The following is a 56,368-nucleotide window of genomic DNA, read 5'->3' as shown; positions in this document are numbered from 1 at the left end:
GTCGGAGCGCCGCAACCAGAAAGGCGGCACGCTGTCCGGCGGCGAACAGCAGATGCTGGCCGTGGGCCGTGCCCTCATGGCCGCGCCCGAGCTCGTCATGCTCGACGAGCCGAGCCTCGGCCTGGCCCCGCTTATCGTCAAGGAAGTCTTCGACATCATCCGCATGATCAACGCCAAGGGCATGACCGTGCTCCTCGTGGAACAAAACGCCTACGCGGCCCTCAAGGTCGCCCACCAGGCCTACGTCCTCGAAGTCGGAACCATCACCCTCTCCGGCACGGGCGAAGCGCTCATCGCCGACGACCGCGTCCGCGAAGCCTATTTGGGTGGATAGTAGGGGTTTAAAAAACACAGCGTTTTCGGTGGATTGAGAAGAGGAAGATGCCTCCGGCGGCCAAAGGGGCTGAGCCCCTTTGGAAACCCCACCTGGGGAAACAGTTTGCAATGGGGAAACATGTGAAACTTGCCGTCTATTCCATGGGCGGAACCATCGACAAGGTCTATTTCGACGACCTGTCCGACTACTCCGTGGGCGATCCGCAAGTCGGGGCCATCCTGACCCAGGCCGGGGTGGACTTCACCTGGAGCGTCACCGAGATCGCCCGCAAGGACAGCCTCTACGTCACCGACGAGGAGCGCGCCGCCCTGCGGGAACACATCCTCGCCGACGCGGCCGGCCACGTGCTCATCACCCACGGCACCGACACCATGACCCGCACGGCCGAGTTTCTGGCCGACATCCCGGGCAAGACCATCGTCCTGACCGGGGCCATGAGCCCGGCCCGGTTCGCCGCCTCCGACGCGCCCTTTAACGTGGGCTGCGCCGTGGGCGCGGTCTGGTCCAGCCCCCCCGGCGTCTACATCGCCATGAGCGGCCGGGTGTTTCCGGCCGGGGCCGTGCGCAAGAACCGCAAACGCGGCCGGTTCGAAGACGCCGCCGCCGGTGAGGGCGTGTAAGCCGTATGATCGAACTCGCCGATGTCCTGGCCGCACGGGAGCGCCTGTCGCCCCGGCTGGCTCCGACGCCCTTTTTGCAGTCCCAGGTGCTCTCGGCCATGACCGGGGCCGCCGTCTGGGTCAAATTCGAAAACCACCAGTTCACCGCCTCCTTCAAGGAGCGCGGCGCGCTCAACAAGCTGCTGACGCTCTCCGAAACCGAACGCTCGCGCGGCGTGTCGGCCATGTCCGCCGGCAACCATGCCCAGGGCGTGGCCTACCATGCCAAGAACCTGGGCATCCCGGCCGTCATCGTCATGCCGGCCCATACCCCGTCGGTGAAGGTGGAGCACACCCGCGCCCACGGCGCGGAAGTCGTGCTGGCCGGCGAGACCCTGGCCGAGGCCACCGAGGCCGCCAGGCGCATCACGGCCGAGCGCGGCCTGACCTTTGTCCATCCCTTTGACGATGCCATGGTCATGGCCGGCCAGGGCACGGTGGCCCTGGAAATGCTGGACGCCGTGCCCGACCTCGACGTCATCGTGACGCCCATCGGCGGCGGCGGGCTCATTTCCGGCGTGGCCACGGCGGCCAAGGGCGTGCGTCCGGACATCCAAGTCGTGGGCGTCCAGGCCGCCTGCTATCCGTCCATGCTGTGCGCCATGCGCGGCGAGCCGCCCGAGGGCACGGGCAACACCATCGCCGAGGGCATTGCCGTCAAGTATCCGGGCGCGCTCACCACCGAGGTGGTCAAGGCCCGGGTCGACGCGGTGCTGACCGTGGACGAGCCGCGCCTGGAACAGGCCGTGGCGCTGTTTCTCTTCGTGGAAAAGACCGTGGCCGAAGGAGCCGGCGCGTCGCCCCTGGCCGCGCTGCTGGAATATCCCGGCCGTTTCGCCGGCAAGAAGGTCGGGCTGGTCCTTTCCGGCGGCAACATCGACCCCCGGCTTTTGGCCTCGGTCATCATGCGCGAGCTGATTCGGGAAGGCCGGGTGGTGACCATCCGCCTGCCCATCTCCGACCGTCCCGGGACGTTGGCCCAGGTGACGGCCGTACTGCGCGACAGCGGGGCCAACATCATGGAAATCCAGCACCACCGTACGCTTTTAGCCCTGCCGGCCAAGGAGGCGAGTCTGGAAATCGCCTTCGAGGCCCGGGACCGCGAGCACGGCCGGTCGGTGGTGGCCGCGCTGACGGCGGCGGGATTTCAACCGGAAGTGCTGTAGTTTACAACGCCGGCGCGCCAAGCCCCCCCTGGCGTGCCGGACCTGCCGGCCGCGATCACCGCGTGTGGTCGCGGCCGGTTTTTGTTTTGTGCGCCGCCCCTTGCTCCAAAGTTCCGCCCCCCCGTTGCCGCGCGGCCCTGGCTGGGGTAGGGCTTTTAGGCCACGGCCCGACTGTCTGGGCCGGCCCAATCAGGAGGAAGGTCATGGCGCGCTGGTTTCCCGAGGCCCTGGCGGCGGCGTTCGCGGCGTTTTTCATCCTGCTCGGTCTGGCCCCGGTCTCCCGGGAAGTCTGGTGGGCCGAGGTCATCCCGGTCCTGGTCGTCTTTGTTTCCCTCGTGGTCGCGGCCCGGCGCTTCCGGTTTTCCAACCTGGCCTATGCCCTGATGGCCGTCTGGCTTTTCCTGCACACCATTGGCGGGCATTACACCTTCGCCAACGTCCCCTTTGGCTTTGTCACCGAGCTGTTCGGCTTTTCGCGCAACCACTTCGACCGCATGGCCCATTTCACCGTGGGCTTTTACGCCTTTCCCCTGGCCGAATACCTCTGGCGCAGGCGGCTGGCCCATCCGGCGGTCATCGCCGTGTTTGCCCTCACCATGATCATGGCCGTGGCCTGCGCCTACGAGATCATCGAATGGTGGTACGCCGCCGCCGAAGGCGGTCAGGCCGGCATTGAGTTTCTGGGCAGCCAGGGCGACGTCTGGGACGCCCAGAAGGACATGTTGGCCGACACTCTCGGGGCCGTTGCCGCCGTGGCGCTTTTCTGGACCGTCCGTCGCCGCCTGCCTGTCGAGCCTGACCGGGCCGGTGTCTATCGACACGACCGCTAGTGTCGCGTCCACGAAGCGCGCCTGTGGCGTTTGGTGGGCAACGAGCTAAATCCGCTGTAGTTTCTCCAAAAATCCGGGCGTATTCGTCAGGGGGCTGGCCACCAGGCCGGGCCTGCTTCCGGGCGTGGTTCCGCGCCTGTCGCTGATTTTCGTCGTTTCTCAAGCCTTTCTTTTCAGGCTCGCCGTCGCGGCCGCCGGGTGACTCCGGCGGCTGTTGCTTTTTGACCCATTCGCCGGGCCAAATTGACCCATTTGTACCTTGTTTCAAAAGAACGTTTATTTTCAGTGTTTTGCCGTTCCTATGTCAAGACAGACCGGAAGATGCGACGATCACGCAGGGTCACCATGTCTGTCAGGATCAGACACGCAATACGACAGAAGCGCCGCCAGCACGCCTCTGTAATGGAATCTTGGCATTGGCCTGTAAATTGCTTTTTCAGTGTGAGTGAAGGTTTTATGTTGGTATAAGCATATGACAGCAACGTATTGTGTTTGAAAAAACAGAGTCAAGTTGGTGTTGGTCGCCGTTTTTTTTGAGAAGTTCTGTGGGTTCGTTCTGATTGTGTTAAGTTTAATATAGAAAATTGTCCGGGAGAGGCTGGGAAGAACAGTCGTCGCAACAGGGCGGCCCAGGCCGCGGCGACCGGCCAACCAACAACCAACCGCAAGGGAAGAAGACGCGCCATGCAGGTGAGCCAAGAAGTCCTCCGGCACCGAAACGCCCCCATGCGTTCCATCCCCGTCCACCAGGCCTCGGGCATGGTCCTTTGCCACGACATCACCCGCATCGTGCCGGGCGAGGGCAAGGGGCCAGCCTTCCGCAAGGGGCATGTCGTCGAGGACGGCGACATCGAAACCTTGCTCAGCCTCGGCAAGGAACACCTCTACGTCTGGGATCTGGCCGACGGCTTCATCCACGAGGACGACGCCGCCGAGCGCATGGCCCGGGCCATCGCCGGACAAGGCATCGTGCTGTCCGCCCCCTGCGAGGGCCGCATCAACCTGCTGGCCGCCCACGCCGGGCTGCTGTCCATCGACGCCGACATCCTGCGCCGCTTAAACGCCATCGAAGAAGTGACCATCGCCACCCTGCACGGCAACGTCGTGGTGACCCCGGGCCAGATGCTGGCCGGCACCCGGGTGGTGCCGCTGGTGGTGGACGAGGCCAAGATCGAGGCCGTGGAGGCCGTGTGCGCCGAGTACGGCCCGGTGGTGCGGGTGCGCCCCTTCCGGCCGCTTCGGGTCGGCGTGGTGACCACCGGCGGCGAGGTCTACCACGGCCGCATCAAGGACGCCTTCGGGCCCATCCTGCGCCGCAAGTTCGAGGCATTGTCCTGCACCGTTACCCGCCAGATGTTTGTCCCCGACGATCAGGACATGACCGTGCGGGCCATCCATCGCCTTATTGACGAAGGGGCCGACATGATCGCCGTCACCGGCGGCATGTCCGTGGACCCCGACGATCTCACCCCGTCGTCCATCCGGGCGGCCGGCGGCGAGGTCGTCACCTACGGTTCCCCCACCTTTCCCGGGGCCATGTTCATGCTGGCCTACGTCGGCGAGATCCCCGTGGTCGGGCTGCCGGGCTGCGTCATGTACCACAAGGCCAGCATCTTCGATCTGACCGTGCCCCGCCTGGCGGCCGGCGAGCGCCTGACCCGGGACGACATCGTGGAACTGGGACACGGGGGCCTTTGCGCCATGTGTCCCGAATGCCGCTATCCCGCCTGCGGCTTCGGCAAGGGATAGGGCCTGGCCAAGGATCAAAGGCCGCGCGGACGGGAATCGGTTCCGGGCGCGGCGTCGGCAACGCGATTAACCTCAAACCGAAACGGAGCGAGACGACATGCAGGAAAAAATTCTTATCGTGAACGGGATCGAGCGCAAAATCATCGCCGACCCGGATGCCTTCCTGTCCGACGTGCTGCGCAACCAGCTGCACATGGTCGGCACCAAGGTAGGCTGCGCCCAGGGCCAGTGCGGCGCCTGCTCGGTCATCATCGACGGCAAGGTCACCCGCGCCTGCATCACCAAGATCCGCCGCGTCGCCGATTACGCCAACGTGACCACCATCGAAGGCATCGGCACGCCGAACAACCTGCATCCGCTGCAGACCGCCTGGGTCGTCCACGGCGCGGCCCAGTGCGGTTTTTGCACCCCGGGCTTCATCATGTCCGCCAAGGGCCTTTTGGACGAAAATCCCAAGCCCAGCCGCGAAGACGTCCGCAATTGGTTCCAGAAGCACAAAAACGTGTGCCGCTGCACCGGCTACATCCCCCTGGTCGATGCCGTCATGGACGCCGCCAAGGTGCTGCGCGGCGAAATGACCCTTTGCATCAACCACAACATGCCGGCCGACGGCAACGTGTTCGGTTCGCGCGCCCCGCGTCCCACCGGCGTGGCCAAGGTCACCGGCCAATGGCTGTTCGGCGACGACCAGAAGAACATGCTGCCCCCGGGCACCCTGCATCTGGCCATTGTCGAAGCCCGCGTTTCCCATGCCAACGTCAAGGGCGTGGACACCGCCGAAGCCCTCAAGATGCCCGGCGTGCACAGCGTCATCACGGCCAAGGACGTCAAGGGCAAAAACCGCATCACGGGCCTCATCACCTTCCCCACCAACAAGGGTGACGGCTGGGATCGTCCCATCCTGTGCGACACCAAGGTGTTCCAGTACGGCGACGCCATCGCGCTGGTCGCGGCCGACTCCGAGGCCAATGCCCGGGCCGCCGCCGAGAAGGTGAAGGTCGATCTGGAAGTCCTGCCGGCCTACATGAGCGCCCCGGCGGCCATGGCCGACGACGCCATAGAAATCCACCCCGGCACCCCCAACACCTACTACGAGCAGAACCACGCCAAGGGCGCGGACGTGGCTCCGTTCTTCGCCGATCCGGCCAAGTACGAAGTCATGGGCGGCGACTACTACACCCAGCGCCAGCCCCACCTGCCCATCGAGCCTGACGTAGGATTTGCCTACACCAACGAAGAGGGCAAGCTGGTCATCCACTCCAAGTCCATCGGCCTGTACCTGCACCTGTACATGATCGCCCCGGGCCTGGGCGTCGAGCCCGAGAACCTCGTTCTCGTGCAGAACCCCACCGGCGGCACCTTTGGCTACAAGTTCAGCCCGACCATGGAAGCCCTGGTCGGCGTCGCCGCCATGGTCACCGGCCGCCCGGTGCACCTGCGCTACAACTACGCCCAGCAGCAGTACTACACCGGCAAGCGCTCCCCGTTCTGGACCAAGGGCAAGATCGCCGTGGACAAGGCCACCAAGAAGATCGTGGCCTCCGAAATGGAATGGATCGTGGACCACGGCCCCTATTCCGAGTTCGGCGACCTGCTTACCCTGCGCGGCTCCCAGTACTGGATGGCCGGCTACGGCATCCCCAACATGCGCGCCAAGGGCTACTGCGTGGCCACCAACCACGGCTGGGGTTCGGCTTTCCGCGGCTACGGCTCGCCGGAAATCATGTTCCCCTCCGAGTCCCTCATGGACGAAATGGCCGAGAAGCTCGGCATGGATCCCCTGGAATTCCGGTATGTCAACGTGTATCGCCCGGGCGACACCACCCCCACCGACCAGGTGCCCGATTCCTGGACCCTGCCGGAGATGATCGACATCCTGCGTCCCAAGTACAAGGAAGCCTTGGCCAACGCCAAAAAGAACTCTACGGCCACCCATAAAAAGGGCGTTGGCGTGGCGATTGGCATCTACGGCTCCGGCCTGGACGGCCCGGACTCCGCCGGCGCCGACGCCGAGCTCAATGCCGACGGTTCCGTCACCATCTACAACACCTGGCAGGATCACGGCCAGGGCTCCGACGCCGGCACCGTCGGCTTCGCCCACGAAGCCCTCAAGCCCCTGGGCATCCCGGCCTGTAAGATCAAGCTGGTGCTCAACGACACGAGCAAGTGCCCCAACTCCGGCCCGGCCGGCGGCTCGCGCTCCAACGTCGTGGTCGGCCAGGCCATCAAGAACGGCTGCGAACAGCTCGTGGCCGCCATGAAGAAGGCCGACGGCACCTTCCGCACCTACGACGAGATGGTCAAGGAAGGCCTCAAGACCCGCTACAACGGCACCTGGACCGCCCCGGCCAAGGATTGCGACGCCAACGGCCTGGGTTCCCCGTTCTGCTGCTACATGTACGGCGTGTTCCTGGCCGAAGTGACCGTGGAACTGGCCACCGGCAAGACCGTGGTCGACAAGATGGTCCTGGTCGAAGACATCGGCACCATCAACAACCGTCAGACCGTCGACGGCCAGAACTGGGGCGGCCTGGCCCAGGGCATCGGCCTGGCCCTTACCGAGGACTTCGAGGACATCAAGAAGCACTCCTCCCTGGCCGGCGCCGGCGTGCCCTACGCCAAGGACATCCCCGACGCCATGGAGCTGATCTACGTCGAGTCGCCGCGTGAGCACGGTCCCTACGGCAACTCGGGCGTGGGTGAAGTGCCCCTGTGCGGCCCGCACCCGGCCATCATCAACGCCATCTACAACGCCTGCGGCGTGCGCATCCGCCATCTGCCGGCTTACCCCGAGAAGGTGCTGGCCGGCCTCAAGGCCCTTGGCAAGTAAGACCGTTTCAAGCAACTTTGAAGTTCATGTCGTAACCGGACGGGGCGGACGCCAGGCGTTCGCCCCGTCTTGCAAACAGGGAAGGTCTTCATGGATCAGCAGGGTCTGCGCGATATCGAGTACCGTTGCATCCAGGAGGAGCAGCCCGCCTGCCAGGCCGCCTGTCCCCTCCATGTCGACGTCCGCAAATTCATGGGCCAGGTCCGCTCCGGCGATTTCTCCGGGGCCCGCAAGACCCTGGACCGCACCCTGCCCCTGCCTACCGTCCTTGGCCGCGTCTGCGACCACCCCTGCCAGGCCCGTTGCGTGCGCCTGCCCATTGACGCGGCCCTGGCCATGGGGTCGCTGGAGCGCGCCGTTATAAGCGCCACCGGCCCGGCCGCCAAGCCCCTGTCCATGCCCGGCAAAGGCAAGCGCGCCGCCGTCATGGGCGGCGACGTCAGCGCCCTGACCGTGGCCTGGGACCTGGGCAAGAAGGGCTACGCCGTGGACATGTATTTCCCGGGCGACGCCCCGGGCGGGCATCTGCGCGAACTGTCGCCGGACACCCTCCCGCCAGCCGCCCTGGCCGCCGAGATCGAGATCATGGGCCGCATGAACGTGACGTTTTGTCCGGGCCAGGCCCTGGACGCGGCGCTGCTCGACCGGCTTTGCGCCGACTACGACGGCGTCTACGTCGAGGCCGTCTCGGCCCCGGCCCTGGGGGTCGCCAAGGCTGACGCCGACGCCCTGACTCTGGCCCTGGCCCTCGACGGTTGCGAGGGCGTTTTTGGCGGCGGTTTCGCCGTTCCCGGAGAGCCGCTCTCCGTTATTTCCCTGGCCGGCGACGGCCGCCGGGCCGCCGTGTCCCTGGACCGGCATCTGGCCGGCGTGTCCGTCACCGCCTCCCGCGAGCGCGAAGGGGCCTGCCCCACGCGCCTTTTCACCAACACCACCGGCGTCATTCCCTTGCCGGCCGTGGCCGCGGCCGATGCCGCCGCCGGCTTCACCCCGGACGAGGCCAAGGCCGAGGCCGCCCGCTGCCTGGACTGCCAGTGCCTGGAGTGCGTCAAGGCCTGCACGTACCTGGCTCGCTACAAGGGCTATCCCCGCGTCTACGCCCGCCAGATCTATAATAATCTTTCCATCGTCCAGGGCGCGCGGTCGTACAACCAGATGATCAACTCCTGCACCCTGTGCGGCCAGTGCGAGGAGCTGTGCCCGTCGGGCTTTTCCATGCCCGATCTCATCCTCACGGCCCGGCGCGACATGGTGGCGCGCGGCAAGATGCCGCTGTGGGCCCATGAGTTCGCCCTGGAGGACATGGCCTTTTCCCTGTCCGACGCCTTCCGCCTGATGCGGGCCGCGCCGGGCGAGACGACCTGCTCCCACCTCTTTTTCCCGGGCTGCCAGCTCGGCGGCGATCCGGCCGCCTCCGTGCCGGCCGTCTACGCCCATCTGCGCGCCGGCTTGCCTGGCGGCGTGGGGCTGGGCCTGGCCTGCTGCGGCGCGCCGGCCTTCTGGGCCGGCCGGCAGGATCTGGCCGAGGCGGCCATGGCCGCCTTCCAGGCTGACTGGGAAGCCTTGGGCAAACCGCGCGTCATCGCCGCTTGCGCCTCTTGCCAGGCCACCTTTGCCCGCCTGGCCCCCGACATTCCCGTGGTCTCCCTGTGGCGCGTGCTTCTGGACGAGACCGGGCTGCCCGCGCCCGCCGGCCAGCTTCCCGACGCGCCGGTGGCCGTCCACGACGCCTGCACCGGCCGCCACGACGCCGCCGGGCTGGCCGCCGTGCGCGAGATCCTGGCCAAGCTTGGGGTGACCGTCGAAGAATTGCCCGCCTCGGGCAAGCTGGCCTCCTGCTGCGGCTTTGGCGGCTTGCAGGCCAACGCCCACCCGGAATTGGCCGCCGCGTCCCTGGCCCGGCGCGTGGCCGAAAGCCCGCGCGACTTCGTGGCCACCTGCTCCATGTGCCGCGACCGGCTGGCCGGGGCCGGCAAGCGCACCTTCCATCTGCTGGATCTGCTTTTCCCAAGCCAAGCCGCCGATCCGGCCCGGCCCGATCCCGGCTTTTCCTACCGCCACGAAGCCCGGGGCCGGCTCAAGCGGTCCGTGCTGGAAACCGTCTGGAAGGAGCCGGCCCCGCCCGAGACGCCGCCGGCCGTGCGGCTGGTCATCCCCGAGGCCGTGCGCGCCGTGCTGGAAGCCCGCCACGTGCTGGACACGGATCTGGCCCGGGTCGTGGCCTACGCCGAGGCCACGGGCCGCAAGTTCACCGACACGGCAACCGGCCGCCATCTGGCCGGGCTGGCCGGGGCGCGGGTCACCTACTGGGCGCTCTACGAAATGCTGGAAGGCGTGGCCCACATCCACGCCGGCTACAGCCACCGCATGAACGTCACCGGCGTGGACCGGCAGGAGGCGTAAGCGCCATGAACGACACCCCCACCTATCTGCCCGAGTCCGGCGACTGGAGCTGCGCCGCCTGCGGCGAAAAACTCGCCCCCGCGCCGGTCGGCGTCACCTATCTCCAGGGCGGGTTCACCATCACGCTCATGACCTGCCAAAAGTGCGGCCTGTCGCTGGTGCCCGAGCATCTGGCCGTGGGCAAGATGTTCGAGGTGGAACAGCTCCTGGAGGACAAGTAGTGCCCTTTGCCGCGCCGCTCACCGGCCCCGCGCCCTTTGCGCCGCCGGCCGGCCCCGGCTTCGGGGGTGGGCGGCCCGGCGAAAAGCCCTACGAACGCGCCGACGTGCGCCGGGCCACCGGCGGAGCCATCCGTCCGGGCGGGCTGGCGCTGACCGACCGCGCCCTGGACTTGCTCCCCTTTGCCGCCGGCGCAAGGCTCCTGGACTGCGGCTGCGGAGCCGGGGCCACGCTATCGCGCCTCTCTGCCGCCGGCTTCCGGGCCGTTGGCTGCGACATTTCCGCCGTCCTGACCGCTGAGGCGGCCGGCCGCGTCCCGGGCCGGGCGCTGCGGGCCGAGGCCGGAGCGCTGCCCTTTGCCTCGGCCGCCTTTGACGGCGTTTTTGGCGAATGCGTGCTCTCGGCCCTGGCCCGGCCCGAAGCCGCCCTGGAGGAGATCGCCCGGGTCCTCGTCCCGGGCGGCTACCTCGTCGTCTCCGATCTCTATCTGCGGGCCGGGTCGCCCGGCAGCGGGGGCGCGGGCGCGGGCTGCGCCGCCGGAGCCCTGTCCCGGGAAGTGGCCGAATCGCGCTTTGCCCGGCATGGGCTGCCTGCCGTGGTCTTCGAGGACCACACCCGCCACCTCATTGATCTTTCCTGCCGTCTTGTTCTCGAACTCGGTTCCGCCCGGGAGGTCATGGCCGTGCTGACAGGCCGGGAGCCGGGCTGCGCCGGGGACGGCCAAAAACCGCGTCTGGGCTACGGCCTGTGGATTTGCCGCAAGGAGGCGTGACCATGAATCCCACGCTGCTCGAAATCCTGCCCCTGGCCCACAAGGGCTACTGCTGCAGCCAGATTCTCATTCTTCTGGCCCTGACCGCCCAGGGCCGGGAAAACCCGGAACTCGTCCGCGCGGCAATGGGGCTGTGCCACGGCATGGGCGGCACGGGCGGCGCTTGCGGCATCATGACCGGCGGTTGCCTGGCCCTGGGACTCTACACCGGCAAAGGCCGCGACGAGGAAACGCCCTTCGAACAAGGCGACGCCCTGGTGTCCGATTTCGTCGATTGGTTCAGCCAGCGCGCCCAGGACGACTACGGGGCCACTACCTGCGCCGCCATCTTAAACGACGGCAAGCCCGACCCCATCCGCTGCGGCGGGCTGATGGCCGACGCCTGGAACAAGATGCTCGAACTGCTCGTGGCCTACGGCCTCGACCCGTCCGAAGGGCGTGATTAGGACGAAGAGGAAGAGCGGGGGAAACCTTTCTGGAGAAAGGTTTCCCCGGGCCCCCTTCCAAAGACTTTTAACGGGGGCTGGCGCGGGCGGCGGGAGAGCGTCGTCTGGCTGGAAGGAATACGGGATATGATGACGGCGACCGAGAGCGTTTGTCCAGTGTGTCTGGCCCGGTTGCCGGCATATCGCGAACAGGACGGCGACGACGGCTGGCTGGTGCGGACCTGCCCGGAACACGGCCCCTTTCGTACGCGCTACTGGCACGGCCCTCCGGGGCCCCAAGGCTGGGACCGGCCGAAAATCCCCAAGCCCGGGACCGAACCCCAGGGCGCGGCCCCGGGGCCGGGTTGTCCCTACGTCTGCGGCCTGTGCCCGGAGCACCATCAGCGCACCTGCACCGTGGTCCTGGAAGTGACCAGCCGCTGCAACCTTGGCTGTCCGGTCTGCTTTGCCGACGCCGGCAGCGCCAGCGCGCCCGATCCAAGCTTGGCCGACATCGCGGCCCGGCTGGTCCAGGCCCGCCAGCAGGCCGGACCGGCCAATCTGCAGCTGTCTGGCGGCGAACCGACCATGCGCGCTGATCTGCCCGACATCGTGGCCGCCGCCAAGGCCGCCGGGTTTCCCTTTGTGCAACTCAACACCAACGGCCTGGCCCTGGCCGCCGACGCCGCCCTGGCCCCGCGTCTGGCGGCAGCCGGCCTGGATTCGGTATTTTTACAGTGCGACGGCGTGTCCAACGCAGTCCATACGGCCCTTCGCGGCCGGCGGCTTGCCCGGGAGAAGCGCGCGGCCATGGAGGCGTGTTCCGCCGCCGGCCTTGGCGTGGTGCTGGTGGCGACCTTGGTCCCGGGCGTCAACGTGGCCGAGGTCGGGGAACTGGTGCGGCTGGCGGCAAGGCTGGCCCCGGGTGTGCGCGGGGTCCATTTCCAGCCGGCCGCCTGTTTTGGCCGCTATCCCGGCGACGGGGCCAGCGCCCCGCGCCTGACCCTGCCCGAACTCCTGGCCGCCTTGGAGGCGCAAACGGGCGGCGAACTGCGTACCGCCGACTTTCATGCCCCGTGCTGCGAGCATTCCCTGTGCTCCTTTTCCGCCTCGTTTGCCGTGGCCCCGGACGGCCGGCTGGCTGTGTCCGGCGGCGGGGGCTGCTGCGACACGGGCGCGGCTCCGATTCCCGCCGAGGACGGGGCGCGCCAGTCCATGGCCTTTGTCGCCCGCCAGTGGGGGCCGGCCAAGGCCGCGCTCGAGCCGGCCGCCATCCGCGACGACTTCGACCGCTTCCTGGCCGCCGCCGCCAGCCGGCCCAAACTGAGCGTCTCGGCCATGGCCTTCATGGACGCCTGGACCCTGGACCTGGAACGGGCGCGCGGCTGCTGCATCCACGTGGCCGTGCCGGACGGCCGGCTCATTCCCTTTTGCCTCTACAACCTGACCGCCGCCGACGGGACGGCGCTGTATCGCCAAAAACCATGCGCGTAAGCCCTTTTGACGCCTGGATCGCCGCCTCTATCGGCCAGGACGGCGGCACCCCGGACCCGGCCCGGCTGGCCGGCTGGCAACTTATTGCCCTGTGCCGCGCCCTGGACCATGCCCGCAAGGCCCCCTTTTACCGCGACCGGCTGGCCCGGCTGCCGCCCGGGTTTCCCGAAAGCTTCGAGGCCTTCGCCACGTTGCCGACCACCACGCCGGCCGATCTGGCCGCCCAGTTTCCGCGCTTCCTGGCCGTGCCCCAGGACGCGGTCGCCCGCATGGTCACCGTGGCCACCTCGGGCACCACCGGCCCGCCCAAACGCATGGGCCTCACCGACGCCGACCTTGCCGAAACCTTGGAGTGCTTCCAGGTGGTCATGGCCGTGACGCTTAATCCCGGCGAGACGGTGCTGATCCTGTTTCCGGCCGACAAGCCCGACAGCGTGGGCGACCTCATCGGCCGGGGCATGCGCCGGCTCGGCGCGTTGCCGGTGTTCGGCGACCCGACCGGCAATCCGGCCCGGCTGGCCGAGGCGCTGCGCGCCCATCGTCCGGCCAGTCTCATTGCCGCGCCGTCCCAGCTGCGGGCCGCCCTGGAAGACGTCACCGCCATGCAGGCCGCCCGGGAGACGCTGCGCTCGGTGGTCTACGCCTCGGATTTCCTTTCGCCCGAGCTTCGCGAGCGCACGGCGTCGCGTTTCGGCTGCCGCGTCTTCGACTATTACAGCGCCACGGAAATGGCCTACGGCGGCGGCATGGAATGTCTGGCCGGGGCCGGCTACCATCTGCGCGAGGCGCAGCTCTATTTCGAGGTGCTTGATCCGCTCTCCGACGTCCCCTTGCCCCAGGGCGAAGTGGGGGAGGTGGCCTTCACCACGCTGACCTGTCGCGGCGTGCCGCTTCTGCGCTACCGCACCGGCGACGCGGCGGCCATGCTGCCCGGGCCGTGCCCGTGCGGCAGTCCGCTGCGGCGGCTGGGGCCGATTTTGGGACGCATCGAAACAACTACCGGCGGCTTTGCCGTCGTCACCCCAGACAAGGGAAAGGGTAGGGCATGATCGAACTGATTGCCGCCATAAACGGCCGTTTGTCCCGGGGCGAGGCCCTGGCCGCCGTCACCATCGTCACCAACGAAGGCTCCACCCCGCGCACGGCCGGCTCCAAGATGCTGGTCTTTGCCGACGGCTCCATCGCCGGCACCGTGGGCGGCGGCCTGGGCGAGGGCATGGCCATCGCCGCCGCCAAGGAAACGCTCTCCGCCGGTCCGTCGCGGCTGCTCGGCATCGACATGACCGGCCAGGCCTCGGCCGGGGCCGATCTCATCTGCGGCGGCCGGATGCGGGTTTTCATCGAGCGCATCGCCCCCGACGATGCCGCCAAGGCGCTGTTCGCCGCCCTGGCCGGCCATCTGGCCGCCGGACGCAGCTGCCTCATCGTGGCCCGCATCGGCGACGGGACCAGCGGCCGGGCGCTCATCGCGCCGGACGGCGTTCTTGGTGACGCTGTACCGCCCGAGGTGCTGGAAGCCGCCCGCAAGCAAGGCCGGGGCATCGCCGCGCCCATCTGTTTCGAGGTGGCCGGAGTACCGTGGATGCTGGAGCCGGCCCTGGCCCGCGATCCGCTCTATATTTTCGGCGGCGGCCATGTGTCGCGCCCGACCTGCCAAATGGCGGCCATGGTGGGCTTTGGCGTCACGGTTTTCGACGACCGGCCGGAATTCGCCAATCCCGAGCGGTTCCCGGACGCCCGGGAAACGATGGCTTATAAGGATTTGGCCGAGTGCTTCGCGGGCCGTTTATATGAGGAAAACGCCTCGGTTGTCATCGTCACGCGCGGCCACGCCCAGGACAAGGACGTGCTGGCCCTGGCCCTGCGCACGCGGGCCGGCTACATCGGCATGATCGGCAGCGTGGGCAAGCGGGATTCGGTGTATGCCAGGCTTCGTGCCGAGGGTTTCACCGCCGCCGACATCGCCCGCTGCCATTCGCCCATTGGCCTTTCAATCGAAGCCGAGACGCCGGAGGAAATCGCGGTCAGCATCGTGGCCGAGCTGATCGCCTGCCGGGCGGCGCGCCGGGGCTAGGCGTCGGCATTCGGGTGCTGCGCGCCGCATGTCGTCCGCCCTTGCGGCGTGGGGGTTGTCCGGGGTAGACGACAACAGCGAAGCGGCAGGCGGCGGCATGGCGGCGGCTTGTCTGTCGCGCCCGGCGACCGTGCGCCCGGCGAGGTCGGGACGCCGCGCGTTCGGGCCGGGAAGACCCGGCCGCGTCAGGCGAGAGCGCTTTTCAGGACCCCCTCATGAAGATCGATATTGTTGCCAATGGCCGACTCCTCGACGTTTCGATAGGATTGGAGGCAACGCAGTCCTTTTCCTGCGTCCTGTCTCCGCCTGACGGCGATGTGACGTTCGTGGACGTGTTGCCGGAGATCTATGAGATCTACACCAATGTCCTCGGCGTCAATTTCGAGGAAAGCGAGCAGAATGGAAAACCGGTCAGATGCGGCAAGGGCTGCGTCAGTTGCTGTCATCAGCTGATTACGGTGTCCGTTCATGAAGCTTTATTGCTGGCGCACATAGTCGGTCTGCTGTGTCAGGAAGAGCAGCAGCGGATACGATCAGCTTTTGACGAGAGTTTGACGCGCCTTGAAAATGCCGGCTTGTTTCGTGATCTGTTGCATTCGCATGTGAATGCGTTTGATGACAGGGAGCTGGTTGTTGACGCGCAAAAACGGTACTGGGCGCTCGGGCTGGCCTGTCCGTTCTTGCTTGACGACGCCTGCGCCATATATCCCTATCGACCGTTTATTTGCCGGCAGTATGGCGTCAGTTCCGACCCGGAGCATTGCGGGAAGATTTTCCAGAAGGACCACCTGATCGAAAGGATCAGGTTGTCCCACGACTTCGGCAGCGCGGCGGCCTCCTTCGACGGGCTTGAGGCGATAAAGACCCGGGCAATACCGTTGCCCACGATTTTTTTGGTTCATGGGATGCTGCATTGCTTTGAGCGCCCCAAGGCGACGGCGGAAGTCATGATTGCGCGGTTCTTGCGCCACGCCGACAAGCATTTCAGCAGGTGATTTCACGGTCTTTTATCTGGAAGGCGCTCCTGTCGTTCCTCCCTTCCGCCACCGCGAGCAAATCCCTGGGCGCGATTTCGAGCGTCCGGTTGCCGTCGCCGGTATCGTTCGCTGTCGTTCGCCCATTCGCTCATGGAGAGAAGCCGGGACGCCGGGAGAAATCGCGGTCAGTGTCCTGGCGAACTAATTGTCGAGCAGGCGGCCAAAAGGGGCTGATTTGTCGCACGTCGCGGAGCCCCCTCATGGTCAGGAGGGGCTGGATGCATCGGAAGGATGAAGAAACAAAAGATAGGGACTACGACTGGCCAAAAGCTGCGATGCTGTTTCCTTTGTGTTTTTTTGCGTTGTACATGGCTATGTCGGCTTCCTTCATCAACGCGTCAGGAAGCTGGGGGTATTCTAAATTGAAGCGAGCGAGGCCGACACTCATCGTGACGGAGGAGTTTCCTTTGTTTGTGTCGAACCTTTTCGTCAGTCTTTCAATGACCTCTTTTGCTTTGGCAAGATCGACATCGGCGATGATGACAGCAAACTCGTCGCCGCCAATTCGCGCGCCAAGGTCTTCGGCCCGCAAGGACTCACGCACGGCCTCGGCCATGCAAATCAAAATCCTGTCGCCTTCCTGATGTCCAAGCGTATCATTGGCCTGTTTGAAGTGATCAAGGTCGATATAGGCCAGGACGAATTCTTCTTCGTGCCGAATTGATCGGGCTATTTCTCTTCTTAAAGCATCAAAGAACGCTCTTCTGTTATTGAGTTGCGTCAGTGCATCAGTCTGGGCAAATTCAATGAGTTCTTTTGTTCGCGAAGATACCTCTTCTTCGAGGCTTTTGGCGTAGTTCTCCAGCTCTGCCTGGCTGTTGGAGACTTGCTTGACAAGCGCATGGATGTAGGTGTCTATGACGAGAGTGAGGTCGAAAAGTATAATTTTTTCAAGCGCTTCAAGAATTTTGTGGCAAGTGCTGCATTGCTTGCTCGCGGACAGTTTGCTGGTCAATCGTTGTCGTAGTATTTGAAAGAGCGTGCGAATGGAAGAAATGTAAAGCATCGGCGGAACGCCGATGCGGTCATGGACCAAACCTATTCTGAGGCGGGAGAGAACATAGATGTCGTCATAACGTCCAGAAAACATGTCTAAAATGTAGTTTGACATGTGGTGTTTCAATCGCCCGAGCGTGCCAGCGTCTCCAATAGTTCTTTCGATCTCCGGTTTGGTGACTTGATCGTCATAGAATTCGTCAACAATTGAAGATGCGCTGATGTCTATATCTGGCTTCAACTCGGCCAGAATTTTGGCGTCTTCTTCCGTAAAGCCCAGAAGCTCTTTGCGCCTGCGGATGTCTTGGCGCGTAATCTTTAACTGAACAGCCAAATCCTGGTCTGTCAGGTTCATAAAAATTGCCTCCGATATGGCAATATTGACGACTCGATGCTTTGTGATATTATGTAACAACAGGGGAATTCACAAGATATTATTTCTTCCCTCTTCCCGTCATTCTTTCGAAAACTCCCCCGCAACCACTTCTCCCATCCCTCCCGCCGCCGCGACCAAATCGCCCGGCGCGATTTCCAGCGTCCGGTCCGATCGCCCCAGCCCGCAATAAACCGTCGGGCGTATCGTCAGCACGTCCGCATCCACCAAGAGCTTCCCCCGCCCTTCGGCCAGCAGCGGCGACACGCTGCCCGGCGCGACGCCAAGACGGGTCATAACTTCCTCGGGCGACAGCGCCGCCAGATCCCTTCGCCCCACGCCCAGCAGGCCGGCAAGGGCCGGATAGGCCACCCGGCGCGTGCCGCGAAGGGCGGCCAGCGCCAGCCCGCCGCCGCGCAGGGCAAAGGCGATGGTTTTGACGATGCGGGAAGTGTCGAAGTCAAGATTGGCCTCGGCTTCGGCCACGGTGCGGGTGGGGGCGTGGACGTGGACGACGTGGGGCAGGCCGGTCTGGGCGAGGCGCTCGGCCAGATGGCGGAAAACGTCCTGCGACGGGTCAGGGTGTGGTGGGTGCGTCATGGCCGGGGTTGTGCCCCGTTGCGTCGGCGGATGCAAGAACTTGCGCCGACTCCCTTTACGCGGGCCGGCCAAGGCGCTAGTGCTGCTAAGACGCAAAAAGGTTTTGCGGAAGGAGGACGAACATGGCGCGACAGGCAAAAGGCTGGAACCCGTATCTGGCCGGGGCGCTTTCGGGGCTGGTGTCGGTGGGGTCGGTGTGGGTCGCCGGCAAATATCTGGGCGCGTCCACCACCTTCGTTCGCGGCGCGGGTCTGGCCGAGCGGCTCTATGCCCCGGACGTGGTGACGACGCTGGCCTATTATCTCAAGGAAAAGCCCCTTATTGACTGGCAGTTTTTGTTCGTGCTGGGCATCGCCTTGGGGGCGTTCATCGCGGCCAAGGCCAGCAATGATTTTAAGGTGCAGCTCGTGCCGGACACCTGGCGGGCGCGGTTTGGCGACGGGGTCGGGCTGCGGGCCTTGGCCGCCTTTGTGGGCGGAGCGGTAGCCATGTTCGGGGCGCGGCTGGCCGACGGCTGCCCCAGCGGCCATGGGCTGTCGGGCATGTCGCAGCTCGCCGTCTCGGGCTATCTGGCCGGGGCGGGCTTTTTCGCCGGGGGCATCCTCATGGCCCGGCTGCTCTATAGGGGGAAATGACATGGACCTGCTGTTTGGCCTGCTTACCGGCGTGCTCTTCGGGTTTTTGCTCCAGCGGGGGCAAGTGCTGCGCTACGACGTGCAGCTCGGGGCGTTGCGCCTTAAGGACATGACCATCGTCAAGTTCATGCTCTCCCACATCATGGTGGCCATGGTGGGGATTTACCTTTTAAACGATCTGGGGCTGGTGAAGCTCTCGCTCAAGGCCACCGTGGTCGGGGCCAACGCCCTTGGCGGGCTTATTTTCGGCCTGGGCTGGGGGCTGGTCGGCTACTGCCCGGGCACGTCGCTGGGGGCCGTGGGCGAAGGGCGGCTTGACGCCCTGGCCGCCATCGCCGGCATGCTCGTGGGCGCGGGCATCTTTGCCCGGGCCTACGACGGGCTTTTGCCCACGGTCTACACCTGGGGCAACTACGGCAAGATCACCCTGGCCGGCGTCCTTGGGATCAACCACTGGCTGGTCATCGCCATCCTTATCGTCGCCTTCGCGGCCATTTTGCGGTTCATTGAGCGCAAGGGGCTGTAGCGGCGCGGTCAGGCCGGGGCCAACCGGCGATGCGCCGCCGTGTTTGCGGCCTCGGGGGCCGTCCGTCCCTTGATTTGGCGGGCCAAGTCGGCCAGAATAGGAGACTTTCCCGCCCCGGCCGCGCCCGCCTTGCCCGGTTGGTCGCGCCCGGGGAGAGCGCCCTGTGGAAGGGCGGCGGTATTTCCAGAAATACGTTTATAAACGGCCTCGGTTGAGGCCGCCTGCTTCGCAACCCGCAAACGGAGGACAGGCCGATGGCGGTTTTCAACTGCAAAAACGCCGACGACGTGCTGCGTGCCGTCAAGGATTACAACGTTTCCTTCATCCAGTTCTGGTTCATTGACGTGCTGGGGGTGCTCAAAAGCTTCCAGATATCGCCCCGGGAGCTGGAAAACGCCTTTGAAGAAGGCATGGGCTTCGACGGCTCGTCCATCACCGGCTTCACCAAGATCCAGGAATCGGACATGGTGGCCTTCCCGGACCCGGCCACCTTCCAGCTGGTGGCCTGGCGGCCGTCGGACCGGCCGGTGGCCCGGCTTTTTTGCGACGTGAAAAACCCGGAAGGCACGCCCTTTGCGGCCGATTCGCGCTATGTGCTCAAGCGGATGCTCAAAAAGGCCGCCGACCTGGGCTACACCTACTACGTCGGCCCGGAGCTGGAGTTCTTCCTTTTCGCCAACTCCACCGAACCCAAGATCCTCGACCACGGCGGCTACTTTGACGCGCCGCCGCGCGATCTGGCCAACGACGTGCGCCGCGACATCAACTTCGCCCTGGAATCCATGGGCGTGGCCGTGGAATACAGCCATCACGAGGTCGCCCCTAGCCAGCACGAGATCGACCTGCGCTACCAGGAAGGCTTGATCATGGCCGACTACGCCCAGACCTACCGGGTGGTGGTCAAGGAAGTGGCCCGCAAGCACGGCTGCTACGCCACCTTCATGCCCAAGCCCCTTTTCGGCGAAAACGGCTCGGGCATGCATTGTCATCAGTCGCTTTTCCGGGGAGCCAAAAACGCCTTTTACGACGCTTCCGACCCCTACCACCTGTCCGGCGAGGCCAAGGGATTCATCGCCGGGCTTTTGCGCCATGCCCCGGAATTCACGCTCATCACCAACCAGTGGGTCAATTCCTACAAGCGGCTGGTGCCGGGCTACGAAGCGCCGGTCTACATCGCCTGGGCCCGGCGCAACCGCTCGGCCCTGGTGCGGGTGCCCATGTACAAGCCCGGCAAGGAGTCGGCCACGCGCATTGAGTTGCGCAGCCCGGACCCTGCCTGCAACCTCTATCTGTCCTTTGCCGCCATGCTCGGCGCGGGGCTTAAGGGCATCGAGGAAGGCTATACGCTGCCTGACCCCATCGAGGAGAACATCTTCAAGATGACCGACGAGGAGATGGAGGAAAAGGGCGTGACCTCGCTGCCGGGCAGCCTGCGCGAGGCCGTGGACAATCTGGAGAAGAGCGAACTCATGCGCGAGGTGCTGGGCGACCATCTCCACGCCGCCCTGGTGGAGAACAAGAAGGCCGAATGGGACGCCTACCGCACCCAGGTCACGGAATGGGAGATCGAGCGCTATCTGCCGATTTTGTAATTCACCGCGTCGTTTGATACGGCATGGAGTGAACGCCGCCGTCCGGTTTATCCCGGGCGGCGGCTTTTTTTTGGGGCCTTGGGGCGCTTGTCTGGAGGGGGCGACAGGCGGGGAGGGTCTGTCGGGGCCTGACGGGGGGGAGTGTGGATGTGGTGTCAAAATTGTCAAAATCTCTTTTTTTATCCTTGCGCCGCATGTTCGGCTGTGCCAAAAAAACCTGTTTTGGGGGGTTTCTGGGGAAGAGTGACAGGAATTTGTTGTGATACAAAAATGTATGAAACAGACTTTTCCGTGCTTCAAAAATGTCCGCGGCGCGGAGGGTTGTTTAAAATTCGTGTGATATAAGTATGTTGTAAATGGCCTCGGGTTTGCAATTCTCCGGGAGGGGCCGGGGAGGGCCGACCCCGGGCCGCCGCGCCGGGCGCGGCGGCCGCCGGCCAGACAAAACGTTCAACGCTTTCGTGAAAGGGGGGTTTTATGCTGCACAGACCGAAGACGCGCGACGTCGCCCTGATGGCCCTGGCCATCCTGACCCTGCCCGCCCTGGCCCTGGCCCAGGACGAAGCGCCCAAGCCCGAATTCTTGTCCATCTTAAACGGCAACACCCTCTGGACCTTGATTGCCGCCATTCTCGTCATGTTCATGCAGGCCGGCTTCGCCATGGTGGAGACCGGGCTGACCCGGGCCAAAAACGCCGGCAACATCCTCATGAAGAACATGTTCGACTTCTCTGCCGGCTCCATCGCCTTTTTTCTTGTGGGCTACGCCTTGATGTTCGGCGCCGACGTCGGCGGCTTCGTCGGGTTTTCCAATTTTGGCCTGTCCGAGGCCACGCCGACCACGCCTGACGGCTTGTGGGCCTACACCTACTGGTTTTTCCAGTGCGTGTTCGCCGCCACCGCCGTCACCATCGTCTCCGGGGCCATTGCCGAACGCACCAAATTCGTGGCCTACCTCATCCTCAGCTTCGTGGTCACGGCGCTGATTTACCCCGTGTCCGGCCACTGGATATGGGGCGGCGGCTGGCTGTCCAAGCTCGAAGCGCCCATGATCGACTTCGCCGGCTCCACCGTGGTCCACTCCGTGGGCGGCTGGATCGCCCTGGCCGGAGCCATGCTCGTTGGCCCTCGTCTGGGCAAGTACACTCCTGACGGCGTGTCCAAGGCCATTCTCGGCCACAACCTGCCCCTGGTCGCCCTGGGCGTCTTTATCCTCTGGTTCGGCTGGTTCGGCTTCAACCCCGGCTCCACCACCACGGCCACGGGCAACATCGGGCTTATCGCCGTCACCACCAACCTGGCCGGTTGCGCCGCCGCTTTGACCGCCATGCTCACCACCTGGATGCGCTACGGCAAGCCCGACGTGTCCATGTCCTTAAACGGCGTCCTGGCCGGGCTGGTCGCCATCACCGCCGGCTGCGCCAACGTCTCGCCCATGGGGGCCATCATCATCGGGCTTTGCGCCGGCATCCTGGTGGTCATGTCCGTGGAATTCGTGGACAAGGTGCTCAAGATCGACGATCCGGTCGGCGCGATTTCCGTCCACGGTGTGTGCGGCGCGTTCGGCACGCTCATGGTGGGCTTTCTCGCCCATCCCGATTTCGGCGGCGTGGCCGGCCTGCTTTATGGCGGCGGTCTGACCCAGCTTATCACCCAGGTCCTTGGCGTGGGTTCGGTGTTCATCTGGGCTTTCGGCACCGGCTATGTCGTCTTCGCCCTGCTCAAGGCCACGGTGGGCATCCGGGTGAGCGAGGAAGAGGAACTCAAGGGCCTGGACATCACCGAGCACGGTTCCGAGGCTTACAGCGGCTTCCAGATTTTCATCACCGAGTAACCACGGACTAGCGGGGATACGTCTATGAAACTCGTCATCGCCTACTTTCGGCCCGAGCAGCTCAACAGCGTCAAGCAGGCGCTCTACGCTCAGGGCATCCACGGCATGTCCGTCACCAACATCGCCGGCTCCGGTCGCCAGAAGGGCTATACCGAACAGTATCGCGGCGTCATCGTCGAGGTGAATTTGCTCAAAAAAGTGCGTCTGGAAGTGGCCGTGGCCGACGAAAAAGTCGATCTGGTCATGGACGCCATCGCCGACGGCGCGAAAACCGGCAAGGAAGGCGACGGCATGATGTTCGTCATGGACATCGCCAACGCTCGCCGCATCCGCACCGGCGAAACCGGCACGGACATTCTGCGCTAGTCTCGGGAGCGTGCAACGACAAACGCCCTGTCCGGCAATGCCGGACAGGGCGTTTGTCGTTATGGCCGGCTCGGCCTTTCTCTCTTGCGCCCTTAACTTATCCCGCATGCTGCAGATGGCGAGGGGGATTGTCTTCATCGCTCCCGCGTCTGCCCAGCCCGCTTGTGGCTCCCCCGCCCGCCACAGACAGCCAGGGGGGCCGGGGGGATTATCCCCCGGCGGGTCCGGGCAGCGCCCGGCGGGTGCAGGGCGGCGCCCTGCCGGGTCCAGGGCAGCGCCCTGGCGCCCGGCTTATTTGCCGGCGGCGGCGGCGGCTTTTTTGTGGCGCAGGTATTCGATCACGCCGGGCAGCACCGAGATGACGATGATGGCGAGGATGACGGCGCTGAAATTGCGCTTGATAAACGGCAGGTTGCCAAAGAAGTAGCCGGAATAGACGAAAAGGACGACCCAGATGACGGCGCCGACGATGTTATAGGCCTGGAATGTGGGATAGGTCATGCGGGCGATGCCGGCCACAAAGGGGGCAAAGGTGCGGATGATGGGCACGAAGCGGGCCAGGATGATGGTCTTGCCGCCGTGTTTCTCGTAGAAGGCGTGGGCTTTGAGCAGGTGTTCCTTTTTGAAGAAGCGGATGTTGTCGTGCTCGAAGACGGCGGGGCCGACCCTTCTGCCGATCCAGTAGTTGACGTTGTCGCCGATGAAGGCGGCAGTGATGAGCAGACCGACGATGACATGGGGGTCGAGGACGCCCCCGGCGGAAAGCGCCCCGGCCGCGAAAAGTAGGGAATCGCCGGGCAAAAACGGGGTGACGACAAAGCCGGTTTCGCAGAAAACAATGGCAAAAAGGATGGCATAGGTCCACATGCCGTAGTCGGCGGCGATGGCGTTCAGATATTTATCGACGTGTAACATGACGTCGATGAAGTGCATCAGGATGTCCATGGAAGCTCCTTGCAGCTGTTCGTGGCGGAAAGCCTCTTCCTATGCAGGGCTTGGGCGTTTGGCAAGGGCGTTTCGCGGCCGACCGGCCCGACATCGTTTCGGCATGGAGCTGTCGTCGGGGCTTTTCAAGGCGTTGCCGGCGGGATAGGGTGTGGGCATGGCGGTTTGCGACACGGATGGGGCAAAGGGATCGGGGCGCAGCTTTCGGCTGGTGTGCCAGGCGGGGCAGCGGGATATTGTGGAGGCTTTTCTGGCGGCCACGGGGCATATGGCCGAGGCGGAGCCGTTTTCGCCGTGGTGCCGGCGCGTGGTGGCCGAACCCACGGCCCTGGGCGCGTCGCTGGCGGCGCGGTTTGGCTACATCCACATCCAGGACCGTTCGTCCATGCTGCCGCCGCTGCTGCTTGATCCGCCGGCCGGGGCGCGGGTGCTGGACATGTGCGCCGCGCCGGGCGGCAAGACGGGGTTTCTTGCCCAGCTCGTGGGGCCAACGGGCTTTGTCCTGGGCAACGAGCCTTCCCCCGACCGGCTGGCCACCTTGCGCCAGACGTTGTTTCGGGAAAGCCTGGCCAACACGGCCACCTGCTCCTTTGCCGATCTTTCGCCTCAGCTGCCGGCCGGCTCGTTCACCCATATTTTGCTCGATCCGCCGTGCAGCGGCTGGGGCACCCTGGACAAGAATCCGCAGGCGGCCAAGATTTGGGCCGGGGACAAGGTCGCGCCCCTGGTGGGGCTGCAGCGCAAGCTTTTGGCCACGGCCGCCGCGCTTTTGGCCCCGGGCGGGCGGGTGCTCTATTCCACCTGCACCACCAACGTGGCCGAAAACGAGGACCAGACGCGCTTTGCCCTGGACGAACTGCCCCTGCGCCAGATTCCCCTGGCCGCGCCGGCCGGGTTCGTGTTCGAGGCCCCGCATCGGGGCGACGTGTCCGGGGTGTTGCGGGTGGACAGCGCGGCCAGTGCCGCCCAGGGCTTTTATATGGCACTCTTCGAGAAGATCGGCGGCGAGGCCGACGATTCCGGCGACGGGACGCTTCCGGGCGAGTCCGTGCCGCAGGCGGCGATCACGGCCGCCGGCTGCGACCCCTCGGGCCTGCCGCCCGGGGCGGTGCGATCCTTTGGCGACAAGGCCTTTTTTCTCCATGCCGGGGCGGCGCGGCTCCCGGCCGGCTTTCGTTACCAGGGCTTTGCCGTGGGCTCGTTTCGCTCCAAGGTGTTCCGACCCCATGGCCGGGCGCGGCTGCTTATGGGGCGCGGCGGGCCGGGCTTGAACGAGCTGGCGCTTTCCCGTATCGAGGCGCTGCTTGCCGGCCAGAGCCTGCCGGCCGGCGATCTGCCGGCCAGGGCAGGCCTGTACTGGCGCGGGCTACCGCTGGGATTTTTGACGAGGAAAGGTTCCCGGGCCTTGTGGTCCGACCGATAAGTCTTTTTTTGGAGGATCAATGCACGGCAATGATCGCAAACTGGCGCGGCTTTTCCATCCCCACACCGGCAAGGCCGTGGTGGCTCCCCTGGACCATGGCGTCTCGGAAGGGATGCTCTCGGGGCTGGAGGAACTGACGAGCCTTTTGGAGATGGTGTCGCGGTTTCCGGTGCAGGGCATCATGCTCAACAAGGGGGCACTTCGGGCCTACCTGCACGAGATTCCGGTGGACATCGCGGCCGTGCTCCAGCTTTCCGGCGGCACGCGGCACTGCCAGCCGCCCTATGCCCGAAGCCTCATGTGCTCCACGGCCGAGGCCTTGCGCCTGGGCGCGGACATGGTGGCGGTGCAGGTCAACATCGCCAACGAGTTCGAGGACCGGATGCTGGCCGATCTGGGGGCCATCGTGGACGAGGCGCACGGGTTCGGCACGCCGGTGCTGGCCCTTATCGCCCCCAAGGGCGAGCGGGTGGTCAACGAGATGGACCCGAGCCTTATCAACCACTGCATCCGGCTGGGGGCCGAGCTTGGGGCCGACGTCACCGGGGTGCCGTATTCCGGCGACGCCCGCAGCTTTGGCCGGGCCGTGGCCGCGTCGTCGTCCCGGGTGCTGGTGACGGGCGGCCCGTCGCGGGCGGATTTCAAGAGCTTCGCGGCCATGGTGGAAGCGGCCATGGGGGCCGGCGCGGCCGGGGCCTGCATCGGGCGCAACGTGTTCCAGCATCCCAACCCCACCGAGGCCATGCGGCGCATCGTGGAGATCGTGCACGGCAAGGAAGTGCTGGAATTGGCCGAAGAAACCCTTCGCGCGGTGGAAGAGGCGCAAGCGGCGGCCGAAGCGGCGGCCGAAGCGGCGGCAGACGCGGCCGGGGAGTAGGGCTTGCCTTTGCCCGGAGCGGCTTTATGCTTGCACTCAACAGCCGGCAGCGAAAGACGTTGGAGCGGGTTTACGCGGAACCGACGCGTTCGGACGTGACCTGGCCGGAAGTGCGGGCCTTGCTGGAGGCCTGCGGCGCGGCGGTCAAGGAAGGCCGGGGGTCCCGGGTGCGGATTGAGCTTGGCGCGTTCATGCTCAACATGCACACGCCGCATCCGCAAAAGGAAATGAAGAAGTACATGGTGGAGCTGGCGCGGGAATTTCTGGCCAAGATCGGCGTCGGACCGGAGCGGGGGTGAGCCATGCACGACAACACGATGCGCTATAAGGGCTATGTCGGCTCTGTCGAATACGATGGCCGGGACAAGGTCTTCCACGGCCGGGTGCTGGGCATTTCAGACATCGTGGCCTTCGAGGGCGACTCCGTGGCCCGGCTCGAAGAAGATTTCCAAAACGCCGTGGACGACTATCTCGACGCCTGCCGCGAGGCCGGGAAAGCCGCTGAGACGCCGTATTCCGGCAAGATCACCCTGCGGGTGCCGCGCCAGCTCCATGCCGCCCTGGCCGAGCAAGCCAAGGGCGCTGGCAAAAGCCTCAACGCCTGGGCGGCGGAGATCCTGGCCCAGGCCTCCCGTAGCGAAGCCCGCTAGAAAAACTCCCCCTTACGTGTCCCGTGTACGAAAAGCGCCAGGGACATTTCACTGACGATAAACGACGCCCATTGGTTTTCCGAATAATACGGCCGTATTTTTCGGATGCGCCGCTACCCCGCCTTTCCCTCGTCCGTGGCCTTGATGACCACCAGCGTCACGTCGTCCTCCAGGGGCAGCCCGGCCTTGAATTCCTTGAGATCGGCCACCAGGGCGTTGACGATGGCCGAGGCCGGGCCGGCTGCCTCGCGGCGGATCACCGCTTCCATGCGCTCCTTGCCGTACATGCTGTCGGTAGGGTTTCGGGCCTCGTGGATGCCGTCGGTGAAAAGCACCAGCACCTGACCAGGGACCAGCCACGGCCGGCGCATCTCCTCGTAGCTCCAGTCCGGCACGGCCCCCAGGGGAATGCCCGAGCCCTGCATCAAGTCGAAAGCGTCGCTGGCCGGATCGTAGAGCATCCCGGGATCGTGCCCGGCCCGGCACCAGACCATCTCCTTGGCGCCGCGGTCCAGGCGCAGGAAAAACAGCGTAATAAAGCGCCCGGTCAGATGGGTGTCCTGGCACAGCAAGTCGTTGACCTCGGTCAAAAGCGCGCCCGGCCCGGGCTGGCCCACGGCCCGGCCGCGCAAGAGCGCCCTTCCCGTGGCCATGAACAGGGCCGCTGATACGCCGTGGCCTGTGACGTCGCCGATGACGATGTCGGCATGGCTGGCGTCGTCCTGGGCGAATTCCAGGAAATCGAAATAGTCGCCGCCGGTTTCGTCGCAGTAGAGGCTGAGCGCCGCGATGTCCATGCCCTCCATGGCCGGCGGCCGCCCGGGCAGCAAGTGCTGCTGCACCTCCATGGCCAGCGCCATGTCGTTTTTGAGCTTCATGCGCTCGACGAGCTGGGGGGCCATGTCGTTAAACGAGGCGGCCATCTCGGCCAGCTCGTCGCGGCCGTAGGGCGTGACCCGGGCCGAGAAATCCCCCGAAGCGAGCTTTCGGGCCGCCTCGGCCAGCTCGCGCACCGGTCTGGTGACGGTTTTGGAGGCGGCCACGGCGAGCAAGGCCACCAGGGCCACCGCGCCGGCCAGAAACAGGCCGATCTGGCCGGCCAGGCCCGAGGTGGCCCGGATGACCTTGGCCTCGGCCAGCCGGGCCTCGGACACCACCATCTCGCGCGGGGCGGCCAGGACCACGGCCAGACGCTTTTTGGTCACCGGCGCAAAGGCGAGCAAGGTGTCTTCGCCCCGGTAGGACAGGCGGCGCACGCCGCTTTTGCCGGCGGCCAGGGTGGCCGCGATATCATCCAAAACGGCTGCGTCCGGGGATTCGACGCGCTCCAGCTCCACCGGCGCGGCCCAGTCCCGGCTTTTTTGGGCATAGTCACGGCCGGCCACGACCACCAGTTCGGGTTTGCCCGAAAGGGTCTTGTCCGACAGGGTGACCACCATGGAACGTAGCCGGCCGTCAAAGGCCCGGGACAGGTCGCTGTCCAGAAACAGCCGGCCCATGGGCACGTCCAGCCCGGCCACGCCCAGGACCTTGCCCGAGGGGCTGCGCAGGGCCAGGGCCATGGTGGCCATGACCTGCCTGGTGACGGCGTCAGTCATGATGGTCCAGGTGATGCCGTCCTTGGCGGCGGCGTCGAGATACCAAGGTCGCCGCCGGGGGTCGTAGTCGGGGGGGTAGCCGCCGTGGCCGGGGTAGGCGCAATGCAGGCCCGTGGCCAGCCCCACATAGCCGAACTGCATGAGGTCCTTGTGGCGGGCAAACAAGGTGCGGTAAAAAGGGAGCAGGCCGGACAGCGCCCGCATGTCGGGCAAGGCGGCCTGACGCGACAGGCCCGGAGCCAGATGGAAGGAGACATGGTCGTAGCTGGCGGTGACGTCCGAACCGGGGATGGGGGTCAGGGGGGCGTCCGTCACCGCGCCGTCGTCGAAGTCACTGGCCAGGGGCATGAGGCCGTTGGCCGCCTGGGGCGGCTGGACCTCAAGGAGTCTGACGGCGGCGTCAGCGGTCAGCGACAGGGAGGTTTCCAGCAGGTCCAGGGTGTCGGCGCAGTGCTCGCCGAACATTTCGGCGGTCTGGACCAGCTCCCCGGCGGCGTTGGACTCCAGGGCCCGGGCCGCGCCCCGGGCCAGCTCACGGCCCAGTTCGCTGGTTCGGGACCAGGAATACAGCCCTAAGGCGCAAAGGGGGATGATGACCACCGCCAGCAGGAAGCATAGCAACTTGGTCCGTATGCGCATGGCTGCTCCGGGAATCGGTTTTGGAATCGCCCCCGTGCATAGGCCGGATGCGCGCCGGGGGCAAGCATCCAGGCGGCGGCCTTCGGGATCGTCCGCTCAAGCGTTTCCGCAGCGTCCAAGAAACGGCGGTCTCTCGTTCGCTGCGGACTCCAGGAGACGGCAGACGTCTTCGCAGGCGCTTTACCGGTGTGCTGAAGGCAAGGCTGGGCGTTGGTCGCCGGCCGTCAGGCGTTTGCCTTTGGAGCCCCCAGCTTGCATTTCGTCAATTAGCCCCCGCAAAATGCGAGTCTGGTCCGCCAGTTCAGCCACCGACCGGGTCGATTGTTCCAGGGCCCTGGCCGAGTCCTCGGCCAGCCGGTCGATGTCCAGGATGCTGCGGTTGATCTCTTCGGTGGTGGCGGATTGTTCTTCTGCTGCCGTGGCAATGCTGCGAACCTGATCGGTCGTGGCGTCAACCAGGGTGACGATGGCCTGAAGCGTTTGACCGGACTCTTCTGCCAACGTTGTCGCGTCATTAATCTTTTCTGACGCCAGCTCGACGTTGTCAATGTTCAGGCGGGTTCCCTGCTGGATGTCGCGGATGGCTTCGCCGACTTCCTTTGTGGCGGTCATGGTCTTTTCAGCCAGCTTGCGGACTTCATCGGCAACAACCGCGAAACCGCGCCCTGCCTCACCGGCCCGGGCGGCTTCGATGGCGGCGTTTAAGGCAAGCAGGTTGGTCTGATCGGCGATGTCGGAAATGACGCCCAGGATGCTGCCGATGCCTTCGGCCTGCCGTCCCAGGGCGGTCATATCCTCCTTGAGTCGTCCGGCCCGGTTTTGAACCTCGGCGATGCTGTGGATGACGCGAGCGACGTTGTCCGAACCCGCATTGGCCTTGTGCCGGGCGTTTTCGGCGGTCTGGGAAGCCTGAGAGGCGTTTTGAGCCACTTCGAGGACCGTGGCGTTCATCTCTTCCATGGCGGAGGCCGTTTCGCTGACCCGGTGCGATTGGTCGCGGGAACCTTGGCTCACATGGGCGATCTGTGCTGAAATCTCCTCGGAGGCGTCGGTCACGGCGGCCACGATGCTCTCCAGGGTCGCCGCTGCCTGAAGCATGCCTTGTTCCCGGGCATTTTCCGCCTTGGAATGGGCGGTCTCGGCCTCTTGCATGGCTGCTCTGGCCTTTTCGGTTTCCTGAGCGGCCAGGGCGCTTTGCTCCTTGGCCTCGATGATTTTCGCCTTGAGGTTGGCGACCATGGCCGCCATGGCGCTTTGCAGGCTGCCGATTTCATCACGTCGATCCGTGTCGAGGGGCGTGTCCAGGTCGCCGCCGGAAATGCGCTTGGCAACGGCGACCAGCCCTTCCACGGGGCGCAGCACATTGACGGAAAGGATGATCCAGACGCCAAGGCTGAGGAAAAGAGCCACGCCGGCCGAAAGCCACACAATGAGCAGGCCGAGATTGCGGGCTTCAACAAACGCAACGGCTTTGTTGACGGTTATGCCGAGCATCCAGCCGGTCCGCTGGGATTTTTCAAAAAGGATGAGCTTTTCAACGCCCAGGGAAACGACGTTGAGGAGGCCTTTGGATTGTCCGGCCATCTGGCGTCCGAAATCCGTGTCGTTGAACACGTTGAATTTGCCGACCAGTTCGCGATCTGGATGAGCCAGGGTCAAACCGTCGGGGGCCGTGATGAAGGCGTAGCCGGCGGGAGTGTCCAGGGGAGCGACGAACTGATCGGTGAAGCGGTCGATGCGGACCCCGATGGCGATGGTGCCGATGATCTTGCCTTCGCTACGGACCGGGGTAGCGATGACGAAAACAAATTTCTGGATATCCTTGCTGAGAATTGGCGGAGAGATAAAGGTCTCTCCGGCAATGGCCTTTTTGAAATAGTCTCTGTCGGTGCGGGCCACGCCGACAAAAACAGGGTTGGTGGCCAGAGTGACGTTGCCTTGCGTATTGATGAACAGGACACTGTCAAAGGAGGGGTTGCGCGTGACGACGTCCTGAGCCAGAGCCAGGGCCTTGGCCTGGGTTGCGGCGTTCGGGTTGGCCAGCGCTTGGGTGATGTCTTCAGTTTTGGAAAGCGTGAGGACTTCGTTTTTTGCGCCTTCCATCCAGATATCGACGAGGGAGTTCAAGGATGCAAGGTTGATTGCAGCCTGTTGAGTCCCAAGAGTGGTCAAGGCTTGTGTGCTTTTGGAGTAGGTCAGCCAGGTCGTGCCAGTCATTCCAATAAAGATGAGCAACAAGGTCGGAATGATGAATTTAGTCTTGAGGCGCATGAAGGCTCCTTTTGGCAGATCGACAACAAATGCTTGGGATAAAGTGTTGATTGTCGTTGCCTGGCGTAGCCGTTGCAGTGAAAATTCCCAGAATAGCAGAGTGTAGGAAGTCAGACGTAAAGAAGTGGCGCTACGAGCAATTCGATTTATTTCCTAGGAAGCATAAGAATTGGAAAAAAGCAAGCCGTCATGATGAAAATCGATGTCGTTTGGGAGCGTGTCCCATGACAATTCCGCGAGAGTATTATGGACACCGACCATCCCATGCTTCAGGGGAAGAAGCGCTTGGCAGGCTGGATATTGGCGAGTCGTATTCATGTTGCGCAAAATGTCTTGCGCTTGGCCGGCCTCAGAGCAGGCTTTTGGTTGGCGGCTGTATCAGTCGGCGCTTTGAATCGCCTTGAGGGTACTCGAATAGGCGGTGAAAACGTGGCGGCGGTCCAGCAGCCCCAGCACCGTGTCGGGCTTGTCCGGTCCGACCACGGGCAGCTGGCCGAGGTCGGTTTCCACAAAGAGCATAAGCGCGTCGTAGAGGGACGTGTCGGGGTGGACCACGGTGGGGGGGCGCATGAGGTCGCGGGCCACGACAAGGTCGCGCAGGCTGGGCTCGAACAGCACGCCGCGGGCGTCGTGGACATCGAGCAGGCCGGTGAGGACGCCGTGCTCGTTTTGTACCGGAAAAACGAAGTCCCGGGTGGCGGCGATGACGTCGGTGATGGCCCGAAGCGTCACGCATTCCTCCAAAACGACGGTCCGGCCCGGGGTGAAGACCGAGGACACGGGCAGGGTTTCGAGGATGTTGGTGGTGGCGTCGGCGGCGTGGGCCGGGGAGGCGAACTTGTTGTCCACTTGGTTTTCGTAGAGGTGAATGTCGTCGCACAGGACCAAGGCCACGGCCGAGCAGAGCATGAGCGGGGCCAGCAGGCCGTAGCCTTGGGAGATCTCGCAGACCATGATCAGCGGGCCGATGGGGGCGTGGGCCACGCCGGCGAAAAAGGTGGCCATGCCGACCAGGACGTAGCCGCCGGGCTGGGTCACGATGTCGGGCCGCCACATGTGCCCGGCCTGACCGACCACGCCGCCGACGGAGCCGCCGAGAAACAGCGCCGGCGCGAACATGCCGCCGCTTAAGCCCGAGCCGATGGTCAGGGCCGTGGCGAGGAGCTTGCCGCCAAAAAGTCCGAGCAAAAAGAGCATGTCGAGCTTGCCGCCGGCGGCCAGCTCCAGCCAGCCGTAGCCGCCGCCGCACAGTTCCGGGAACCGCCAGCCCAAAAGCCCCATGCCAAGGCCCCCGGCCAGCATGGCGACGGTGGGGCCGAAGCGTTTGGCGATGGGGCCGAAGACCTTGAACTTGACGGCGAAAAAGACCCGGATAAAAAGTCTGGCCGCCAGGGACGCGGCCACGGCCAGGGCCAGGTAGAAGGGCAACTCGAAGGCGTTGGTGAAATTGTAGTTCGGGGTAGCGAGAATGGCCCGGCCGCCGAAAACAAAGGCAAAAAGGGTGTAGGCCACCACCGACGAGACCACGGCCGGCAGCAGGGCCTCGGCCTCGAAATCCTCGCAGTAGAGCACTTCCACGGCGGTGATGGCTCCTCCCAGCGGCGCGCGGAAGATGGCCCCCAGGCCCCCGGCCGCGCCGGCCAGGAGCAGGATGCGGCGTTGACGGGCGGTCAGGCCGAGCTTTTGGGCCAAAAGCGAGCCGAAGCCGGCCCCGAGCTGGGAGATGGGACCTTCCTGGCCGGCCGCGCCGCCGGCGGCGATGGTCAGGATGGCGGTGCCGCTTTTGAGCGCCGGCACGGCCGGCCGGATGACGCCGCCCTGGGTGTGGAAGGCCTTGATCATGGCGTCGGTGCCGTCGGTGACCCCTTCTAAAGACTTGGGGATGAACCGCGTGACAAGCAGTCCCGTCACCAGCCCCACGGCCGTGGTGAAGACCGGGATGAGCCAGGGCCGGTAGGGGCCGGCCGGGCCGGAGATAAGCTTCTCGCCCGAGGGATGGGGCAGGGTCAGTCCGGCCAGATGTACCTGGAGCAGATGGGACAGGCCTTCGAGGCCGGCGTGGAAGGCGATGGCCAGGGTTCCGGAACCCAGGCCGGCGACCACGCCCAGGACCAGCCAGCGCATGAGCGCGATGTGGGTGTAGCGCCGGGCCAAAAGCCGCCACAGGGCGCGGGGGCGGCGGAAAAAGGTCGGGCGGCTGGAGGCTGGGGCCTGGGGCGCGTCCATGGCGGTCAGGGCCGGGCGTCGGGCGCGGCCAGGATCATGCGGGCCAGGCCGATGTCCTCGCGGATGCGCGTGATGAGCTCCTCGGGGCCGGAAAATTTCTTTTCGGAGCGGATGCGCTGGACGAAATGCACCCGGATGGGCTGGTCGTAGATTTTGCCCTTGAAGTCGAGGATGTGGGCTTCCACGGACAGGTCGAAGTCGCCGAAGGTGGGATTCTTGCCGATGTTGGCGACGCCCGGCCGCAAAATGCCGTCCACCTCGACCCAGACGGCGTAGACGCCCGACAGCGGCACGAGTTCGTCGCGCACGCCCACGTTGGCCGTGGGAAAGCCCAGTTTTCGGCCGCGTTTTTGGCCGTGGACGACCAACCCCCTCACTTGATGGAAACGGCCCAGCAGCGGCCTGGCGTCCCAGACGTTGCCGGCCTGGACCATGTCGCGGATGCGGGTGGAGGAGACCACGGCGCCGTTTAGGATGACCGGGTCCAGGCGTTCGACGCCAAAGCCGTACTTCTGGCCCATGGCCGAGAGCATCTCGAAGTTGCCGCGCCGGCCCTTGCCGAAGGCGTAGTCATAGCCGATGACAAGGTGTTTGAGGCACAGGCCGCCGACCAGCACCTCGCGTACGAAATCTTCCGGTTCGCGGGCGGCCAGTTCGCGGGTGAAGGGCAGCACGACGCAGACCTGGACGCCGCTTTGCCCGATGCATTCGAGCTTGTGCTCCAGCATGGTGATGGCCGGCGGGGCGGCGTTGCCCATGAGCACCCGGCGCGGGTGGGGATCGAAGGTGAGCGCGGCGCTGACGAGGCCGGCGGCGACAGCCCGTTCGCGGGTGCGCTGCAACAGCTTGGCGTGGCCCATGTGCACGCCGTCGAAGTTGCCGATGGTGAGGCAAACGCCGTGCAGGGCTTCGTGGATGTCCTCGACGCGGTTGACGACAATCATGGCGGGTGGTCCGGCGGGCGCGAAGTGGCGAAGCGTGGCCCGTTTCGAGGAAGGTGCTACCGCAAAAGGCGTCGGTCTTCAACCGAGCAGGGGGCCGGAAGGCCGGCGAGCGGTTTTTTGCAGAAATTTTTCACGGGCCGCATTTTTTTGCTTGCCAAGACGGGCCGTCGTCCGTAAAAGCTTTCTTCTGCACCGCGCCGAAGTGGTGGAATTGGTAGACACGCTAGGTTCAGGGTCTAGTCCTCGCAAGGGGGTGGGAGTTCGAGTCTCCCCTTCGGCACCAAAAGACAGTAAAGGCTGGGTTTCACAACCCGGCCTTTTTGTTTTTGTATCGCTACGGCGTCATGCCTTTTCGCGTCGGCGTCGGGCTTGGCGCTTGGGGCAAGCTGTTGGTCGATTTGCTGGCACGAACATCCATGACGCAGGAGCCGTCCAGGTCTTGAGCCTTCGGAAGAGAGACGGTTCAGCTCCCATCATGTCGCTTCTTGGGGTGTTGCTTTTTCGGCAGACAGTTCCAGTTGGCGCAAGCTGTCATTGTAGCCTAACACCGCCTCCGTCGGTGTTTGAAAGGACGGCCATTGACCCTATGGGAATTCTTCGTTTCATTCTCGCTTTATCAGTTGTTGTAGGTCATGCCGATCATTCTTCAGGCTTGCCAGGGCTGGACACGACCCTGGCAGTCCGTTCGTTTTATATGATCTCTGGTTTTTATATGGCTCTTGTTTTGTCATCAAAATACAAGACTAAGCCGTACTATGTGTTCATTTGTAGTCGGTACATGCGGCTTTTTCCTGCCTATTTGGCCGTGCTGGTTTTGACGGTCGTTTATGGTTTTGTAACCTGGGCCGTTGTCGGTTCAGTCCAGTGGCCTTTGGCCGGGTGGGTTCATACCGTAACCGGACTCAGCGATAGCGCCATCGTAGGATACGCGCTCTCGAACGTGTTCCTGTTCGGCCAGGATATTCTGAGTTTTTTCAATGTGGCCCCAGATGGCCGTCTGGTGCTTGACTACCTTGCCCGTTATACAGACGGGCCTTTCGGCGGCTACATGCTCGTGCCCCAGGCCTGGACGCTTGGACTCGAATTGTCATTCTATCTTGTCGCGCCGTTTTTCATCGCCCGTTCGTCCCTTGTCATCGCCAGCGTCGTCGCCGGAAGCTGTTTGCTGCGCTTTGCGGTTTTTCCTTGGTGCGGCATTGAGGCTGAACGGCTCGGTTACCGTTTCTTTCTCTTTGAGATTATTTTTTTCTGTTTTGGTGGTCTGGCGTACAAACTCTACGCGTGGGAGCGCTTCAGAAGCCTTGGCGGCCGTGTGCACGGAGCCGTCGTGTTGGCGCTGGCCGTACCGTTTTTGTCCTTTGCCTGGGATGTCCCGGAAGCCGCTCGCTATGCAGCCTTGGCGCTGTGCATCCCGTCGCTTTTCCTCCTCACGCGCGACAGTCGCCTGGATCGGCTTGTGGGCGAACTGTCCTATCCGATCTACATCAGCCATATTCTGGTGCTGTATGCTTTAACGCAATACACGAAGATGGGGGACGAACTGCCTGGCGTGGCCCTGACGCTCGTGCTGTCCGTGCTGCTGTACGTCTTTGTCGAGCGCCAGGCGGAAGAGCGGCGCAAGCGTATTGTGGACGGGCCGCCGCGACGCTGGCCGACGTTTACGGGGGCGGTTACGGGCGCGAGTTTCGTGCTTGCCGTCGTTGTCCTGCCCTTTGTCGGCAAAGCGGTTTTTGAGCGAGAGCATCTCTCCAGGGCAGCGGCTTTTGCAGCGTATGATTTTCTGGCGGATGCCCCGGACAGAATCGTGCTCGTCGGTTTCGACGCGCCCGAACGTAACGGGGCAAACACATGGCGATGGGGGCTTGGCTCAAAATCCGAGATGCTCTTTTCGCTGCCAAAGGCGGCGAATTGCACGCTTACTTTTCAGTTCTTCTCTTTACTGCAGGGGCAAGTCGTATCCATCTATTGCAATGGCCAGCTTCTGGAAAAGGTGGCTATGCAGAAGGATGAAATTGTCTTCAGACAGTATCGTTTGCCGCTGCAAAAGACGAATAATGTCATTCGTTTTATGTACGACGATTGGAACGGGAAAGACAACGCGGCTCCTCGTGTTGCGCCAAGTGATGAGCGTCCCCTTGCCGTTTGCTTCAATGCGCTCACGATGGCCTTCTGACCGCCCGACGAAAACCCGGCTGCCTCGGCTTGTTGCCGGCGCCAAGCTTTCCCGGCTTTGCGGGTGGTCCAGGGAAGTGTCCAGCCTGTTTTTTCCGTCTGGATTGGCCTAGGGTTTTCTTGGACACGCCTGAAGAGCAGGTCATCATCGAAGCAGAGGAAACGGCTAAATCCGTTTTGGCTCGGCAAGAAGCCGTCCAGACAGCCCAACTCCAAGCCTTGTACGCCTCCCGTACGCCCGAGGCCCATACCCAGGCCGGCGACGTGTTGTCAGCTTGGTGGTTCAAGCTCCTGAGTTGGCCGTCATTGCTTCATATCGTTGACGGGAAGTTCCGGGATGCCGAGAAGATACAACTGTGCAAACTCAAAACCGTCGCATTCGCGCACAATTTTGTCGCGCAATACGGTTTTGAGCAGTGTCTTGTAAACAAGCGTTGCAATGATAAAATTGCCCTGGATGCTCGGATGGCTGAAATCAGCTTTCCCGTAAAATAACAGCCGATCTTTCGCTTTGAGAACAGACGGCTGCGGATCAAGATAAACCATATTATTTTTAGCGGCGAGACTGGCATTTGCCTGGCCAAGCAGGGGCATCGCCTGCCAGAAAAGATTAAATTCCCAATACTTGATGGTGTCTTTTAATGGCGTGAAATTGTCTTCTCTGCCGACAGAGGAAGTGAAATTCCACGGGTAGTTTATGTTGAAGACAGAGATGCCTCTGGCTCGGCATCCGTCTATCATGGCCTGCATGTTTTTTGAATACAAAATGAGAGCTTGCTCAATTTCAGGTGTCAAATCTTTTTTCTCATGGGCTTGGAGCTGCAATTCATCGATCCATTCGGACAGCCATGCCTCGATCGCGCTGCAAAGGCGGCTTCTCTGGATTAAATATTCGACAAAAGTGTTATAATTCCTTGCAGCAACGCGCTTTCTGATAGTGTCCCATCCTTCGTGTCTTTGTAGAATAGCTTGAACATCAGTCATTCCGAGCATGAAAATAAACAAATCAGGGGAAATCTCTAAATAACGCTCAAAGAGATAGGCATGATGATCCGTGACATAGCCAGGAACACCGGCGTTGATAACTTCAACTTTCAAATTGTCTTTAAATTGTGACCTTGAAAACATTTCACTAAGAATGCCTGGGTATGTTTCATGGTTATGTACGTTGACTCCATTCGTTGCGGAATCGCCAACGCACACGATCCGATAGGTGTTTTTGGGCTTGATGACGTCAACATCGTCCCCTCTGAAGCCGACATTATTTATGCAATTTACAGACTTGCCTTGCGGCGAAACGCTTCCTTGTCGAAAGCGATATCCAAGTACGGCGTCAGAAACGCACAATGGATCATTGGCATACTTGTCTGTCGTTTGTTTATCATGAACAAACCTATAGACAAATTCAGCCGTTGCCAAAAGCAAAGCAACGCCGACGAGGCTGCTTAGTATTCTTTTTATGATCATTCGGTGCACCGACAGGATTCTTGTAGTTGTCATGGTGACGATCGACAATGCTTGGCAAGCGGCTGGCAATTCATCGCCAATATGCCATTTCAGGGCCGTTGCTCAGAGATGATGGTCAAAAAAACACAGCGCCGTTGAGTGTCCACAACTGCGCAAACTTGCCATAAAGAGAAATGACAAGCGTGGTATTGAAATCTTCATCGACCCAGCCAAAATCGACGCAATCCAGACAGATGCGATATTGCTTGCTGATGGGCGACCATCCGCGGTCCTTGCCGTTGACAACAAAGAGAAGACGCCTGCGAACATTGCGTTCCTCATGAATTGTAATCGCATCCTCCGGCCCGGATGTCCGCGGGTACAGTATGGCTAGGTCGCGATCAACTTTCAACGTGACTTTGACCAAGGCAGGCTTGGAAGGATCACGCGGGGAAAGTACTTGCCAGGGGGTGTTTTGCTCTTCGCTTGTTGCTATATTGTCGGTGAAAATAATCTGTTGTTGTATATTGCTGCATTCCAAAAAACGCTCGCGCCGCAGGGCGGTATCTTGCCATGGCACAATGAAACTGCATATCGTTCGGGTGATGAGACCTTCCTGCGCAAAGAAAAAAACAGTGCCGGTAGCCAATAGGGACAGCACAAAAACAACCGTAGATATTTTGATTTTCAAAGGGTTAACCTGCCCACTGTTGCGCACATCACTTCTGGCATTGCGCGTCTAGATTTAAATACAATGTTCCGTGATCACTCTTCCAGAGTTGTTCTATCTTTGTTGTCCGCGTCACCTGAGAATACTGCTCGTCGTTCATGATAAAAATGTAGTGCGATTTGTATGGCAGGTCGTGTTTTTCAGGCTCTTTGAAAAAATGGATGGCGATCCCCGGCGGAACATCCAAAAAATCCCTCTTTGTCCAATCAAGCAACATCAACGTGTTGCACCAAGGCGAACTGTCAGGAATGTAACGTATTGTTTTTGCCATCTCTCTCCCGTAGGTCTTGTACTTGTTGCTTAAATACTCATATTCCTGCTTGATAGGATAGGTATCCGTCTGTCCGTCTCTATGGTTCTCGAGATTTACGGGAAGGAGCATAAGGCTTGCTACAAGCACAATATAATACCAGCGAGACGGCAAATAACTTGTCATGATAACTAAGGAAAGAAGAAAGCATGGAGCCAGCAATCGAGTGTTTGGATAATACCAAAAGATAGAGAATATGAATAGTCCTCCCATATTGATGATGTGGAAAAGAGTCAGATCTGCTGCCGTAGTGCCATTCTTGCCCACACCCTCAATCTTGTTTTGAAAGAGATAGGTCAGCACGGGTGCGGCAAACACAAACGAGGACATGGTCCAAAGCAGTAGCTTGTCATGAACGTTGTCTCTCTCGAACGAAAAAAAGAACTCAATATTCCATGCTAAATAATCAAGGTAGTGTTTTGATGAAAATCCTTCGGAGAAAAGGCCTTCGAGATAATTAAATCCGAATTTTCCGTAGGGATATGGGGCGGATATGAGTTTGTACATGATGTAGCAAACGCCAATCATAAGAAATCCGGCTATGGTCGACCGAATATAACCCCACTTGCCAGGCTTTCGCGTAAAAAGAAAAAGGGGTAAGTACAGCAACGCCCAGGAATACCGCAATAATGAAGCCAGCAGAAGAAGAACGAACCCTATGATGAACGCATTTCGTCTCTTTGGTGTGTGTGCATCCTCAGATATCAGGCTCATGAATATCGATGCGAGCGCGATGGCCACAGACACATGCAGTGTTTCCTGCCAATTCAGTATCAAATGCGAGAAAAAAGGGAAAAATGAACCGATAAACAATGCGGCAAAAAGCAACATATCGCTGCGACCGCGCCAGCGCGCAACGAAAAATATAGCGGCAGCTGCAAAATAAAAAAAATAGGCAAAATTAATGCCGCTATACTCCGGGAATCCTATGAGCTTCCCGATGATTGTCGCCAAAAAAAAGGCGAAGAAACCATGGCCGCCATATAATCCTATGCCAAGTCTCGGGGCAAATCCCAGCATCTCTTCAAAACCGGAATAGCCACCCTGCAAACCGACATGATAAAACGAATTGGCATCTATCCAGAACAATGTTTCATCATGGTTTCGCGGCAGATAGGTCCATGGCGACGACTGAAAGATGATGCATATTGTCCAGAAGCTTATCGCTATTGGAAGTCCGATCAGCAAGGTCCCTGCTAACAAACGCATTGCCCAGGACGTAGTACTCCGCGATGCCATCTCGTCCACTCCTTCCAGCCAAACGAATCGTGCCGACTTCGCCCTTGCGACGCTGGCAACGTCGCCAAGGCGGGCTTTCGCCGTTTGCCGGCCGAAGGCGCATAACCCTCTTAACCGATTGTTTTACCACTTTAGGTCATTATGACCAGAGCGGCAAGGCAATTGGTATTGGATGTCGCGAGCACAGACTATGAACGACGCAGGTAACCCATGAATTGACCGATGCCGAAGAGGTCAGGCGCCGTTCCCCCACCTTTGGGAAATTCCCCTTGGGGCTGTCATGCGCGGCCTAAGCATCAATCGCATGGCCGCAGGAGATTGTCCGGTCCCATGTCGGGGAAGGTTTTGGCGATGCCGTACATCCGGCCGTCGTCTTCCGTCCGTGCCATGATGGGAGTAATCTTCACAAAGGGAAAACCTGTCGACGCTTCTTGGCGCCGGCGAAACAGGGGCGGACATGCGCGCGCCACGGAAGCAGGAGGCGGCACGGCCGAAAGTGGCCTGGCCGCACTGCAAGACGCCCTGCTGCGCAACCTGTCGCCGCAAAACCTGGATGCCGGGAAAACGGACCGGGGCCGGCATCTCTTCAAAACGAAAAGCCCCCGCCGGGGCAGGGGCTTGATGATCGCTTGGGCGCGTACAGGCCGCCAGGCGGCCGCAGCCTCAGTTGGCGCTTGTCTGCGTCGGCTGGGCCAGGCCGGCCACGGTCTCGGGCCGGGTGAGCTGTTCGTTGGGCTGGGTCACGTACTTCTCGATGAGCGCCTGCCACAGCTTGTAACCGTCGGGCCGCAGATGCACGCCGTCGGTGGTCAAGGATTCGCGCAGCGCGCCGCCCTCCGCGAAGTGGCTGTACAGGTCGATGTAGACGCAGTTTTGCATCTCGCCGCAAAGCGTCTTGAGGCCGGCGTTTAATTCCATGATCTTGTCGTTGGAAAGGTCCTGGCGGTTGACGACCGGCAGCACGCTTTGCACGAAGATCATGGTCTTGGGCGAGCCCTTGTTGATGCGAAGCAAAATCTCGCGGTAACGGGCCAGGATGGCGGCATTGGGGCTATACAGCTCGTTTATGCCTTCCAAAATGAAGATCTTTTCCGGCTTTTGCGCCACCACCGGCCCCAAGGTCTTCAAAATCTTGGCCGTGGTGTTGCTCACCGCACCCTTGTTGACCACATCCTTGAACATGCCCATGTGCTTCCAACCGGCCGTCTGGCTGCCGCCCAAAAACACGGTCTTGGCCAGCGCCCCGGTGGCGCACAACACGAGCGCCGCCGAAATGACGGTCGCGCGAAACCAAAACGACACCATTGCTCCCCTCTTTGTGCGCATACATCCATCCCCTAGGCAAAATCCAACACGGGGCAGCTGGTAGCACGGCCCGAACCGATTGAAAAGTCCCCCGGCCGGGCAGCTCCCCGTTTTTCATGGCCTTCTCCGGGAACAGGTCTTTCCTGGTATTGATTTTCATTTTCATATAAGCCACAGTGCCTCAACGCCGTGACCCACGGCAAACGAATCCGCGTCCGTGTGCGCCTCGTCCGGGGCGTTGCGGGCCTGGGCAATGAAGCAGTACGCCCATGACGTCTCCCGCCCCCCCCCGCCGCCTGTTGGAAGAGGCTTTGGCCCAGCGTTCGCGCTGTCATTTGTCGCTGCCCGAAAACGTGGTCGGGCTCAAAAACCTCGATTGCGCCATCCTGGAAGCCACCAACCGTGGCATCCTGCTGGAGAGCATCGGTAAGGCCGCAGCCGGTTCGCACTGGGTCGGCCTCGACGTGAAAGGCTATTTCCGGGTGGCCATCAAACGACAGACGCTGGAGGAGACGTTTTACACCTTCAACAGCCACATCAAGGCGGCGGCGGCCAGTCCCGCCGGCCTGGCCCGGCTGCGGCTGGCCGAACCCGAGCGCCTGGTTTTCGGCCAGCGCCGCAAGAGCCTGCGTCTGGAGCCCGATCTGGACCGGCTGCGGGAGGCCTTTTTTTGGCGTTACGACAAAGCGGCGGGCTTTTCCCTGGATTACCCGGCCCTGCGGTCGGCGGATTTTCGAAACGGCCGGGCCCGGCTGCTCAATCTCTCGGCCGGCGGCCTGGGGCTGGCCGTCAGCGCCGCCTTGGCCGGCCCGCGCGGCCTTGAGGCGGCCAAAGGCGACCGTTTGGTGGTGCGCCTGGAACTGGACGAGCCTCGGGCCGTTACGGCCGGCGATTTCTGGATGGTGGCCAAGGTCTGCCATGTGGCGACCTTGGGCTGCGACGGCGATCTCCAGTTCGGCCTGCAGTTCCTGGCCAGCGGCAGCCTGGACGCCAAGGCCGGCAAGATCCGTTGGCAGCCCGTGGAAGGGCACGTCATTCCGGAACTGGCCGACATCCTCTATTATTGGCACCTCGACCGCCACCGCGAACGCCAGGGCTAGTGTCGCGTCCCGGAAAAATACGAGAGGTTTTTTTAAGAAAAATAAATAGTTTTAGCTTGTTGACTACAAAACACCAGATATGTTTTTAGCGGACTCGACACGGGCCTCGCGGCGCTGCTCGAACACCTGGACCGGGGTCACAGCCCCGGCGTCTGGGCCCGCCGGCGCAGATCGGCCAGGGACAGGCCGCTGACGGCCAGCACCCCCATGCCCGCCAAAGTTATCGGGATGTATTGCAGCATGTGCATGGTGAGGCCCAAGGCAAAAGCCTGGTCCCGGTCCACGCCGAACCAGCCAAGGGCCAGCACGGCCGAGGCTTCATAGACCCCCATGCCGCCCGGGGCGGCCGGCAGGGCAAAGCCCAGGGTGGTGACGGCGAACACCGTGAGGATCATGGTTGGATCGGCCGGCCGGCCGCCGATGCTGGTCAGCCCTACGGCGAAGGTCAGGATGAAGCCGGTCCAGCAAAGCGCCGTCCAGGCCGCCAGACGTAGCAGGAAGCCGGCCCGCAACCGGCCTTCAAACAGGGTCAGCATCTCCCCGGCGAACAGCTTGAGCCGCTCGCCAGGAACAAGGCGCAGGCAGGCATGGGCCGCCGCCGGGCGCAGCCGCAGCAAGGCCAGAAAAGCCCAGCCGCCGCCGACGATGGCCAGCAAGGGGTAGAGCAAAAGCCCCTGGCCAAGCAACGCGGCCACGGCGATGCCCAGGACGAGCAGGGCCGACAAGTCGAAAAACCGCTCCCAAAAGACCGCTTCCAGGGATTGCCCCAGGGACAGGCCGGCCTCGCGGCACAGATAGGCCGCCTTGGCCACCTCGCCCAGGCGCGCCGGCAGCACGTTGTTGACGCCAAGCCCGAGCAGACAGGCCCGCACCCCGCCGGCCGGGCTGATCCGGTCGCCGGCCAGAAAACGCAGCCGCAGCCCCGGGGCCAGCGCGCTGGCCAGAACCGTCACGGCGTAGAGCAGCATGGCCCAGGCCGGGAAACCGGCCAGCGCCTGCCCCAGCCGGTGAAAATCGACGCCCCACAGGGCGTAGGCCAGGCAGGCGGCGGCCAAGCCGAAGCGTGCCGCCAGGGAAAGGCATTTGCGCATGGTGGGGAAACCTCGTAAAAAAGGCCATGGAAAGGGCTTCCATGGCCTTTTTCACGGCAACGGGCAAGATGGTTATTTTTTGGGCAGGGAGGCGTAATAGGCGGCCAGATCGGCGATGTTTTCGTCGGATTGCTTCTTCATGATGGCGACCATGGCCTTGTTTTCGCCCTTGCCGTCCTTGAAGGCCTGCATTTTGGCGGTCAACGCGGCCACGTCCAGGCCGTCGAGGTCGCCCTTGCTTTTGTGGCAGGCGCAGCCCTTGGCCAGCTCGGCGCCCTTGGCCGCGTCGCCGGCGGCGTAAGCCAGGGCGCAAAGCCCCAGCACCAAAGCGCAAATCAATATGCCGATGCGTTTCATGCGATCCTCCTTGGGTGTGCTCCCGGCGATGCCCCACGACGGGGAATCGCTTTCACCATATCCCGACTTTTTAAAAAGGCAATGCTTTCACTGCGTTTGCCTTGCATTTGGGAAATTTTTGTTGCATTTCCATCAGCCCAGGGTAGGCTTGCACGTCGTGGACATCTCCAGGCAAAGGACGTTTCCCATGGTTTCGCGCACCGTTTTGGCTATGCTGCCCTTGCTGCTTTTGGTGGCTTGCGCACCGTCCCCGTCCCGGGACGGCGTCAAGGAAGCCATCAAGGAACACCCGGAAATCGTGCTCGACGCCCTGGGCGAGCGCAAGGCCGAACTGTTCGCTCTCGTCGTCGAGGGCCAGCAGGACTACCAGACCGGCCAGCGCCAGGCCCGGCAGGACGCCGAGCTGCAAAAGCCGCTGTCTCCGGCCATTGATCCGGCCCGGGCCATGCGCGGCCCAGCCGACGCCGCCACCACCGTGGTGGTCTATTCCGACTTCCTGTGCCCCTACTGCGCCAAGGGGGCTACGACGCTTAAGGAATTCGCCTCCCGCCATCCCGATTCCGTGCGCGTGCTTTTCAAGCACTACGCCACCGACGAACTGGCCAAACAGGTCGCCCTGGTCTATGAGGCCCTGGCCGCCCAGAATCCCCAGCTCGCCTTCGCCTTTCACGACGCCGTCTTCGCCGCCCAGACCGAGGTGGAGCAGGGCGGCGAACCCGTGGTCTACGCCTTGGCCATCAAGCTCGGGGCCAACGTGAACCAGCTCAAGCGCGACCTCAAACGCCCCGAACTGGCCAAACGCATTGAGGACGACACGGCCGAGGCCCGGGCCTTCGGTTTCGACGCCACGCCCACCTTCGTTGTCAACGGCGTTTCCGTGCGCGGCGCGGCCCCGCTGTCCGAGTTCGAGGACGTGCTGCGCCGGGTGGCCCGCAGCGGCGGCCAGGAAGCCCCGTGCGCCGCCTGCGACAAGAAAAAGCCCTGATGCCCACGCCCGGTTTGCACCCCCAAGCGAGGCGCCCCATGCGCGTTTGTTCCCGCGTTTTCGCCGTGCTGCTGGGCAGTCTGCTGCTCGCGGCCTGTCTGGCCGTCGTCCCCGCCCCGGCCCGGGCCGAAGAACATACGCCGCCATCGACCGCCGTCACCCTGGACGAGGCCGTGTTGGTGGCCATGCTTGATGACCTCATCAAGTATTATGAGGACGCCCGGCCGGCCGAAAGCCAGATCATAGCCCTGCTGCCGGTCCACGAAAAGAGCAAGGACAGCCCGGAATACAAAAAACTGCGCTTTCTCTTCGACACCTACCAGAAAGCCACCACCAGCCTCAACAATCTGGTGGACATGCTCTACATCTATCTCAAGCTCGGCAATTCCAAGGAAAGCGACATCAACGCCTATGTCGTCAACCGCACGAAAAATATCGTCACGTTCCTCAACAACATGGTCTATCTCCTGACCACCCGCAATCAGGAATACGACGTGCCCGCCTCTTCCGACGTGCAAAAGCTCTACGAGACCTACCTCGTGCGGCTGACCACCCTGCTCTACGAACTCAACAAAGCCATGCCCCAGTTCGCTCGCTAAGGCGGGTACAGAAAAGATGCTCCGGCGGCTGGGGGCCTGAGGCCCCCAGCCCCCCCCATATGGAGAAAATGTGGAAGGGGTTTTCGGGGGTATTTTATTTTCCAGTGACCTGGGTAGCCAAAGAGACCAGCATAGCATTCGTGGGAAGTCGCGTTGCTCCGACGTCCGAGAGCCGACCGCCTAGACCCCTTTATGGTTGAGGCGGCCGTTGCGACTTGGCGCTGGAATCATCCTACGGCGCGGCCGGCTGGTGCCCTTTGGCGGCGAAGCCGGTCAGGGCGGCGTCCAGGGCCTCGTCCAGGGCCTGGCGGCAGGCGGCGAAACGGGCCGTTTCCCCGGCCCGGGCGGCGTGTTCGAGCTCCCTGGCTCGGGCGACGGCCGTGGTCGCTCCCACCACCCCGGCATTGCCCTTGAGGGAATGGGCCAAAAGCGCCGTCCCGGCGGCGTCCGACGCGTCAAGGGCCGCCGCCAGCCGCGCCCGGTCGCCGGGCGTGTCGCGCAGGAACACCGCAATCAGCCGGTCGTAAAGCGCCTCGTCGCCGCCAAGATTGGCCAGGGCTTCGTCGCGGCCGGCGTCGAAGGCCGGCTCGGCCGCGTTGTTGGTCCGGGCGTCGGCCTTGCTTCGGGAAGAGGCGGGCGCCGATCCGGCCTTGGTCCGGGAGCGCCCGGAACGGGGCTTGGCGGCCGGCATGACGTCGCGCCGCTCGGGTGCGTCGGCCGTCGTCGCCGCCGGCCCGGCTTCGGCCTGGGGGGGGCTGTCCGGGGCCGGGGACTGGCTGGCGGCCAGGGCGTCGAGGAGCTGGTCGAAATTGACGGGCTTGGCCAGATAACCGCTCGCGCCGCTGCCAAGGATGCGCTCGCGGTCGCGCACGGCCCCGTAGGCGGTGAGCGCCAGGATGGGGATGTCCCGGGGGATTCCGGCAACCTCCCCGGACCGGATGCGCCGGGTGGCGGTCAGGCCGTCCATGACCGGCATCTGGATGTCCATGAGGACCACGTCGAAGCGGCGAAGGACCAGGGCGGCCAGGGCCTCCTCGCCGTTGACCACCCGGATGACGTTGTGCCCCTTGGGAACCAGGAAGGCCTGGATCATCTCGGCGGCCAGGTCGGCGTCCTCGGCCAGCAGAATGTCCAGGGCCGGCAGCTTGGTTCTGGCGGCGCTGGCCGGTTGGGCCGGACCCTCAGCCAGGGGGAAGCGGGCGGTCAAAACGAATTCGCTGCCCTGGCCCACGCACGAGGCCAAGCGCAAACGGCCGCCCATGAGCGCGGCCAGCCGGCGGCAGATGGCCAGGCCCAGGCCCGTGCCGCCGTAGCGCCGGCCGATGGTCTCGTCGGCCTGGCTGAAGCTCTCGAAAATGGTCTTTTGCTTGTCCTCGGGGATGCCGATGCCGGTGTCGCGCACGGCAAAACGCAGGCTCACCCGGCCATCCGGGGCGCGCCGGCCGGGCCGGGCCAGGGTCAGGCGCAGGCTGACGCCGCCGACGGAAGTGAATTTGAGCGCGTTGCCGACGAGATTGCCGAGCACCTGGGCCAGCCGGCCGGCGTCGCCGATGACGTGCTCGGGCACGTCGGCGGCGGTTTCGCCGGTGAGCGCAAGCCCCTGGCGCTGGGCCACGTGGCGGTGGGCGGCCAGGGTCGCCTCAAGCACCTGCCGGGGGGAAAAGGGCGCGGCGTCGAGTTCCAGCCGGCCCGACTCCACCCGGGACAGGTCAAGCAGGTCGCCCAGGATGCCGCGCAGGGACGTGCCGGCCTCGCGGATCATTTCCAGGCAACGGGTCAGGTCGGCCTGGCCGCCGCTGTCCGGGCGCAGGGCCAGGTCGGCCATGCCCAGGATGACGTTTAGGGGCGTGCGGATCTCGTGGCTGACGTTGGCCAGGAACACGGATTTGGCCCGAAGGGCCCGGGCCAGCTTGGTGCGGGCGGTCTTGAGCTTTTGGGCGGTGCGCTCGTGGCGGGCCGCCTCGGCGGCCAGACGGTCGTTGGTCTCGCGCAGGCTGGCCGTGCGGGCGGCGATGACGTCCTCCTGGCCGCGCACGTGTTCGGCCAGGGCCTGTTCAGCCGCCTTGAGTTCGGAAATGTCGGCCAGAAAGCTCACCGTGGCCGGCCGGCCTTCCCACTCCATCCAGGCCGAGGCGGCGTTGACGTGGCGCAGGCCGCCGTCGGCCGTGACGATGCGAAAGGCGTGGCCTTGCGGGGCCTGGCCGCCGGCCAGACGGCGCAGGTGGATGCCAAGGACCGTGCGGCGGTCGTCGGGGTGCAGGAACTCCACAAAGGGCTTGGAGCGCAAGGTGGCGGCGTCGTAGCCGGTCAGGCGCTCCATATAGGGGTTGACGTAGACCAGTCGGCCGGCGGCGGCCACGGCCACGCCTTCGGTGGCCCCGTCGATGATGTCGGCGAACTGGCGCTGCCGAACCTCGCCGGTGGCGGCGGCTTCAGCCAGATCGGCCACGTCCAGGCCGCGCAGCACCAGACTCCCGTCCGCCTCGGCCTCGGTCCAAAGCCGCCAGACGCCGCCGGCTCCGGTCCAGTCCAGGCTGGTCCCCGGAGTCGGGCAGGGCAGGGGCGGCGGCGCCCCCAGGCAATCGCCCAAGAGACCGAGGGCCGCCGGATCGGCGGCTTTGACGCGCCCGGCCGGGTCGAGACGAAGCGCAAAAGCCGGCCCGGGGAGGGCCGGGCCGGGCTGGGGCTGGTTCATGCAGGCCTCCCGGTTTGGCCAATGTCCGACCCGACGGGCATCTTGTCAAGGCGTGGGACAGCGGACGGGGCGGGCGGGAGCCTGCCCCGACTGGCGAGGGCCGGCCGTCGAGGGCCGTGTCCCCGAAAAACGCCTATGGCGTTTTGTGGACTACAGGCGTGGGGTTTTGTTTAAAATTCGGTCGTATGTTGCACGGACGAGACACTAGGAATCGGGGCGGGTCAGGGCGCGCAGGGCGACGGTGTAAACGGCGTCGCGCCAGGCGGCGGCGGCGACCGGGTTCAAATGCACGCCGTCCACGGTCTGGGGCTGGCCGGAGGTCTTGCGGCGTTCGGCGAGCATGGCGTTGATGTCCGCCAGGGGAACGTCGAGACGGGCGGCCACGGCGGCCACGATGGCGTTGTAGCGCGCGATCTTGGATGCGTCGAAACGCTGGGCTTCTGGCTTGTCCAGCTCGATGGGCGGCAGGTTGACCAGGACCAGCCGGCGGTTGTCGGCCAGGACGGTCTTGCACAGGGTTTCGTAGCCGGCCTCGAACTGCTCGGGCGTGGTCCCAGCCGCGCCAAAGGCGTCGTTGACGCCCATGGCCACGATGACCAGCGGCCCGGGCGCGGCGGCCAGGACGCTTTCCAGGAAGGGCTGGGATTCGAGCACCCGCGCTCCGGAAATGCCGGCGTTTAAGACGTTGCGGCCGGCCAGGGCCGGGCAGAAGAGCTGTTCCACGATGCTGTCGCCAAAGACGACGATAAGCGGCAGCCCCTGGGAGCGCAGCTGGGCCTGGATGATGGCGATGCGGGTGCGGCGGTAGAGGCCGCCGAGGTCCTGCATGGTGGTGTTGACGAGATCCACGTCAGAGGCGATCTCGCGCATCTGGGCGGCCATGCGGTCCCAGCCCAACTTGTAATAGAAGGCGATGCCGGACATGCTGAGCAGGCAGCCGGCCAACAGCGCGACAAGGAGTTTGTCAGTTTTCAAACCGGTTGATCCTGGCAACGGGTGACGCGGGAAAATCGCGTGAGGCGCACCGTCTAGCAGGTTCCCGGCGGCACGTAAACCCACGTTCACCTCGGTCGCGCGAACCTTGTTGACCGTCGTGCCCGGCGCGGCGCATAGAGGAGAGCATCCAGGCCGCCGGCAATCCCCGGCCGGCCGACCGCAACAAGGAGCCCGCCATGCGCATTCGCCCCCTGCCCCTGGCCGCCGTTTTGATCGTCGTCCTGCTCGCCGCCGCCGCCCAGGCCCAGGCCCAGGCCGTCCCGGATCTGGTCGGAGTCTGGAAAAGCGTGGCCCATGAAGGCCTCACCACCGGCAGCCGCCATTTTCCCAAAAACGACCCCGGCCCGCATTTCGTTTCCAGCCAGTTTGTCCTGCGCATCGAGCGCCAGGAAGGCCGGCGTTTTGTCGGCGTCAAGTCGAGCCCGCACCACAAGGAGACCGTCATGGGCGTCATCGGCTATGACGGCTCGACCATCCACATTTTGGAGGATGAAGGAAGCTTTACGGGCAAGCTGTTGCCCGACGGCTCCTTGGAGCTCATCTACAGCCACGACGTCGGCCCTTCCAAGGGCATCGGCATCGCCCGCTACGTCCGGGAGGGCAAGTAATGCGGCGTGGGACAGCGCTCTTGTTGTTGTGCCTGGCGCTGGCCGCCAGCCCGGCCCGGGCCGGCGGCATCGACTGCGCCAAGGCCAAAACGGCTGTGGAAAAAACCATTTGCGCCGAGCCCCATTTGGTGGAGGCCGACGCGGCCGTGGCCGAGGCCTTTGGCGAGGCCGTGGCCGCCAGCCCTGACCCGTCCTCGGTGCGGGCCGAGCAACGGGCCTGGTTGGCAACCCGAAACGCCTGCCCCGACGCCGCCTGCCTGGGGCAGCGCCTGGCCGAGCGCCGGGCGGCGCTGACGGCGGCCGCTGCCGGGGCGGCCAAGGCGCTGTGGGACGAGCGGGCGGCCTTGCAGGCGCGGCTCCACTGGCCCAAGGACTGCGAGGACTCCTTTCGGGAAACCTTTGCCGCCGCCCCCGGCGGCCCGGGCCTGCCCCTTCGGGATGCCGGGGTGGAGCGCCATGCCCTGGGCGACGGCCGGACCCTGTACCTCGTCCAGTGCGATCAGGCCGCCTACCAGGGCGTCTATGCGGCCATGGAGACCGGCCCGGGCGACGGAGCGGCCAGGCTGTTGCGGTTTCCCACGGCCGACGCCGACGGCGGCAGGATCATCCGGCGCGAAGACGACTCCCTGGTGGGCGATATGCAGTTTAATGACGCGAACAATACGCTCACCGTGCTGACCAAGGCCCGGGGCGTTGGCGACTGCGGCAGTTACGCCGTCTACGGATTCGACGCGGCCGGCAAGCCGGCGGCCCGGGAGCTGCGGGCGCGGGAGTGCCCCAAAAAGGCCGGGCCGTATCTGCCGCCCGAGCGGTGGCCCCTGGTGGGACGCTGACGGGACGTTATTTCCCCACTTCGCGCTCAATGACCAGGGCGAGCTGGCGGCCAAGGGCCGGGTTGCCCAGGCGGTCGGCGGCGTAGCGGGCGAGGCTTTCGGCGAGGTTGTCGGTAACGCTTGGCTGGCCGCCGCGCGGCGCGATGACGGTGCGGCCGTCGTGGTGGAATTCCACCCGGCCGGCGTCGATCCAGCCGAAAAGGCCGTGGTGGTAGCGCACGGCCACGGATTTGCCCCAGTCGGCGCTGGAGATGGTCACGTCAAAGGGCGCGCCGGCCATGGCCGGCCGTGGGACGAACGCCAGGGCGAGGGCGACGACGAGGCTCGCCATGGCGGCGGTGGATGGTTTCATGCCGCCTCCTTGCCGGCGGCGTTTTGTCGCCGGCCCAGAGGACATTGCAATTTTGTTGCCATGGGGCGTGGCGGGCCGGAACCGGTTGCCTGCGGGGCGGGCCGGCGCTAGGGTTGGGCAGGGAGAAGGCCATGAAACGATACGCTTTTGCGTTGGCGCTGGTGTTGGTGTCGGGCTGGCTGGCGGCGGCCCACGGCGGGGTGGACGCCGGCTGGCAGCCGCTTATGGACCGTCTGGCCGCCGACGGTCTGGACCGGGCCTTTGTGGAAAGGGTGTTTGCCGGGGCCGGGGTGGACTACGAACCCTCGATCATGGCCCGCAAGGTCGATGCCATGGTGCGCAAGCAGTTCGAGCCGCGTCCCGCGCCCACCAAGAAGACCTTGGAAGCCAGCAATTACCGTCAGTTCCTGACGCCGGCCAGCATCGAGGCCGGGGTGCGCTACATCCGGGAGAACCGGGCTGCCTTTGACCGGGCCCAGCGGGAGTTTGGCCCGCCGCCGGAGCTGATCTGCGCCTTTCTCATGGTGGAGACCAAGCTCGGCACGTATCTCGGCGACCAGGACGCGCTGAGCGTCCTGGCCAGTCTGGCCCGGGCCTCGGGGCTGGGGCAGATCGCGCCCTATATGAAGACCCTTCGCGGCGACGCCGAGCGTTCGGCCTATGCCGACTGGGCGGCCAAGGACCGGTCGGAGTGGGGTTTTCGGGAGCTTGCGGCGCTTTTGCGCTATGCCAAGGCCAAGGGGCAGGGGCCGGGAACCATCCCGGGATCGATCTACGGGGCCATCGGCATCTGCCAGTTCATGCCGTCCAATGCCTTGCGCTTTGGCGTTGACGGCGACAATGACGGGGTGCTGGATCTGTTCACCCCGACCGATGCCATTGTCAGCGTGGCCAGCTATCTGCGCGGCCACGGCTGGGTTCCGGGCATGACCAGCGAGCAGCGCGACAAGGTGGTCTACGCGTATAATCACAGCGAGTTGTACGTGTTGGCCGTGACCACGGTGGCTGAGCGCCTCAAGGCGCGCCTGGGCGGCTAGGGCCGCGTCCGCGAAAAGCGCAGAAGGCATTTCGTCGCCGAAACCCCTTTGCGCCTTTCCCCATTCGGGGGGTCTGGGGGCCTGAGGCCCCCGGCCGCCAAGGCATCTTCCCGCTCTTTCTCTCCCCATTTCCCCTACGGATTCGGCACCTTGAAAAATAGCGGGTCAGGCTTGCGGTCGGCGGAGAGGAAGCTGCCTTGGTAGTAGCCTTGGTTGAAGCCGTCGCGGTAGCCGGCGTAGTAGGCACCGCGCGAGGTGAGGCGGCTGCGGTTGGGGCCGGTGGCCATCTGGTTGGTGCGGGCCTCGGCGAGCATGTCGCGGCGCCGGTGTTCCAGGTAGGCGATGCGTTCCCAGACCTGTTCGCGGCGGTCGGCCACGTGGGCGTCCTCTTCCTTGGGGCTTGGCGCGCCAAGGAAGATGTAGGTCACGATGCCGATGATGACGATGAAGATGAGCAGATACTTCACGGAGCCCCGCCGCCTGGGGTGGCGCTCGGCCGGCGTCCTTGCCGACTGGCGCTATTCCCCTTTTACGACTCATCGGAGGCCGGGGGGGCGGTCTTTAGCCTTGGCGAAAAAAGCGGCTCAGGCCCGGGCGGCCGGGATGGCGTACTTTTTGAGCAGGGCGTAGAGGCGCGAGCGCGACAGGCCGGAGACGTCGAGCATCCGGCCGATGTCGCCGCCGTGGCGGGCGGCCAGTTCGCGCAGGTAGCGGGCTTCGCGGCCGTCGCGGTAGTCGCGGAAGGTGGGCAGGGCGGCGGCGGGCAGGTCGGACAGGATCGGCTCGGTTGGCGGCGGCGCGGCTGCGGCCCCCCGGCCGACGACCCGGTTGCGGGCGGCCAGGACCCGGATGTGCAGGGGCAGGTGGATGGGGAGCAGGGCGTCGTCGGCCTGGGCCAGGGCCAGGCAACCTTCCAGGGTGTTTTTGAGCTCCCGGATGTTGCCGGGCCAGGGATAGGCCAAAAGCGCCCGGGAAAAGTCGTCCGACAGCGGTTTGGGCGTCAGCTCCTGGCGCTTGGCGGCTTCGGCGGCGAAGTGGGCGGCCAGTTCCAGGATGTCGTCCGGGTGTCCGGCCAGGGGCGGCAGCTCGATGCCCACGCCCTGGAGGCGAAAGAGCAGATCTTCGCGGAAAAGCCCCTGCCTGACCAGGGATTCCAGATCCTGGTTGGTGGCGGCCACCAGTCGGAAGCGGCAGGGGACTTCTTCCAGCGCGCCGACCGGCCGCAGCCGGCGTTCCTGGAGCACGCGCAAAAAGGCCTTTTGCACCGACAGCGGCATTTCCCCCACCTCGTCGAGAAACAGCGTCCCGCCGTGGGCGCGCAGCAGCACGCCTTCGCGGCGGCGGTCCGCGCCGGTGTAGACGCCTTTTTCCGATCCAAAAAGCACGCTTTCGACGATGGTGGCCGGCAGGGCGGCGCAGTCCACCACCACGAAGGGGGCGGCGTGGCGCGGGCTGTTGTCGTGGATGGCCCGGGCGAAGAGCTCCTTGCCGGAACCGGTGGCCCCGGTCAAAAGCACGTTGACGTCGCTGCCGGCGGCCCGGGCGGCCTGTTCCAGGCAGGCGGTGCGGGCGGGGTTGCCGCCGAGGATGCCGGGAAAATGGAAGACGGTGGTGGCGCTGGCCCGGCCGCGCCGGTGTTCCATGGCGCTGACCAGGGGCGCGGTCATGGTTTTTACGGTGGGGGGTTTTTCGATGTACTCCCAGGCCCCTTGGCGCATGGCCCGCTCGGCCCCGTCGGGGTCGCCCCAGCCGGTGATGACGATGACTTCGGGGTGTGAGGGCGAGCGGCGGATGTCGGCGATGGCGTCGAGGCCGTTGCCGTCGGGCATGCGCACGTCGAGAAAGACCACGTCCACGTCGTCCTTGCCGGCCCGCAGCAGGCCTTCGGCCAGGGTGGAAGCCAGGGTGGGGGTATGGCCCAGGCGGTCCACGACCCGGGCCAGGGCGTCGCGGATGGTCTGATCGTCGTCAATGATGAGCACGTTGCCCAAGGAGTCCTCCGGAGCGCGCGGCTATGCGGCCGCTCGCCCTTTTGGATGACCACGCGGCCAGGAACTGTCAAGAGGCGGCTTGGCGACGCGGCCAGGCGGCGTGACGGGGCGCCCGGCTGCGGGGTTTGGGCGGGGCGGGGGAGTTCGTGTCGGCGGGCGGATCGCCACCACGGGCGGCGCAGGCCTTGCCGCGGCGGTCCGGGGAGCCTGCCCCGGGCCGCCGCGGAGCGTGGGGCGTTACTTGCCGACCACGCCGGGCTTGCGGGGCCAGCCTTCCAGGCCGAAGTTGTTCTCGGGCACGGTGTTGTTGACGTTGAGCGCCCGGGCCTTTTCCAGGTTGGCCCTGGCGCAGGCGTCGTCGCCAAGGCGCATGCAGGCGACGCCGAGGTTGTAGTAGGCGTAGCTCAAATAATCCACGCAAAGGGGCGTGGTCAGGGCCTGGCGCAGGACCGTGGCGGCCTCGGCGTTCTTGCCGGCCACAAGCAGGTCCGTGCCCTGCTTGTAGAGCAGGGAGCCTTCCTTGGACGAACAGCGCCACCAGGGCTTGGCCGCCTTGCCCTTGGCGGTCTTGCCGCCCATGGCGGCGTATTCGGCCGGGTCGATCTTGCCGTCTTTGTTGAGGTCGATGACGGCGAAGACTTCCATGGTCAGGCCGGAATTGAAGACCACGATCTCCTCAAAGATGATGACGCCGTCGCCGTTTTTATCGACATTTTTAAACGGCGGTTTTTTCCAGGCATGGGCCGTCCCGGCCAGGGCCAGCATGGTCAAGAGCACGGCGAGCTTGAGCAAGGCGCGTTTCATGGGATCCCTCCTTGGCGGTGGTTGGCGGTCAGGGCCAGCCATAGCACAGGGCCGGGCGTTTGGGCAGGGGGAGCGGGCTTTTCCGGCGAAAAAAAAAACATGCTGGCCGAGGCGACGGCGACGGCGTCGTTTAGTCGGCTGGTTCCCAGCGTGTTCCGTCGGCGCTTTTGCGCGTGGCCATGGTCTTGCGGGAACCGCAGTGACGGCAAAAGACCTCCACAATGCGGGCCTCGTCGGCCCGTCCGGCCTCGGAGGAAACCAGGGCCGGGCGGTTGCAGAAGATGCAGTCGAAGCGGGGCTGTTCGGCGGCCGGAGACGGCTTTTGCAGCACAAAGCTCATGGCGTTCCTCCTGGCTGGGCCAGCTCCCGTGGGCGGCGCTATCGGTCCAGCACGTGTTTTTCCGGCACGAAGCAGGTGAAGGTTCCGGTGAAGACGGCGTCTTCGCCCCGGCGCACGGTGACGGCGACGAAGCGTTTCTTGCCGGCGGTTTCGGTGAGCCGGGCTTCGGCCACAAGCGTCTGGCCGACCACCACCGGCGCGGTGAAGCGGACCTCGGCCGCGCCAAGAATCACGTTGGGGTCGTTTATGGCCAACATGGCGGCGTAGTCGGCCAGGCCAAAGAGGAAGCCGCCGTGGACAAGCCCCCGGTCATCGGCGGCCATGGCCGGCAGGGCGGTGAAGGCCACCCGGGCCAGGCCTTCGCCCAGGATTTCGGGCCGGCCGCACAGGCCGGGATCAATGCGCTGGTGGGTGTTGACGTCCATGGGGCGGTCTCCTGTCCTTTCGGGATGCCAAAATGTCGGGCGCTCGGCAAACGAAAAGGGCCGTCCCCTTGCCCGGGACGGCCCTTTTGCTTCGCGAAGCAGGCGAAATTTAGCTGCCCAGCTTGCCGGCGATCTCGGTGAAGGTGGCGGTGAGCTTGGTGCCGATGGAGGTGACGGCGGTGATGATGACGGCGGCGATCAGGGCGGCCATGAGGCCGTATTCCACCGCGGTGGCGCCTTCTTCGTCACGGATGAACTGGGTGATGGCGGTCAGCATGGCGTGTCTCCTGGTATGTAAAGTTGTTTTGGGTTCCTGCGCGTCTCTTGCCTTTCCTTAAGCAGGGTGCGTGCCAAGGTGTGCATTGTTGGTAACGCCCTTAGAAGACTGATGTAAAATTTTGATGAGGCCAAGCCGGGCCATGGCGCGTGGATTATGCGTGGGCCGTTCCAGGAGAAATGGAGTC

52 protein-coding genes and 1 tRNA gene (1 of these 53 running past the window's edge) are annotated in these 56,368 nt (G+C 64.1%); 31 read left to right on the top strand and 22 right to left on the bottom strand.

Annotated features, from left to right (window positions below; genetic code table 11):
• The 14 genes from C3Y92_RS17760 to C3Y92_RS17695 all read left to right on the top strand — a co-directional run.
• Positions 1-334, top strand: the final stretch of a protein-coding gene (locus C3Y92_RS17760) for an ABC transporter ATP-binding protein (RefSeq protein WP_129354839.1). 371 nt of this gene lie to the left of the window's left edge; only the last 334 of its 705 coding nucleotides appear in the window; its start codon lies beyond the left edge, outside the window; its stop codon occupies positions 332-334.
• A gap of 122 nt (positions 335-456) precedes the next feature.
• The gene (locus C3Y92_RS17755; protein WP_129354837.1) at positions 457-957 is read left to right on the top strand and encodes an asparaginase domain-containing protein; all 501 of its coding nucleotides are present in this window, start codon (positions 457-459) and stop codon (positions 955-957) included.
• Positions 958-962: 5 nt separating this feature from the next.
• Positions 963-2,162 (top strand): threonine ammonia-lyase, encoded by a 1,200-nt coding sequence (locus C3Y92_RS17750; RefSeq protein ID WP_129354835.1) that lies wholly within the window; start codon positions 963-965, stop codon positions 2,160-2,162.
• Between the two features lie 203 nt (positions 2,163-2,365).
• Positions 2,366-2,992 carry a DUF2238 domain-containing protein gene (locus C3Y92_RS17745; RefSeq protein ID WP_129354833.1) on the top strand — a complete coding sequence of 209 codons (627 nt, stop codon included), beginning with the start codon at positions 2,366-2,368 and terminating at the stop codon, positions 2,990-2,992.
• Positions 2,993-3,718: 726 nt separating this feature from the next.
• Positions 3,719-4,741, top strand: a complete 1,023-nt coding sequence (locus C3Y92_RS17740) for a molybdopterin-binding protein (protein ID WP_129354831.1) — start codon at positions 3,719-3,721, stop codon at positions 4,739-4,741.
• 97 nt (positions 4,742-4,838) lie between these two features.
• A complete protein-coding gene (locus tag C3Y92_RS17735; protein ID WP_129354829.1) occupies positions 4,839-7,571 on the top strand; it encodes a molybdopterin-dependent aldehyde oxidoreductase in 2,733 nt (910 codons plus the stop codon).
• 90 nt (positions 7,572-7,661) lie between these two features.
• The gene (locus tag C3Y92_RS17730; protein WP_129354827.1) at positions 7,662-9,974 is read left to right on the top strand and encodes a pyridine nucleotide-disulfide oxidoreductase/dicluster-binding protein; all 2,313 of its coding nucleotides are present in this window, start codon (positions 7,662-7,664) and stop codon (positions 9,972-9,974) included.
• Positions 9,975-9,979: 5 nt separating this feature from the next.
• Complete coding sequence (locus C3Y92_RS17725; RefSeq protein WP_129354825.1) at positions 9,980-10,195, top strand: DVU_1557 family redox protein; 216 nt, start codon at positions 9,980-9,982, stop codon at positions 10,193-10,195.
• A complete protein-coding gene (gene trsM / locus C3Y92_RS17720; RefSeq protein WP_129354823.1) occupies positions 10,195-10,965 on the top strand; it encodes a DVU_1556 family methyltransferase in 771 nt (256 codons plus the stop codon). Before C3Y92_RS17725 ends, trsM begins: the two co-directional genes overlap by 1 nt.
• Positions 10,966-10,967: 2 nt before the next feature.
• Positions 10,968-11,411, top strand: a complete 444-nt coding sequence (locus tag C3Y92_RS17715; protein ID WP_129354821.1) for a DVU_1555 family C-GCAxxG-C-C protein — start codon at positions 10,968-10,970, stop codon at positions 11,409-11,411.
• A gap of 126 nt (positions 11,412-11,537) precedes the next feature.
• On the top strand, positions 11,538-12,884 hold the full coding sequence (gene trsS, locus C3Y92_RS17710) for a radical SAM (seleno)protein TrsS (protein ID WP_129354819.1): 1,347 nt from the start codon (positions 11,538-11,540) through the stop codon (positions 12,882-12,884).
• Positions 12,875-13,933 carry a DVU_1553 family AMP-dependent CoA ligase gene (locus C3Y92_RS17705; protein ID WP_129354817.1) on the top strand — a complete coding sequence of 353 codons (1,059 nt, stop codon included), beginning with the start codon at positions 12,875-12,877 and terminating at the stop codon, positions 13,931-13,933. The genes trsS and C3Y92_RS17705 overlap by 10 nt, the downstream gene beginning before the upstream one ends.
• Entirely contained in the window at positions 13,930-14,958 is a 1,029-nt protein-coding gene (locus tag C3Y92_RS17700; RefSeq protein WP_129354815.1) for an XdhC family aldehyde oxidoreductase maturation factor, read from the top strand. The genes C3Y92_RS17705 and C3Y92_RS17700 overlap by 4 nt, the downstream gene beginning before the upstream one ends.
• A 215-nt stretch (positions 14,959-15,173) precedes the next feature.
• The gene (locus C3Y92_RS17695) at positions 15,174-15,953 is read left to right on the top strand and encodes a YkgJ family cysteine cluster protein (protein WP_129354813.1); all 780 of its coding nucleotides are present in this window, start codon (positions 15,174-15,176) and stop codon (positions 15,951-15,953) included.
• 295 nt (positions 15,954-16,248) lie between these two features.
• On the opposite strand, the gene C3Y92_RS17690 is transcribed toward C3Y92_RS17695, so the two are convergent.
• The gene (locus C3Y92_RS17690; protein WP_129354811.1) at positions 16,249-17,346 is read right to left on the bottom strand and encodes a GGDEF domain-containing protein; all 1,098 of its coding nucleotides are present in this window, start codon (positions 17,344-17,346) and stop codon (positions 16,249-16,251) included.
• 99 nt (positions 17,347-17,445) lie between these two features.
• Positions 17,446-17,964 carry a YbaK/EbsC family protein gene (locus C3Y92_RS17685; protein WP_129354809.1) on the bottom strand — a complete coding sequence of 173 codons (519 nt, stop codon included), beginning with the start codon at positions 17,962-17,964 and terminating at the stop codon, positions 17,446-17,448.
• Positions 17,965-18,086: 122 nt separating this feature from the next.
• On the opposite strand from C3Y92_RS17685, the gene C3Y92_RS17680 reads away from it, so the two are divergent.
• The 5 genes from C3Y92_RS17680 (at position 18,087) to C3Y92_RS17660 (ending at position 22,916) form a co-directional block, all read left to right on the top strand.
• A complete protein-coding gene (locus C3Y92_RS17680) occupies positions 18,087-18,599 on the top strand; it encodes a YeeE/YedE thiosulfate transporter family protein (protein ID WP_129354807.1) in 513 nt (170 codons plus the stop codon).
• Between the two features lies 1 nt (position 18,600).
• Positions 18,601-19,125: a DUF6691 family protein gene (locus tag C3Y92_RS17675; RefSeq protein ID WP_129354805.1), complete on the top strand. Its 525-nt coding sequence runs from the start codon at positions 18,601-18,603 to the stop codon at positions 19,123-19,125.
• A 254-nt stretch (positions 19,126-19,379) separates the two neighbouring features.
• A complete protein-coding gene (locus tag C3Y92_RS17670; RefSeq protein ID WP_129354803.1) occupies positions 19,380-20,717 on the top strand; it encodes a glutamine synthetase family protein in 1,338 nt (445 codons plus the stop codon).
• Between the two features lie 477 nt (positions 20,718-21,194).
• Positions 21,195-22,550 carry an ammonium transporter gene (locus C3Y92_RS17665; RefSeq protein WP_129354801.1) on the top strand — a complete coding sequence of 452 codons (1,356 nt, stop codon included), beginning with the start codon at positions 21,195-21,197 and terminating at the stop codon, positions 22,548-22,550.
• 24 nt (positions 22,551-22,574) lie between these two features.
• Complete coding sequence (locus C3Y92_RS17660) at positions 22,575-22,916, top strand: P-II family nitrogen regulator (protein ID WP_129354799.1); 342 nt, start codon at positions 22,575-22,577, stop codon at positions 22,914-22,916.
• 291 nt (positions 22,917-23,207) lie between these two features.
• Here C3Y92_RS17660 and C3Y92_RS17655 read toward each other — a convergent pair whose 3' ends face one another.
• Complete coding sequence (locus C3Y92_RS17655; protein WP_129354797.1) at positions 23,208-23,861, bottom strand: DedA family protein; 654 nt, start codon at positions 23,859-23,861, stop codon at positions 23,208-23,210.
• 157 nt (positions 23,862-24,018) lie between these two features.
• On the opposite strand from C3Y92_RS17655, the gene C3Y92_RS17650 reads away from it, so the two are divergent.
• The 4 genes from C3Y92_RS17650 to C3Y92_RS17635 are packed head-to-tail and all read left to right on the top strand — an operon-like array spanning position 24,019 to position 26,811.
• Entirely contained in the window at positions 24,019-25,284 is a 1,266-nt protein-coding gene (locus C3Y92_RS17650; protein ID WP_129354795.1) for an RsmB/NOP family class I SAM-dependent RNA methyltransferase, read from the top strand.
• Positions 25,285-25,303: 19 nt separating this feature from the next.
• Complete coding sequence (locus C3Y92_RS17645; RefSeq protein ID WP_129354793.1) at positions 25,304-26,161, top strand: class I fructose-bisphosphate aldolase; 858 nt, start codon at positions 25,304-25,306, stop codon at positions 26,159-26,161.
• A 26-nt stretch (positions 26,162-26,187) separates the two neighbouring features.
• The gene (locus C3Y92_RS17640; RefSeq protein WP_129354791.1) at positions 26,188-26,460 is read left to right on the top strand and encodes a type II toxin-antitoxin system HicA family toxin; all 273 of its coding nucleotides are present in this window, start codon (positions 26,188-26,190) and stop codon (positions 26,458-26,460) included.
• Positions 26,461-26,463: 3 nt separating this feature from the next.
• Positions 26,464-26,811, top strand: coding sequence for a type II toxin-antitoxin system HicB family antitoxin (locus tag C3Y92_RS17635; protein ID WP_129354789.1), 348 nt, complete (start codon positions 26,464-26,466; stop codon positions 26,809-26,811).
• A gap of 113 nt (positions 26,812-26,924) precedes the next feature.
• On the opposite strand, the gene C3Y92_RS17630 is transcribed toward C3Y92_RS17635, so the two are convergent.
• The 4 genes from C3Y92_RS17630 to C3Y92_RS17615 form a co-directional block, all read right to left on the bottom strand.
• Positions 26,925-29,048 carry a SpoIIE family protein phosphatase gene (locus C3Y92_RS17630; protein ID WP_129354787.1) on the bottom strand — a complete coding sequence of 708 codons (2,124 nt, stop codon included), beginning with the start codon at positions 29,046-29,048 and terminating at the stop codon, positions 26,925-26,927.
• 180 nt (positions 29,049-29,228) lie between these two features.
• A complete protein-coding gene (locus C3Y92_RS17625) occupies positions 29,229-31,319 on the bottom strand; it encodes a methyl-accepting chemotaxis protein (RefSeq protein WP_129354785.1) in 2,091 nt (696 codons plus the stop codon).
• 378 nt (positions 31,320-31,697) lie between these two features.
• Positions 31,698-33,545: a chloride channel protein gene (locus C3Y92_RS17620; RefSeq protein WP_129354783.1), complete on the bottom strand. Its 1,848-nt coding sequence runs from the start codon at positions 33,543-33,545 to the stop codon at positions 31,698-31,700.
• A 5-nt stretch (positions 33,546-33,550) separates the two neighbouring features.
• Positions 33,551-34,489: a bifunctional riboflavin kinase/FAD synthetase gene (locus C3Y92_RS17615; RefSeq protein ID WP_129354781.1), complete on the bottom strand. Its 939-nt coding sequence runs from the start codon at positions 34,487-34,489 to the stop codon at positions 33,551-33,553.
• A 196-nt stretch (positions 34,490-34,685) separates the two neighbouring features.
• Between C3Y92_RS17615 and C3Y92_RS17610 the strand changes: the two genes are divergently transcribed.
• Both C3Y92_RS17610 and C3Y92_RS17605 read left to right on the top strand, forming a co-directional pair.
• Positions 34,686-34,772, top strand: a tRNA-Leu gene (locus tag C3Y92_RS17610).
• Between the two features lie 303 nt (positions 34,773-35,075).
• Positions 35,076-36,662, top strand: coding sequence for an acyltransferase family protein (locus tag C3Y92_RS17605; RefSeq protein WP_165352141.1), 1,587 nt, complete (start codon positions 35,076-35,078; stop codon positions 36,660-36,662).
• Between the two features lie 302 nt (positions 36,663-36,964).
• On the opposite strand, the gene C3Y92_RS17600 is transcribed toward C3Y92_RS17605, so the two are convergent.
• From C3Y92_RS17600 to C3Y92_RS17585, 4 genes are all read right to left on the bottom strand, one after another.
• Positions 36,965-38,128: an SGNH/GDSL hydrolase family protein gene (locus C3Y92_RS17600; RefSeq protein WP_165352140.1), complete on the bottom strand. Its 1,164-nt coding sequence runs from the start codon at positions 38,126-38,128 to the stop codon at positions 36,965-36,967.
• 115 nt (positions 38,129-38,243) lie between these two features.
• The gene (locus tag C3Y92_RS17595) at positions 38,244-38,798 is read right to left on the bottom strand and encodes a hypothetical protein (protein ID WP_129354775.1); all 555 of its coding nucleotides are present in this window, start codon (positions 38,796-38,798) and stop codon (positions 38,244-38,246) included.
• 28 nt (positions 38,799-38,826) lie between these two features.
• Positions 38,827-40,386 (bottom strand): hypothetical protein, encoded by a 1,560-nt coding sequence (locus C3Y92_RS17590; RefSeq protein WP_129354773.1) that lies wholly within the window; start codon positions 40,384-40,386, stop codon positions 38,827-38,829.
• Positions 40,387-41,049: 663 nt separating this feature from the next.
• The gene (locus tag C3Y92_RS17585) at positions 41,050-41,691 is read right to left on the bottom strand and encodes a GDSL-type esterase/lipase family protein (RefSeq protein ID WP_129354771.1); all 642 of its coding nucleotides are present in this window, start codon (positions 41,689-41,691) and stop codon (positions 41,050-41,052) included.
• 269 nt (positions 41,692-41,960) lie between these two features.
• Between C3Y92_RS17585 and C3Y92_RS17580 the strand changes: the two genes are divergently transcribed.
• Positions 41,961-42,791, top strand: a complete 831-nt coding sequence (locus C3Y92_RS17580; protein ID WP_129354769.1) for a PilZ domain-containing protein — start codon at positions 41,961-41,963, stop codon at positions 42,789-42,791.
• 137 nt (positions 42,792-42,928) lie between these two features.
• Here the strand turns inward: C3Y92_RS17580 and C3Y92_RS17575 are convergent, their stop codons facing one another.
• Positions 42,929-43,882, bottom strand: coding sequence for a lysylphosphatidylglycerol synthase transmembrane domain-containing protein (locus C3Y92_RS17575; protein WP_129354767.1), 954 nt, complete (start codon positions 43,880-43,882; stop codon positions 42,929-42,931).
• 72 nt (positions 43,883-43,954) lie between these two features.
• Complete coding sequence (locus C3Y92_RS17570; protein WP_129354765.1) at positions 43,955-44,239, bottom strand: c-type cytochrome; 285 nt, start codon at positions 44,237-44,239, stop codon at positions 43,955-43,957.
• 187 nt (positions 44,240-44,426) lie between these two features.
• Between C3Y92_RS17570 and C3Y92_RS17565 the strand changes: the two genes are divergently transcribed.
• Positions 44,427-45,224: a DsbA family protein gene (locus C3Y92_RS17565; protein ID WP_129354763.1), complete on the top strand. Its 798-nt coding sequence runs from the start codon at positions 44,427-44,429 to the stop codon at positions 45,222-45,224.
• A 38-nt stretch (positions 45,225-45,262) separates the two neighbouring features.
• Positions 45,263-45,823, top strand: coding sequence for a hypothetical protein (locus C3Y92_RS17560; RefSeq protein WP_129354761.1), 561 nt, complete (start codon positions 45,263-45,265; stop codon positions 45,821-45,823).
• A gap of 232 nt (positions 45,824-46,055) precedes the next feature.
• Here the strand turns inward: C3Y92_RS17560 and C3Y92_RS17555 are convergent, their stop codons facing one another.
• Together C3Y92_RS17555 and C3Y92_RS17550 are read right to left on the bottom strand one after the other, a co-directional pair.
• The gene (locus C3Y92_RS17555; RefSeq protein WP_129354759.1) at positions 46,056-48,518 is read right to left on the bottom strand and encodes an ATP-binding protein; all 2,463 of its coding nucleotides are present in this window, start codon (positions 48,516-48,518) and stop codon (positions 46,056-46,058) included.
• Between the two features lie 204 nt (positions 48,519-48,722).
• Positions 48,723-49,493, bottom strand: a complete 771-nt coding sequence (locus C3Y92_RS17550; RefSeq protein WP_129354757.1) for an SGNH/GDSL hydrolase family protein — start codon at positions 49,491-49,493, stop codon at positions 48,723-48,725.
• 197 nt (positions 49,494-49,690) lie between these two features.
• On the opposite strand from C3Y92_RS17550, the gene C3Y92_RS17545 reads away from it, so the two are divergent.
• Positions 49,691-50,122: a hypothetical protein gene (locus C3Y92_RS17545; protein WP_129354755.1), complete on the top strand. Its 432-nt coding sequence runs from the start codon at positions 49,691-49,693 to the stop codon at positions 50,120-50,122.
• On the top strand, positions 50,122-50,955 hold the full coding sequence (locus C3Y92_RS21715) for a DUF1176 domain-containing protein (RefSeq protein ID WP_129354753.1): 834 nt from the start codon (positions 50,122-50,124) through the stop codon (positions 50,953-50,955). The genes C3Y92_RS17545 and C3Y92_RS21715 overlap by 1 nt, the downstream gene beginning before the upstream one ends.
• A gap of 7 nt (positions 50,956-50,962) precedes the next feature.
• Here the strand turns inward: C3Y92_RS21715 and C3Y92_RS21300 are convergent, their stop codons facing one another.
• Positions 50,963-51,307: a hypothetical protein gene (locus C3Y92_RS21300; RefSeq protein ID WP_235669534.1), complete on the bottom strand. Its 345-nt coding sequence runs from the start codon at positions 51,305-51,307 to the stop codon at positions 50,963-50,965.
• A gap of 131 nt (positions 51,308-51,438) precedes the next feature.
• On the opposite strand from C3Y92_RS21300, the gene C3Y92_RS17530 reads away from it, so the two are divergent.
• On the top strand, positions 51,439-52,344 hold the full coding sequence (locus C3Y92_RS17530) for a lytic murein transglycosylase (protein ID WP_235669533.1): 906 nt from the start codon (positions 51,439-51,441) through the stop codon (positions 52,342-52,344).
• A gap of 134 nt (positions 52,345-52,478) precedes the next feature.
• On the opposite strand, the gene C3Y92_RS17525 is transcribed toward C3Y92_RS17530, so the two are convergent.
• From C3Y92_RS17525 to C3Y92_RS17500, 6 genes are all read right to left on the bottom strand, one after another.
• Complete coding sequence (locus tag C3Y92_RS17525) at positions 52,479-52,811, bottom strand: hypothetical protein (protein ID WP_129354749.1); 333 nt, start codon at positions 52,809-52,811, stop codon at positions 52,479-52,481.
• Between the two features lie 117 nt (positions 52,812-52,928).
• Entirely contained in the window at positions 52,929-54,335 is a 1,407-nt protein-coding gene (locus C3Y92_RS17520; protein ID WP_129354747.1) for a sigma-54-dependent transcriptional regulator, read from the bottom strand.
• Between the two features lie 237 nt (positions 54,336-54,572).
• On the bottom strand, positions 54,573-55,139 hold the full coding sequence (locus C3Y92_RS17515; RefSeq protein ID WP_235669532.1) for an EF-hand domain-containing protein: 567 nt from the start codon (positions 55,137-55,139) through the stop codon (positions 54,573-54,575).
• A gap of 130 nt (positions 55,140-55,269) precedes the next feature.
• Positions 55,270-55,479: a hypothetical protein gene (locus C3Y92_RS17510; RefSeq protein ID WP_129354743.1), complete on the bottom strand. Its 210-nt coding sequence runs from the start codon at positions 55,477-55,479 to the stop codon at positions 55,270-55,272.
• Positions 55,480-55,517: 38 nt separating this feature from the next.
• Positions 55,518-55,904 carry a hotdog domain-containing protein gene (locus C3Y92_RS17505; protein WP_129354741.1) on the bottom strand — a complete coding sequence of 129 codons (387 nt, stop codon included), beginning with the start codon at positions 55,902-55,904 and terminating at the stop codon, positions 55,518-55,520.
• A 109-nt stretch (positions 55,905-56,013) separates the two neighbouring features.
• Positions 56,014-56,181 (bottom strand): Flp family type IVb pilin, encoded by a 168-nt coding sequence (locus C3Y92_RS17500; RefSeq protein WP_129354739.1) that lies wholly within the window; start codon positions 56,179-56,181, stop codon positions 56,014-56,016.
• Between the last annotated feature and the right edge of the window lie 187 nt (positions 56,182-56,368).

It is taken from the genome of Solidesulfovibrio carbinolicus, from assembly GCF_004135975.1.
Classification (GTDB): domain Bacteria; phylum Desulfobacterota; class Desulfovibrionia; order Desulfovibrionales; family Desulfovibrionaceae; genus Solidesulfovibrio; species Solidesulfovibrio carbinolicus.
Note: the sequence above shows the minus strand (reverse complement) of the source record. Positions and strands in the feature narration are given on the sequence as shown.

Coding starts and splice junctions, on each gene's coding strand:
- C3Y92_RS17650 (WP_129354795.1), top strand. CDS start 24,019: ATGGCGGTTTGCGACACGGATGGGGCAAAGGGATCGGGGCGCAGCTTT.
- C3Y92_RS17665 (WP_129354801.1), top strand. CDS start 21,195: ATGCTGCACAGACCGAAGACGCGCGACGTCGCCCTGATGGCCCTGGCC.
- C3Y92_RS17745 (WP_129354833.1), top strand. CDS start 2,366: ATGGCGCGCTGGTTTCCCGAGGCCCTGGCGGCGGCGTTCGCGGCGTTT.
- C3Y92_RS17705 (WP_129354817.1), top strand. CDS start 12,875: ATGCGCGTAAGCCCTTTTGACGCCTGGATCGCCGCCTCTATCGGCCAG.
- C3Y92_RS17560 (WP_129354761.1), top strand. CDS start 45,263: ATGCGCGTTTGTTCCCGCGTTTTCGCCGTGCTGCTGGGCAGTCTGCTG.
- C3Y92_RS17655 (WP_129354797.1), bottom strand. CDS start 23,861: ATGGACATCCTGATGCACTTCATCGACGTCATGTTACACGTCGATAAA.
- C3Y92_RS17605 (WP_165352141.1), top strand. CDS start 35,076: ATGGGAATTCTTCGTTTCATTCTCGCTTTATCAGTTGTTGTAGGTCAT.
- C3Y92_RS17670 (WP_129354803.1), top strand. CDS start 19,380: ATGGCGGTTTTCAACTGCAAAAACGCCGACGACGTGCTGCGTGCCGTC.
- C3Y92_RS17515 (WP_235669532.1), bottom strand. CDS start 55,139: ATGAAACGCGCCTTGCTCAAGCTCGCCGTGCTCTTGACCATGCTGGCC.
- trsS (WP_129354819.1), top strand. CDS start 11,538: ATGATGACGGCGACCGAGAGCGTTTGTCCAGTGTGTCTGGCCCGGTTG.
- C3Y92_RS17630 (WP_129354787.1), bottom strand. CDS start 29,048: ATGCGCATACGGACCAAGTTGCTATGCTTCCTGCTGGCGGTGGTCATC.
- C3Y92_RS17750 (WP_129354835.1), top strand. CDS start 963: ATGATCGAACTCGCCGATGTCCTGGCCGCACGGGAGCGCCTGTCGCCC.
- C3Y92_RS17580 (WP_129354769.1), top strand. CDS start 41,961: ATGACGTCTCCCGCCCCCCCCCGCCGCCTGTTGGAAGAGGCTTTGGCC.
- C3Y92_RS17585 (WP_129354771.1), bottom strand. CDS start 41,691: ATGGTGTCGTTTTGGTTTCGCGCGACCGTCATTTCGGCGGCGCTCGTG.
- C3Y92_RS17700 (WP_129354815.1), top strand. CDS start 13,930: ATGATCGAACTGATTGCCGCCATAAACGGCCGTTTGTCCCGGGGCGAG.
- C3Y92_RS17715 (WP_129354821.1), top strand. CDS start 10,968: ATGAATCCCACGCTGCTCGAAATCCTGCCCCTGGCCCACAAGGGCTAC.
- C3Y92_RS17725 (WP_129354825.1), top strand. CDS start 9,980: ATGAACGACACCCCCACCTATCTGCCCGAGTCCGGCGACTGGAGCTGC.
- C3Y92_RS17555 (WP_129354759.1), bottom strand. CDS start 48,518: ATGAACCAGCCCCAGCCCGGCCCGGCCCTCCCCGGGCCGGCTTTTGCG.
- C3Y92_RS17500 (WP_129354739.1), bottom strand. CDS start 56,181: ATGCTGACCGCCATCACCCAGTTCATCCGTGACGAAGAAGGCGCCACC.
- C3Y92_RS17735 (WP_129354829.1), top strand. CDS start 4,839: ATGCAGGAAAAAATTCTTATCGTGAACGGGATCGAGCGCAAAATCATC.
- C3Y92_RS17690 (WP_129354811.1), bottom strand. CDS start 17,346: ATGAACCTGACAGACCAGGATTTGGCTGTTCAGTTAAAGATTACGCGC.
- C3Y92_RS17635 (WP_129354789.1), top strand. CDS start 26,464: ATGCACGACAACACGATGCGCTATAAGGGCTATGTCGGCTCTGTCGAA.
- C3Y92_RS17600 (WP_165352140.1), bottom strand. CDS start 38,128: ATGATCATAAAAAGAATACTAAGCAGCCTCGTCGGCGTTGCTTTGCTT.
- C3Y92_RS17615 (WP_129354781.1), bottom strand. CDS start 34,489: ATGATTGTCGTCAACCGCGTCGAGGACATCCACGAAGCCCTGCACGGC.
- C3Y92_RS17740 (WP_129354831.1), top strand. CDS start 3,719: ATGCGTTCCATCCCCGTCCACCAGGCCTCGGGCATGGTCCTTTGCCAC.
- C3Y92_RS21300 (WP_235669534.1), bottom strand. CDS start 51,307: ATGAAACCATCCACCGCCGCCATGGCGAGCCTCGTCGTCGCCCTCGCC.
- C3Y92_RS17545 (WP_129354755.1), top strand. CDS start 49,691: ATGCGCATTCGCCCCCTGCCCCTGGCCGCCGTTTTGATCGTCGTCCTG.
- C3Y92_RS17685 (WP_129354809.1), bottom strand. CDS start 17,964: ATGACGCACCCACCACACCCTGACCCGTCGCAGGACGTTTTCCGCCAT.
- C3Y92_RS17680 (WP_129354807.1), top strand. CDS start 18,087: ATGGCGCGACAGGCAAAAGGCTGGAACCCGTATCTGGCCGGGGCGCTT.
- C3Y92_RS17730 (WP_129354827.1), top strand. CDS start 7,662: ATGGATCAGCAGGGTCTGCGCGATATCGAGTACCGTTGCATCCAGGAG.
- C3Y92_RS17645 (WP_129354793.1), top strand. CDS start 25,304: ATGCACGGCAATGATCGCAAACTGGCGCGGCTTTTCCATCCCCACACC.
- C3Y92_RS17570 (WP_129354765.1), bottom strand. CDS start 44,239: ATGAAACGCATCGGCATATTGATTTGCGCTTTGGTGCTGGGGCTTTGC.
- C3Y92_RS17625 (WP_129354785.1), bottom strand. CDS start 31,319: ATGCGCCTCAAGACTAAATTCATCATTCCGACCTTGTTGCTCATCTTT.
- C3Y92_RS21715 (WP_129354753.1), top strand. CDS start 50,122: ATGCGGCGTGGGACAGCGCTCTTGTTGTTGTGCCTGGCGCTGGCCGCC.
- C3Y92_RS17620 (WP_129354783.1), bottom strand. CDS start 33,545: ATGGACGCGCCCCAGGCCCCAGCCTCCAGCCGCCCGACCTTTTTCCGC.
- C3Y92_RS17530 (WP_235669533.1), top strand. CDS start 51,439: ATGAAACGATACGCTTTTGCGTTGGCGCTGGTGTTGGTGTCGGGCTGG.
- C3Y92_RS17660 (WP_129354799.1), top strand. CDS start 22,575: ATGAAACTCGTCATCGCCTACTTTCGGCCCGAGCAGCTCAACAGCGTC.
- C3Y92_RS17510 (WP_129354743.1), bottom strand. CDS start 55,479: ATGAGCTTTGTGCTGCAAAAGCCGTCTCCGGCCGCCGAACAGCCCCGC.
- C3Y92_RS17695 (WP_129354813.1), top strand. CDS start 15,174: ATGAAGATCGATATTGTTGCCAATGGCCGACTCCTCGACGTTTCGATA.
- C3Y92_RS17675 (WP_129354805.1), top strand. CDS start 18,601: ATGGACCTGCTGTTTGGCCTGCTTACCGGCGTGCTCTTCGGGTTTTTG.
- C3Y92_RS17505 (WP_129354741.1), bottom strand. CDS start 55,904: ATGGACGTCAACACCCACCAGCGCATTGATCCCGGCCTGTGCGGCCGG.
- C3Y92_RS17565 (WP_129354763.1), top strand. CDS start 44,427: ATGGTTTCGCGCACCGTTTTGGCTATGCTGCCCTTGCTGCTTTTGGTG.
- C3Y92_RS17575 (WP_129354767.1), bottom strand. CDS start 43,882: ATGCGCAAATGCCTTTCCCTGGCGGCACGCTTCGGCTTGGCCGCCGCC.
- C3Y92_RS17590 (WP_129354773.1), bottom strand. CDS start 40,386: ATGGCATCGCGGAGTACTACGTCCTGGGCAATGCGTTTGTTAGCAGGG.
- C3Y92_RS17640 (WP_129354791.1), top strand. CDS start 26,188: ATGCTTGCACTCAACAGCCGGCAGCGAAAGACGTTGGAGCGGGTTTAC.